Annotated in this window: 45 protein-coding genes, 1 pseudogene and 1 riboswitch (2 of these 47 only partly in view); of the genes and pseudogenes, 32 read left to right on the top strand and 14 right to left on the bottom strand. The window is 72.4% G+C overall.

All coding sequences use genetic code 11. The annotated features are described in order from the left end of the window. A protein-coding gene (gene hflX, locus ACFOSY_RS11505) for a GTPase HflX (protein WP_394306658.1) crosses the window boundary here: on the top strand, window positions 1-129 show its 3' end. 1365 nt of this gene lie to the left of the window's left edge; 129 of the gene's 1494 nt are visible here — the last part of the coding sequence; its start codon lies off the left edge, out of view; the stop codon is at window positions 127-129. Window positions 130-201: 72 nt separating this feature from the next. Here hflX and ACFOSY_RS11500 read toward each other — a convergent pair whose 3' ends face one another. Both ACFOSY_RS11500 and ACFOSY_RS11495 read right to left on the bottom strand, forming a co-directional pair. Beyond that, complete coding sequence (locus tag ACFOSY_RS11500; RefSeq protein ID WP_394306657.1) at window positions 202-1410, bottom strand: hypothetical protein; 1209 nt, start codon at window positions 1408-1410, stop codon at window positions 202-204. A 101-nt stretch (window positions 1411-1511) separates the two neighbouring features. Continuing rightward, window positions 1512-2735, bottom strand: a complete 1224-nt coding sequence (locus ACFOSY_RS11495; RefSeq protein WP_394306656.1) for a trypsin-like serine peptidase — start codon at window positions 2733-2735, stop codon at window positions 1512-1514. 372 nt (window positions 2736-3107) lie between these two features. Between ACFOSY_RS11495 and ACFOSY_RS11490 the strand changes: the two genes are divergently transcribed. After that, entirely contained in the window at window positions 3108-5105 is a 1998-nt protein-coding gene (locus tag ACFOSY_RS11490; protein WP_394306655.1) for an ATP-dependent DNA helicase, read from the top strand. Window positions 5106-5695: 590 nt separating this feature from the next. Here ACFOSY_RS11490 and lexA read toward each other — a convergent pair. Further along, on the bottom strand, window positions 5696-6475 hold the full coding sequence (gene lexA, locus ACFOSY_RS11485) for a transcriptional repressor LexA (protein WP_394306654.1): 780 nt from the start codon (window positions 6473-6475) through the stop codon (window positions 5696-5698). 596 nt (window positions 6476-7071) lie between these two features. Here lexA and nrdR point away from each other — a divergent pair. Both nrdR and ACFOSY_RS11475 read left to right on the top strand, forming a co-directional pair. After that, window positions 7072-7629 carry a transcriptional regulator NrdR gene (gene nrdR, locus ACFOSY_RS11480; protein ID WP_394306653.1) on the top strand — a complete coding sequence of 186 codons (558 nt, stop codon included), beginning with the start codon at window positions 7072-7074 and terminating at the stop codon, window positions 7627-7629. Window positions 7630-7797: 168 nt separating this feature from the next. Continuing rightward, entirely contained in the window at window positions 7798-10692 is a 2895-nt protein-coding gene (locus ACFOSY_RS11475; protein WP_394306652.1) for a vitamin B12-dependent ribonucleotide reductase, read from the top strand. Window positions 10693-10806: 114 nt separating this feature from the next. Here the strand turns inward: ACFOSY_RS11475 and ACFOSY_RS11470 are convergent, their stop codons facing one another. Then, a complete protein-coding gene (locus ACFOSY_RS11470; RefSeq protein WP_394306651.1) occupies window positions 10807-11337 on the bottom strand; it encodes a TerD family protein in 531 nt (176 codons plus the stop codon). Between the two features lie 156 nt (window positions 11338-11493). Here ACFOSY_RS11470 and ACFOSY_RS11465 point away from each other — a divergent pair, with 156 nt between their 5' ends. The 3 genes from ACFOSY_RS11465 to ACFOSY_RS11455 all read left to right on the top strand — a co-directional run bounded on the left by ACFOSY_RS11465 (window position 11494) and on the right by ACFOSY_RS11455 (window position 13861). Continuing rightward, window positions 11494-12099: a YdbC family protein gene (locus tag ACFOSY_RS11465; RefSeq protein WP_394306650.1), complete on the top strand. Its 606-nt coding sequence runs from the start codon at window positions 11494-11496 to the stop codon at window positions 12097-12099. A 134-nt stretch (window positions 12100-12233) separates the two neighbouring features. Next, window positions 12234-12893, top strand: coding sequence for a histidine phosphatase family protein (locus tag ACFOSY_RS11460; protein WP_394306649.1), 660 nt, complete (start codon window positions 12234-12236; stop codon window positions 12891-12893). Window positions 12894-12946: 53 nt separating this feature from the next. Further along, window positions 12947-13861, top strand: a complete 915-nt coding sequence (locus ACFOSY_RS11455; RefSeq protein ID WP_394306648.1) for an ADP-ribosylglycohydrolase family protein — start codon at window positions 12947-12949, stop codon at window positions 13859-13861. A 360-nt stretch (window positions 13862-14221) separates the two neighbouring features. Here ACFOSY_RS11455 and ACFOSY_RS11450 read toward each other — a convergent pair whose 3' ends face one another. Next, entirely contained in the window at window positions 14222-15769 is a 1548-nt protein-coding gene (locus ACFOSY_RS11450) for an MFS transporter (RefSeq protein ID WP_394306647.1), read from the bottom strand. A gap of 185 nt (window positions 15770-15954) precedes the next feature. Here ACFOSY_RS11450 and ACFOSY_RS11445 point away from each other — a divergent pair, with 185 nt between their 5' ends. The 3 genes from ACFOSY_RS11445 to ACFOSY_RS11435 all read left to right on the top strand — a co-directional run bounded on the left by ACFOSY_RS11445 (window position 15955) and on the right by ACFOSY_RS11435 (window position 18101). Beyond that, window positions 15955-16578: a TetR/AcrR family transcriptional regulator gene (locus ACFOSY_RS11445; RefSeq protein WP_394306646.1), complete on the top strand. Its 624-nt coding sequence runs from the start codon at window positions 15955-15957 to the stop codon at window positions 16576-16578. A gap of 127 nt (window positions 16579-16705) precedes the next feature. Then, complete coding sequence (locus ACFOSY_RS11440) at window positions 16706-17407, top strand: ribonuclease HII (protein WP_394306645.1); 702 nt, start codon at window positions 16706-16708, stop codon at window positions 17405-17407. 67 nt (window positions 17408-17474) lie between these two features. Continuing rightward, window positions 17475-18101: a hypothetical protein gene (locus ACFOSY_RS11435; protein ID WP_394306644.1), complete on the top strand. Its 627-nt coding sequence runs from the start codon at window positions 17475-17477 to the stop codon at window positions 18099-18101. Window positions 18102-18437: 336 nt separating this feature from the next. Here the strand turns inward: ACFOSY_RS11435 and ACFOSY_RS11430 are convergent, their stop codons facing one another. Together ACFOSY_RS11430 and ACFOSY_RS11425 are read right to left on the bottom strand one after the other, a co-directional pair. Further along, entirely contained in the window at window positions 18438-19052 is a 615-nt protein-coding gene (locus tag ACFOSY_RS11430; RefSeq protein WP_394306643.1) for a hypothetical protein, read from the bottom strand. Window positions 19053-19265: 213 nt separating this feature from the next. Beyond that, on the bottom strand, window positions 19266-21431 hold the full coding sequence (locus ACFOSY_RS11425) for a RecQ family ATP-dependent DNA helicase (RefSeq protein ID WP_394306642.1): 2166 nt from the start codon (window positions 21429-21431) through the stop codon (window positions 19266-19268). 140 nt (window positions 21432-21571) lie between these two features. Between ACFOSY_RS11425 and ACFOSY_RS11420 the strand changes: the two genes are divergently transcribed. The 6 genes from ACFOSY_RS11420 (at window position 21572) to ACFOSY_RS11395 (ending at window position 30213) form a co-directional block, all read left to right on the top strand. Beyond that, the gene (locus tag ACFOSY_RS11420) at window positions 21572-23191 is read left to right on the top strand and encodes a DUF4192 domain-containing protein (RefSeq protein ID WP_394306641.1); all 1620 of its coding nucleotides are present in this window, start codon (window positions 21572-21574) and stop codon (window positions 23189-23191) included. A gap of 87 nt (window positions 23192-23278) precedes the next feature. Then, entirely contained in the window at window positions 23279-24037 is a 759-nt protein-coding gene (locus ACFOSY_RS11415) for an NUDIX hydrolase (protein WP_394306640.1), read from the top strand. A 108-nt stretch (window positions 24038-24145) separates the two neighbouring features. Next, window positions 24146-26191 (top strand): ATP-binding cassette domain-containing protein, encoded by a 2046-nt coding sequence (locus ACFOSY_RS11410; RefSeq protein WP_394306639.1) that lies wholly within the window; start codon window positions 24146-24148, stop codon window positions 26189-26191. 163 nt (window positions 26192-26354) lie between these two features. Continuing rightward, on the top strand, window positions 26355-27236 hold the full coding sequence (locus ACFOSY_RS11405; protein ID WP_394306638.1) for a FadR/GntR family transcriptional regulator: 882 nt from the start codon (window positions 26355-26357) through the stop codon (window positions 27234-27236). Window positions 27237-27680: 444 nt separating this feature from the next. Beyond that, window positions 27681-29210 carry an RNA polymerase sigma factor gene (locus ACFOSY_RS11400; protein WP_225652166.1) on the top strand — a complete coding sequence of 510 codons (1530 nt, stop codon included), beginning with the start codon at window positions 27681-27683 and terminating at the stop codon, window positions 29208-29210. A gap of 160 nt (window positions 29211-29370) precedes the next feature. Next, entirely contained in the window at window positions 29371-30213 is an 843-nt protein-coding gene (locus tag ACFOSY_RS11395; protein WP_394306637.1) for a S1 family peptidase, read from the top strand. A gap of 136 nt (window positions 30214-30349) precedes the next feature. On the opposite strand, the gene ACFOSY_RS11390 is transcribed toward ACFOSY_RS11395, so the two are convergent. Beyond that, entirely contained in the window at window positions 30350-30577 is a 228-nt protein-coding gene (locus ACFOSY_RS11390; RefSeq protein ID WP_048456232.1) for a DUF7455 domain-containing protein, read from the bottom strand. 439 nt (window positions 30578-31016) lie between these two features. On the opposite strand from ACFOSY_RS11390, the gene ACFOSY_RS11385 reads away from it, so the two are divergent. From ACFOSY_RS11385 to ACFOSY_RS11375, 3 genes are all read left to right on the top strand, one after another. Continuing rightward, a complete protein-coding gene (locus ACFOSY_RS11385) occupies window positions 31017-33143 on the top strand; it encodes a DNA gyrase/topoisomerase IV subunit B (RefSeq protein ID WP_394306636.1) in 2127 nt (708 codons plus the stop codon). Window positions 33144-33305: 162 nt separating this feature from the next. Continuing rightward, window positions 33306-33764, top strand: coding sequence for a DUF485 domain-containing protein (locus ACFOSY_RS11380; RefSeq protein WP_394306635.1), 459 nt, complete (start codon window positions 33306-33308; stop codon window positions 33762-33764). Beyond that, window positions 33761-35353, top strand: a complete 1593-nt coding sequence (locus ACFOSY_RS11375) for a solute symporter family protein (RefSeq protein WP_394306634.1) — start codon at window positions 33761-33763, stop codon at window positions 35351-35353. The genes ACFOSY_RS11380 and ACFOSY_RS11375 overlap by 4 nt, the downstream gene beginning before the upstream one ends. A gap of 151 nt (window positions 35354-35504) precedes the next feature. Here the strand turns inward: ACFOSY_RS11375 and ACFOSY_RS11370 are convergent, their stop codons facing one another. The 3 genes from ACFOSY_RS11370 to ACFOSY_RS11360 form a co-directional block, all read right to left on the bottom strand. Continuing rightward, complete coding sequence (locus ACFOSY_RS11370) at window positions 35505-36185, bottom strand: DUF7342 family protein (protein WP_394306633.1); 681 nt, start codon at window positions 36183-36185, stop codon at window positions 35505-35507. Next, window positions 36182-37855, bottom strand: coding sequence for a sensor histidine kinase (locus ACFOSY_RS11365; protein ID WP_394306632.1), 1674 nt, complete (start codon window positions 37853-37855; stop codon window positions 36182-36184). Before ACFOSY_RS11365 ends, ACFOSY_RS11370 begins: the two co-directional genes overlap by 4 nt. An 80-nt stretch (window positions 37856-37935) precedes the next feature. Beyond that, entirely contained in the window at window positions 37936-38883 is a 948-nt protein-coding gene (locus tag ACFOSY_RS11360) for a sucrase ferredoxin (RefSeq protein ID WP_394306631.1), read from the bottom strand. 324 nt (window positions 38884-39207) lie between these two features. Between ACFOSY_RS11360 and ACFOSY_RS11355 the strand changes: the two genes are divergently transcribed. Then, complete coding sequence (locus tag ACFOSY_RS11355; RefSeq protein ID WP_394306630.1) at window positions 39208-39447, top strand: hypothetical protein; 240 nt, start codon at window positions 39208-39210, stop codon at window positions 39445-39447. Between the two features lies 1 nt (window position 39448). Here the strand turns inward: ACFOSY_RS11355 and ACFOSY_RS11350 are convergent, their stop codons facing one another. Next, entirely contained in the window at window positions 39449-40006 is a 558-nt protein-coding gene (locus ACFOSY_RS11350; protein ID WP_394306629.1) for a DUF6082 family protein, read from the bottom strand. 319 nt (window positions 40007-40325) lie between these two features. Between ACFOSY_RS11350 and ACFOSY_RS11345 the strand changes: the two genes are divergently transcribed. Further along, window positions 40326-41384, top strand: coding sequence for a CobW family GTP-binding protein (locus tag ACFOSY_RS11345; protein WP_394306628.1), 1059 nt, complete (start codon window positions 40326-40328; stop codon window positions 41382-41384). Here ACFOSY_RS11345 and ACFOSY_RS11340 read toward each other — a convergent pair. Next, on the bottom strand, window positions 41381-43834 hold the full coding sequence (locus ACFOSY_RS11340; RefSeq protein WP_394306627.1) for a DNA gyrase/topoisomerase IV subunit A: 2454 nt from the start codon (window positions 43832-43834) through the stop codon (window positions 41381-41383). The genes ACFOSY_RS11345 and ACFOSY_RS11340 overlap by 4 nt on opposite strands. 423 nt (window positions 43835-44257) lie before the next feature. On the opposite strand from ACFOSY_RS11340, the gene ACFOSY_RS11335 reads away from it, so the two are divergent. The 4 genes from ACFOSY_RS11335 to ACFOSY_RS11320 all read left to right on the top strand — a co-directional run bounded on the left by ACFOSY_RS11335 (window position 44258) and on the right by ACFOSY_RS11320 (window position 49062). Then, complete coding sequence (locus tag ACFOSY_RS11335; RefSeq protein WP_394306706.1) at window positions 44258-45616, top strand: M16 family metallopeptidase; 1359 nt, start codon at window positions 44258-44260, stop codon at window positions 45614-45616. Continuing rightward, window positions 45613-47001: a M16 family metallopeptidase gene (locus ACFOSY_RS11330; protein WP_394306626.1), complete on the top strand. Its 1389-nt coding sequence runs from the start codon at window positions 45613-45615 to the stop codon at window positions 46999-47001. Before ACFOSY_RS11335 ends, ACFOSY_RS11330 begins: the two co-directional genes overlap by 4 nt. Before the next feature lie 202 nt (window positions 47002-47203). Continuing rightward, window positions 47204-47369, top strand: a riboswitch (cyclic di-AMP (ydaO/yuaA leader). A gap of 12 nt (window positions 47370-47381) precedes the next feature. Next, window positions 47382-48155 carry a M23 family metallopeptidase gene (locus ACFOSY_RS11325; protein WP_394306625.1) on the top strand — a complete coding sequence of 258 codons (774 nt, stop codon included), beginning with the start codon at window positions 47382-47384 and terminating at the stop codon, window positions 48153-48155. A gap of 202 nt (window positions 48156-48357) precedes the next feature. Next, window positions 48358-49062: a GntR family transcriptional regulator gene (locus ACFOSY_RS11320; protein WP_394306624.1), complete on the top strand. Its 705-nt coding sequence runs from the start codon at window positions 48358-48360 to the stop codon at window positions 49060-49062. A 159-nt stretch (window positions 49063-49221) separates the two neighbouring features. Here ACFOSY_RS11320 and ACFOSY_RS11315 read toward each other — a convergent pair whose 3' ends face one another. Continuing rightward, window positions 49222-49503 (bottom strand): HPr family phosphocarrier protein, encoded by a 282-nt coding sequence (locus tag ACFOSY_RS11315; RefSeq protein ID WP_006136411.1) that lies wholly within the window; start codon window positions 49501-49503, stop codon window positions 49222-49224. Between the two features lie 176 nt (window positions 49504-49679). Here ACFOSY_RS11315 and ACFOSY_RS11310 point away from each other — a divergent pair, with 176 nt between their 5' ends. From ACFOSY_RS11310 to ACFOSY_RS11280, 7 genes and pseudogenes are all read left to right on the top strand, one after another. Next, complete coding sequence (locus ACFOSY_RS11310) at window positions 49680-52583, top strand: bifunctional acetate--CoA ligase family protein/GNAT family N-acetyltransferase (RefSeq protein WP_394306623.1); 2904 nt, start codon at window positions 49680-49682, stop codon at window positions 52581-52583. A 51-nt stretch (window positions 52584-52634) separates the two neighbouring features. Continuing rightward, window positions 52635-53219, top strand: coding sequence for a DUF5998 family protein (locus ACFOSY_RS11305; protein ID WP_006136409.1), 585 nt, complete (start codon window positions 52635-52637; stop codon window positions 53217-53219). Then, window positions 53219-54448, top strand: coding sequence for an alkaline phosphatase family protein (locus tag ACFOSY_RS11300; RefSeq protein WP_394306622.1), 1230 nt, complete (start codon window positions 53219-53221; stop codon window positions 54446-54448). The genes ACFOSY_RS11305 and ACFOSY_RS11300 overlap by 1 nt, the downstream gene beginning before the upstream one ends. 45 nt (window positions 54449-54493) lie before the next feature. Then, window positions 54494-55144, top strand: a complete 651-nt coding sequence (locus ACFOSY_RS11295) for a thymidine kinase (protein ID WP_006136407.1) — start codon at window positions 54494-54496, stop codon at window positions 55142-55144. 87 nt (window positions 55145-55231) lie between these two features. Continuing rightward, a pseudogene (locus tag ACFOSY_RS11290) lies at window positions 55232-55304 on the top strand. Window positions 55305-55412: 108 nt separating this feature from the next. Next, window positions 55413-56549: a gala protein gene (locus ACFOSY_RS11285; protein ID WP_394306621.1), complete on the top strand. Its 1137-nt coding sequence runs from the start codon at window positions 55413-55415 to the stop codon at window positions 56547-56549. Further along, window positions 56546-57671, top strand: partial view of an ankyrin repeat domain-containing protein gene (locus tag ACFOSY_RS11280; protein ID WP_394306620.1) — the 5' portion only. It continues 629 nt past the right edge of the window; 1126 of the gene's 1755 nt are visible here — the first part of the coding sequence; it begins with the start codon at window positions 56546-56548; its stop codon lies beyond the right edge, outside the window. The genes ACFOSY_RS11285 and ACFOSY_RS11280 overlap by 4 nt, the downstream gene beginning before the upstream one ends.

Here is a 57671-nt window from a genome sequence, read left to right as displayed (position 1 = left end):
GCGCGTGCGCACGACGAGGGCGAGGTGATCTCCGAGGAGCACACCCCGGAGGGCACGCTGCTCAAGGTGCGGGTGCACGCGGAGCTGGCGGCGGAGCTCGCGCCGTACGTTCCCACCCCGGCCGGCTGACCCGGACCGCGGACATGTGACGAGGGCCCGCCCCCTGCCGAGCGCAGGGGGCGGGCCCTCGTCATCCACGGCTCACCTGCCGCCGTAGGTCCTGCTCATGTTCTGGTACAGCGCCTCGGCGTCCGGGCCGAGCCGCGGGCCCGCGAGCCAGGTGTGGTCCAGCGGGCCGATCGAGGTGTTCGACACCAGCACCGTCTCGCCGCCGGCCACCCGGAACCAGCCGCCGCCCGACGAGCCGCCGGTCATCGTGCAGCCGATGCGGTACATGTCCGGCAGGTTCGGGGCGAGCGAGAAGCGGCCAGGGGTGTCCAGGCACTTGAACATCCGCAGCCCGTTGTACGGCGCCGCCGCCGGGTAGCCCCAGGCGCCCATGGTGCCCGCCTCGGCGGCGGTCGGGCCGGAGAAGTCCACGTCGAGCGCGGCGCCCACGGTCTCCTCCAGCGACTTGGCGCCCTGCTCCGGCTGTACGTGCAGCACGGCGTAGTCGTACGCCGCCCCGTCGCCGCCGCTCTCCGAGCCGCCCTGGATCCAGCCGTTCGAGGTGGACACCCAGTCCGCCCACCAGTTGCCGTACGGGGCGACCTCGGAGGCGCCCGCCTGGGCCAGCTCCGCCTCGGACCGGCCGTAGTCGTTGTAGGCCGGGACGAAGACGATGTTGCGGTACCAGCCGCCGTTCGCGCCGGCGTGCACACAGTGCCCGGCGGTCCACACCAGGTTGGACTTCCCCGGGTGGTTGACGTCCTTGATCACCGTGCCCGAGCAGACGGCCGAGCCCTCGGGGGAGTCGAAGAACACCTTCCCGACCGGGGCGGCGTTCTCGTGGTACGGCGTCTTCTCCGCCTGGGCGGTCACCGGCGCCGGCTCCGGATCGCTGAGCCCCTGGGCCGCGGAGGCGTCCTGGGTGGTAACCGTCTTCTCGGCCTCCTCCGCGGACCGCATCCGCTCGGGCTTCCAGAGGCCCTCGATGACCGGGTTGACGAAGTCCCGCGCCTCGCGCAGCCACTCGTCCTTGTCCCAGTCCTGCCAGCCGCCGTCCCGCCAGCGGTCCACGTCGATGCCGTGTTCCTTCAGACGGTCGGCGATGTCGGCCGGGAGGCGGACCTCGCCGCCCGCGTCGTCACCGGCCTTGCTCGCGGTCGCGTCGGGCCGGTCGGTCGCCTTGTTCTCCGACGACCCGCCGCAGGCGGTCGCGGTGAGCGCCAGCGCGGCGAGCAGCGCGCTCGCGGCGAGGGCGGTCCGACGTCCGTGCAGGCGCGGGACGGACGTGGAAAGGAAACGCATGCTGTGGTGACCCCCGTCACTACTCGAAGTTCCTGTGCCGCGGCTCGGGTGTTCCGTCGTCCGCCCCGGGTGCGCGGCGCCACCCGGGGCGGACGGTCCGGTCACTGGCCGGCGAACTTCTCGCTGACCGCGTCGTAGACGCCCTTGGCCTCCTTGCCGAGCCGCGGCCCGGCCAGCCAGCCGGTCGTCACCGGGCCGATGGAGGTGTTGGAGACCAGCGCCGGCTCGCCGTCCTGGCCGGCCGCGATCCAGCCGCCGCCGGAGGAACCGGCGGTCATGGTGCACCCGATGCGGTACATCGTCGGGTCGGACGCGCTCAGCGACAGCCGGCCCGGCTTGTCCTCGCAGGAGTACAGGGACTGCCCGTCGTACGGCGGCGCGGCCGGGTAGCCGATCGCCGTCATCTCTTCGATCTTCGGCACGGCGGGCGCGTCGAAGTCCACCGGCATGGCCGAACCGACCGTCTCCTCCAGCGACTTGCCGTCGCCGCCCTTCTCCGGCGTCACATGGATGACGGCGAAGTCGTACGGGGCGCCGTCACCGCCCGTCGCGCCGCCCTGCTCGATCCACTGGTCCGAGGTCTGCGCCCAGTCGCCCCACCAGATGCCGTACGGAGCGACCTCCTCCTTGGCGGCCCCGCCGACCTCCTGCGCCGGCATGCCCGAGTCGTTGTACGACGGCACGAAGGCGATGTTGCGGTACCAGCCGCCCTTCTTGCCCGCGTGCACGCAGTGGCCCGCCGTCCACACCATGTTGGACTTGCCGGGGTTGGCCGGGTCCTGCACCACCGTCGCGGAGCAGACCATCGTGCCCTCGGGGGAGTCGAAGAAGACCTTCCCCGCCGTGGGCGCGTTCTCGTGGTACGTCGTCGGCACGGCCTTCGCCTGCACCGGCTTCGGCGTCGGGTCGGTCACGCCCTGGTCGCCGGAGATGTCGTTCTCGTCGACCTCAGGCTGGTCGGGCTCGTCGGCGTCCCGCATGCGGTCCGGGTCCCACAGGCCCTCGATGATCGGGTTGACGAAGTCCTGCGCCTCACGCAGCCACTTGTCCTTGTCCCAGTTCTTCCAGGCGCCGTCCCGCCACTTGTCGAGGTCGATCCCGTGCTCCTTGAGCCGGTCCGCGATGTCGTCCGGGATCTTGAGTTTGCCGTCGTCGGCGGCGGCCGTCGCGGAGCTGTCCGCGCTCGCGTCGGTGTCGCCCGACTCGCACGCGGTGGCGGTCAGGGCGAGGGCGGAGGCCAGGGCAACTGCCGCCAGTACGGGGGAGGTTCTGCGTGACCGCCTCCTCTCGCGGCGGACGGTGGACGACGGCCGTATGGATCGCATGATCTGAACTCCCCCTGGAATGAACGATGGTGGTACGACGCCGGCGTCAGATCCGACCCGGACGGGTCGCAGTGCCGCTCCGACGGCTGGGACAACGGCACCACACACTAGGCGTTCGCCGTGGGGGACGTCCGACGGAACGGCAACGGTTCGGCTACAAGGGGCCTGACCTGGCCGGTCGTGTGCGGATCTCGTGGAGCGGGGGCGTGGGGGCGCGGGAGGTGGTAGCGGGGGCGGTCCTTACCGGGCGCCGGGCGCGGGGCGTGAGGGGGGTGTGGCCGGCGCGGGACACGGGCGCCGGGCGCCGGGCGCCCCGGTCGCTCCCGGTGTGCGCGCACGTTTGTCGGTGGGGGGCCGTAGGGTGGTCGGGCTATGACAAAGCCCTCACTCCCCGAACTCCTGCATGCTGCTGTCACTGCCGTCGGCGGCACGGAGCGCCCCGGTCAGGTGGCCATGGCCGAAGCCGTCGCCGAGGCGATCGACGACAGCGCCCATCTGCTGGTCCAGGCCGGCACCGGCACCGGCAAGTCGCTGGGCTACCTGGTGCCCGCGCTCGCGCACGGGGAGCGGGTCGTCGTGGCGACGGCCACCTTGGCGCTCCAGCGGCAGCTGGTGGAGCGGGACCTGCCGCGCACGGTGGAGGCCCTGCATCCGCTGCTGCGCCGCCGCCCGGAGTTCGCCATGCTCAAGGGCCGGTCGAACTACCTGTGCCTGCACCGGCTGCACGAGGGCGTGCCGCAGGACGAGGAGGAGGGCCTCTTCGACCAGTTCGAGGCGGCCGCGCCCACCAGCAAGCTGGGCCAGGACCTGCTGCGGCTGCGCGACTGGTCGGACGAGACGGAGACCGGCGACCGGGACGATCTCACCCCGGGCGTGTCCGACCGCGCCTGGTCGCAGGTGTCGGTGTCCTCGCGGGAGTGCCTGGGCGCCACCAAGTGCGCGTACGGCGCGGAGTGCTTCGCCGAGGCGGCCCGCGAGCGCGCCAAGCTGGCCGAGGTGATCGTCACCAACCACGCGCTGCTCGCCATCGACGCCATCGAGGGCGCGCCGGTGCTGCCGCAGCACGAGGTGCTGATCGTGGACGAGGCGCACGAGCTGGTCTCCCGGGTGACCGGGGTGGCCACCGGCGAGCTCACCCCGGGGCAGGTGAACCGCGCGGTGCGGCGAGCGGCGAAGCTGGTCAACGAGAAGGCGGCCGATCAGCTGCAGACGGCCGCCGAGGGCTTCGAGCGGCTGATGGAGCTGGCCCTGCCCGGCCGGCTCGAGGAGATCCCGGAGGACCTCGGCTACGCGCTCATGGCGCTGCGGGACGCGTGCCGGACGGTGATCTCCGCGATCGGCGCCACCCGCGACAAGTCGGTCCAGGACGAGGACGCGGTCCGCAAGCAGGCGCTGGCCTCGGTGGAGAGCGTCCACGACGTGGCGGAGCGGATCACTCAGGGCTCCGAGTGGGACGTCGTCTGGTACGAGCGGCACGAGCCCCGCGGCGGAGCCGCATATCGGCACAGTGGTGCTTCGCTTCGGGTCGCGCCTATGTCGGTCTCGGGGCTGCTGCGGGAGAAGCTGTTCACCGACCGCTCGGTCGTGCTGACCTCCGCGACGCTGAAGCTGGGCGGCGACTTCAACGGCGTGGGGGCGTCGCTGGGGCTCGGGCCCGAGGGCGCGGAGGGCGACGACCTCCCGCAGTGGAAGGGCGTGGACGTCGGCTCGCCGTTCGACTACCCCAGGCAGGGCATCCTGTACGTCGCCAAGCACCTGGCCCGCCCGGCCCGGGACGGGGACCGCACGGACATGCTGGACGAGCTGACGGAGCTGATCCAGGCGGCCGGGGGCCGCACGCTGGGGCTGTTCTCGTCGATGCGGGCGGCTCAGCTCGCGGCGGAGGAGCTGCGGTCGCGGATCCCGGAGTACCCGATCCTCCTCCAGGGCGAGGAGACGCTCGGCGAGCTGATCAAGAACTTCGCGGCGGACCCGCGGACGTGCCTCTTCGGCACGCTGTCGCTGTGGCAGGGCGTGGACGTCCCCGGGCCCAGCTGTCAGCTGGTGGTCATGGACAAGATCCCGTTCCCGCGTCCGGACGACCCCCTGATGAGCGCCCGCCAGAAGGCCGTGGAGGAGGCCGGCGGCAACGGCTTCATGGCGGTCGCCGCGACGCACGCGGCGCTGCTGATGGCCCAGGGAGCGGGCCGCCTGGTCCGCGCCTCGGGCGACCGCGGGGTGGTCGCGGTCCTGGACCCCCGCCTGGCGACGGCCCGCTACGGCAGCTACCTGAAGGCATCGATGCCGGACTTCTGGTACACGACGGACCGGAATCAGGTCCGCAAGTCCCTGGCGGCGATCGACGCGGCGGCGAAGGAGACGGAGAAGTAGGTGCGGGGCCTGGGGCCCCGCTGCCCTCTGGGGGAAAGGGGTGGACCTCACGCCCCTGGAGGGAGGACGCGGGGCCGCCTCCGGCCGCTACGGAGCGGGCCGGACGACTGCCTGCCGTACTCGGCGTGGGCGGGCTCCGCGGGGCAGATGTCTTCCGGAGGGTCACTACGGGGCCGAGCCGCAGGAATCTCGGCCTGACGACTGGCTGTGGCCGGACCTGCCCGCGGATCCCGCGCCTCCCGACGGCGCGCGACACACAGCCCTAGGGCCCGACGACCTGACGACTGGCTGCGGCCGGAGCCGCCCGCACGGGTCCCGCGTCCGGGACGGCGTCTCTGGCCACCGTCCCGGGTCCGGCGCGGCCGGAGTGGCTGGCATCCCGCTCGCCCGCAGGGCCGACGCACCGGAGGCGGCGTGTAGGCGGGTCGTGAGCCCTTTCCCGGGCCGGGTCGGCCGCACCGCCCCCTCCTATGCCCGGAGCGCCTCAAAGGTGCCCTCAGGCAGCGCAGGACCCCGGAACCGGCGCAGGGGTTCCGGGGTCCGGTCAGGGGGACGGGGGCTGCCGGGGGGTGTCCGGCGTCCCGTCGGGGTCAGACGCGGCGGAGGACGGCCACCACCTTGCCGAGGATCGTCGCGTCGTCGCCGGGGATCGGCTCGTAGGCCGCGTTGTGCGGGAGCAGCCACACATGGCCGTCCTCCCGCTTGAACCGCTTCACGGTCGCCTCGCCGTCGAGCATCGCCGCCACGATGTCGCCGTTCTCGGCGACCGGCTGGCGGCGGACCGTGACCCAGTCGCCGTCGCAGATCGCGGCCTCGATCATGGAGTCACCCACGACCTTCAGCACGAACAGCTCACCGTCGCCGACGAGCTGCCGGGGCAGCGGGAAGACGTCCTCGACCGACTCCTCCGCGAGGATCGGGCCACCGGCGGCGATCCGGCCGACCAGCGGCACGTAGGACGCGGCGGGCTTGCCGGCGGTGTCCGTGGGCTGCACGGACGCGGCCTGGTCGGACCCCCGCACCTCGTACGCGCGCGGGCGGTGAGGGTCACGGCGCAGGAAACCCTTGCGCTCCAGCGCCATGAGCTGGTGCGCGACGGAGGAGGTGCTGGAGAGCCCGACCGCCTGACCGATCTCCCGCATCGACGGCGGGTATCCGCGCCGCTGCACCGAGTCCCTGATGACCTCGATGACCCGGCGCTGGCGGTCGGTGAGTCCGGAGCTGTCCGCCCGGATGCCGGGAGGTCGGCCCGGCAGGGAACGCTTGTGCGCCTCGGGATTCACGGCTTCGTTCATCGCATGCACCGGCTCGATGCGGCCCTGGGAGCGGTCCTGGGCAGTGATGGCGGCACTGTCTGCGGTGGTGGTCACGTCGGCCCCTCTCGATGGTCTCCCTGCAGCACAACGGTAGATGCTTTCGAAAGGTTGCGCCAAACACACGTTCGAGTGAAAAATCGCGAATTGCGGCTCGCGTTCTTTCGTCGAGGTGTATTGGTCGCCGCGCTTCCTGTCGGGCAAACGGGCCATTCGTTGTATTCTTCACCGCCGACGTCTCCGCCGGGGCGGCGGCCTCGCGGCGCGCGGACTCAGTCTGCCATCGTGGGCCCCCGCGCGTGTGAAGCGGCCCCGCCCTCTTCCGGAGCGGCACGCCCTCTCCCCGTCTCCGGCACGCCTTCTCCCCAACGGGCAGGGCGTCCGGGTGCGTGACAAGCGGGCCCCCGGGCGTACCTCAGCCGCCCGCGGGCAGGTCGCCAGGTCCGTCTTCCCGCTCCGGAGCGGGCGACACGCGTAAGGGCCTCCGTGTATGAGCCAATCCCCACATCTAGTGGTTGGATTGCGGCAGCAGCCCAGAAGTTGTGGTCCCCCCGGTCTCCGGCGGCTCCACGATCGCCTATGCTGGTGCTGCTTCGTGAGGCCCCTGAGGCCTGGCGGGGCCATTGAGTCTGCTGTGAGGAGGGTTGGGATCCATGCACTGCCCCTTCTGCAGGCACCCCGACAGCCGTGTCGTCGACAGCCGTACGACCGACGACGGCACGTCGATCCGCCGGCGCCGCCAGTGCCCGGACTGCTCCCGTCGTTTCACGACCGTGGAGACGTGTTCGCTCATGGTGGTCAAGCGGTCGGGAGTCACCGAGCCGTTCAGCCGCACCAAGATCATCAACGGTGTGCGCAAGGCGTGCCAGGGACGGCCCGTCACCGAGGACGCCCTCGCCCAGCTCGGCCAGCGGGTCGAGGAAGCGGTGCGGGCCACCGGAAGCGCCGAGCTGACCACCCACGACGTGGGGCTGGCCATACTCGGCCCGTTGCAGGAGCTCGACCTCGTCGCCTACCTGCGGTTCGCGTCCGTGTACCGGGCGTTCGACTCGCTGGAGGACTTCGAGGCCGCGATCGCGGAACTCAGGCGCGCGCAGTGGCCCGCCGCGGACGACGGGGGCGGCGACGGGGCCGCCCCGGGGAGCCAGGAAGACGACAGCGGGCAGGAGGGGACCACGCAGGTCCCCGCGCCCGCTCCCGCCGCCGGCTGACGGCGGTCCGGCCCCGGACGCGAGGGTCCGGGGACGGGTTCGGCCGGCGGCGACGAAGAAGACCTGCTGCGGGCAGGCGAGTGGGTGCCCGCAGCATCAGACAGAACACCGTGCCCACGGGAACATCGGGGCACTTCAGGGCGTTTTCGCCCGTATCAGGGAGGCGGCATGACAGAGACGGCGAGCGGTCCGGCACGTAGTTCCCGAGCCAAGGCGAGCAAGGCCGGCAAGGGACTTCGCGTCGAGCGCATCCACACCACCCCGGGGGTCCACCCGTACGACGAGGTGGCCTGGGAGCGCCGTGACGTCGTCATGACCAACTGGCGCGACGGCTCGGTCAACTTCGAGCAGCGCGGCGTGGAGTTCCCCGACTTCTGGTCGGTGAACGCGGTCAACATCGTCACCAGCAAGTACTTCCGCGGTGCCGTCGGCACCCCGCAGCGCGAGACCAGCCTCAAGCAGCTGATCGACCGCATCGTGAAGACGTACCGGAAGGCCGGCGAGGACAACAAGTACTTCGCCTCGCCCGCCGACGCCGAGATCTTCGAGCACGAGCTGGCCTACGCCCTCCTGCACCAGATCTTCAGCTTCAACAGCCCCGTGTGGTTCAACGTGGGCACGCCCCAGCCGCAGCAGGTCAGCGCCTGCTTCATCCTGTCCGTCGACGACTCCATGGAGTCGATCCTCGACTGGTACAAGGAAGAGGGAATGATCTTCAAGGGCGGCTCCGGCGCCGGCCTGAACCTCTCCCGCATCCGCTCCTCCAAGGAGCTCCTCTCCTCCGGCGGCAACGCCTCCGGGCCGGTCTCCTTCATGCGCGGCGCCGACGCCTCCGCCGGCACCATCAAGTCCGGCGGCGCCACCCGCCGCGCGGCGAAGATGGTCGTCCTCGACGTCGACCACCCCGACATCGAGGACTTCATCGAGACCAAGGTGAAGGAGGAGGAGAAGATCCGCGTCCTGCGCGACGCGGGCTTCGACATGGACCTGGGCGGCGACGACATCACGTCCGTCCAGTACCAGAACGCCAACAACTCCGTGCGCGTCAACGACGAGTTCATGGAGGCCGTCGAGAAGGGCGGCAAGTTCGGCCTGCGTGCCCGCATGACCGGCGAGGTCATCGAGGAGGTCGACGCCAAGGCGCTCTTCCGCAAGATCGCCGAGGCCGCGTGGGCCTGCGCCGACCCGGGCATCCAGTACGACGGCGTCATCAACCACTGGCACACCTGCCCCGAGTCCGGCCGGATCACCGCGTCGAACCCGTGCAGCGAGTACATGCACCTGGACAACACGTCCTGCAACCTGGCCTCGCTGAACCTGATGAAGTTCCTCACGGACGACGGCAAGGGCAACCAGTCCTTCCAGGCCGAGCGGTTCCAGAAGGTCGTCGAGCTGGTCATCACCGCGATGGACATCTCGATCTGCTTCGCGGACTTCCCGACCCAGAAGATCGGCGAGAACACCCGCGCCTTCCGCCAGCTCGGCATCGGCTACGCCAACCTCGGCGCCCTGCTGATGGCCACCGGTCACGCCTACGACTCCGACGGCGGCCGCTCCCTCGCCGGGTCCATCACCTCCCTGATGACCGGCACCGCCTACCGCCGCTCCGCCGAGCTCGCCGCGATCGTCGGCCCGTACGACGGCTACGCCCGCAACGCCGACGCCCACAAGCGCGTCATGAAGCAGCACGCCGACGCCAACGGCACCGCCGTGCGCATGGACGACCTGGACACCCCGGTGTGGGCCGCCGCCACCGAGGCATGGCAGGACGTGCTGCGCCTCGGCGAGAAGAACGGCTTCCGCAACGCCCAGGCGTCCGTGCTCGCCCCGACCGGCACCATCGGTCTGGCGATGTCCTGCGACACCACCGGCGTCGAGCCCGACCTCGCCCTGGTCAAGTTCAAGAAGCTGGTCGGCGGCGGCTCGATGCAGATCGTCAACGGCACCGTCCCGCAGGCCCTGCGCCGCCTGGGCTACCAGGAGGAGCAGATCGAGGCGATCGTCGCCCACATCGCCGACAACGGCAACGTGATCGACGCCCCCGGCCTCAAGCACGAGCACTACGAGGTGTTCGACTGCGCCATGGGCGAGCGCGCCATCTCCCCGATGGGCCACGTCCGCATGATGGCCGCGATCCAGCCCTGGATCTCCGGCGCCATCTCCAAGACGGTCAACATGCCGGAGACGGCGACCGTCGAGGAGGTCGAGGAGATCTACTTCGAGGCCTGGAAGCTGGGCGTCAAGGCGCTCGCCATCTACCGCGACAACTGCAAGGTCGGCCAGCCCCTCTCCGCCAAGACCAAGGAGAAGGAGAAGGCCGAGGTCACGGAGAAGGCCGAGGAGACGATCCGCGCCGCGGTCGAGAAGGTCGTCGAGTACCGCCCGGTCCGCAAGCGCCTCCCGAAGGGCCGCCCCGGCATCACCACCTCCTTCACGGTCGGCGGCGCCGAGGGCTACATGACCGCCAACTCCTACCCGGACGACGGTCTCGGCGAGGTCTTCCTGAAGATGTCCAAGCAGGGCTCGACGCTCGCCGGCATGATGGACGCCTTCTCCATCGCCGTCTCGGTGGGCCTCCAGTACGGCGTGCCGCTGGAGACGTACGTCTCGAAGTTCACCAACATGCGCTTCGAGCCGGCCGGCATGACGGACGACCCGGACGTGCGGATGGCGCAGTCGATCGTCGACTACATCTTCCGCCGCCTGGCGCTGGACTTCCTGCCGTTCGAGACGCGCTCCGCGCTCGGCATCCACTCCGCCGAGGAGCGCCAGCGTCACCTGGAGACCGGCTCCTACGAGCCGACCGACGACGAGGTCGACGTCGAGGGCCTGGCCCAGTCGGCCCCGCGCGCCCAGGAGCTGAAGGCGGTCACCGCGCCCAAGGCCGAGACCGAGGCGGCCAAGCCCGCCCCGAAGCAGGCCCACACCAGCGCCGAGCTGGTGGAGATGCAGCTGGGCATCCAGGCCGACGCCCCGCTGTGCTTCTCCTGCGGCACGAAGATGCAGCGCGCCGGCTCCTGCTACATCTGCGAGGGCTGCGGCTCGACCAGCGGCTGCAGCTGACGCCGACCCGTCCGGGCGCTGCCCGGCGGTGAGACGGTGAGGGCGGTGGCGCCGGGAAACCGGTGCCACCGCCCTCGGGCGTTCGCGCCCCTGTCCGCGGGCCGCCTTACGGCGTCAGGACCGGCGGGCCGCGCCCATCTCGCGGGTGAAGTCCGCCGGGTCGCCGTCGAAGCCCCGCACGCCCGCCACGAACTCCCAGGGGCCCGAGCCCTCCCGGACGAACTCCGCTACCGTGGCCGCCGTCGCTCCCAGCACACCGCCGAAGTCGTCCTCCGCCAGCACGTCGTAGCCCTCGCGGATGCGCAGCCCCGGGTTGCGCACCCCGGAGAACGTGCGCGGGGCGTGCTGCTGTATGACGACCCCGACCACCACGCGCGCGTAGCGCGGGTCCAGGCGGTCCAGCTCCAGCGTCATGACCTCGTCGTACCCGAATCCCTTGCCGTCCTGGCTGTCCCGGTTCAGCGTGATGGTGCCGTCCGGGGAGCGGCTGTCGAAGTGCACCACGTAGGCGGGTTCCCCGTGCGGGGCGTCCGCCGGAAAGGGCGCGGCGACCAGATCGAGGTCGGTCGAGGGCTCTCCCGGCGGACTCGGATCCCACCGCAGCGCGATCTCGACCTTGCGGATCCCCTTGCTGAGGCCGTTCACCAGTTGTCCCCTTCCTCGTGACCGTCCTGCCGGCGCACCTCAACTGCCGCACAGCCACGGCAGATTGTCCATCCTGCCACGCACGCGCTCCCGGGCGCCGGTATGCGCTCGACGTGAGGGCGACCGGGGCCGGGCTCCTGGCCTTACGATGGCGCGGTGCTGGTCAAGTGGATTCGCTGCACCGTGGTGGACCGACGGGGGTTCGAGCGGGGGCAGCGGAAGTGGGCGGGGCTTCTGGGGGAGCCGGGGTTTCGCGCGCAGGGCGGAGGCTGGAGCCGGGGGCGGCAGGACGTGGCGCACATCTTCTCCTTCTGGGAGAGCCGCGCCTTCTACGACTCCTTCATGGCCCGGTCCCACGACCGGCTCGCCGCGTCGCAGGCCGGCACCTTCACGAACGCCCAGGTCAGGCTGTTCGACCACCGCTTCGACGTGAAGACCGGGTTCGAACCGCGCTTCACCGACGCCGACCTGATCCGGGTCGCGCTGTGCCGCGTCCACGAGGAGCGCGCCGAGCACTTCGTGCTGATGCAGGAGAAGGTGTGGAACCCGGCGATGGCCGGCTCGCCCGGCATGGTGCGCGGACTGTTCGGCGAGGCGCCGGGCAGCGAGTACCTCGTCCTGTCGATGTGGCGCTCCGCCGCCGAACACGGCAAGTACCGCACCGAACGCGTGGAGCGACTGGCCCTGCGGGCGCAGACCGAGGCGGACGTCGCGGCCCTCGCGGGCGACATCGTCGACATGGAGCCCGTCTGGACGGTGTGAGCCGCCGGCGCACGCCACACCGGCCGCGACGAGGCGCACATGTGTAACAAATGACGAGGCGAACATGTGTGACAAATGCCGTACCGAACCCGCACGAGTGCCCGTCGCGCCCTCACCCGATCTAGGGTTTTGGCATGGCACGACCACGGCGCATCGTCCTTGTCCGGCACGGTGAATCAACGGGCAATGTTGACGACACCGTTTATGAGCGCGAACCCGACCACGCCCTCGGTCTCACCGAGCGGGGCAGAAAGCAGGCCGAGGCGACGGGCGAGCGGCTCCGCGGCGTCTTCGGCCAGGAGCGGGTCAGCGTCTACGTCTCCCCGTACCGGCGGACGCTCGAGACCCTGAACGCCTTCCACCTCGACCCGGACCAGATACGCGTCCGCGAGGAGCCCCGGCTGCGCGAACAGGACTGGGGCAACTGGCAGGACCGCGAGGACGTCCGCCTCCAGAAGGCCTACCGGGACGCCTACGGCCACTTCTTCTACCGCTTCGCCCAGGGCGAGTCCGGCGCCGACGTCTACGACCGGGTCGGCGGTTTCCTGGAGAGCCTGTTCCGCAGCTTCGAGGACCCGGACCACCCGCCGAACGTCCTCATCGTCACCCACGGTCTGGCCATGCGGCTGTTCTGCATGCGGTGGTTCCACTGGACCGTGGCGGAGTTCGAGTCGCTGTCCAACCCGGGGAACGCCGAGGTGAGGATGCTCGTCCTGGGCGAGAACGGGAAATACACCCTCGACCGGCCCTTCGACCGCTGGCGGGACCCGGAGCCCTACCCGATCACGGGATAGGAGTCGAGAATGTGCTGGAGTCGGCGAGTGCCGGATGGGAGAGTTGCGAGGCGATGACCACTGATCATTCCCCCGAGGCGCGGCTGGAGCGCGCGCTGGCGAGCCTGCGCGGCCTGTCGGTGGGGGATGCGCTCGGCTCGCAGTTCTTCGTGCCGGTGAACTACCCGCTGCTCAAGCGCCGTGAGCTGCCCGAGGACCCCTGGCAGTGGACCGACGACACGGAGATGGCGTGCTCCGTCGTCACCGTCCTGGCCGGACACCACCGCATCGACCAGGACGCCCTGGCCCACTCCTTCGCCCACCGCCACGACTTCGACCGGGGGTACGGCCCCGCGGTCAACCGGCTGCTGCGCCTGGTCCGCGAGGGCGGCGACTGGCGCGAACTGTCCGCCGCGCTCTTCAACGGCCAGGGCTCGTGGGGGAACGGCGCCGCGATGCGCATCCCGCCCCTGGGCGCCTGGTACGCCGACGACCCCGAGCAGGCCACCCACCAGGCGGAGATCTCCGCCTACCCCACGCACCAGCACCGCGAGGCCGTGGTCGGCGCCATGGCCGTCGCCGCGGCGGCCGCCCTCGCCGCGGCGCCGGACGGCCCGCCGGGCGCCGAGGACCTCCTGGACGGGGTCATCGCCCTGGTGCCCGCGCGGAGCGCGGTCGGGGCGGGGCTGCGCCGGGCGCGCGACATGCTCGACTACGCGGACGCGGCCACCGTCGCGGCCGTCCTCGGCTGCGGACGGCGTACGAGCGCGCACGACACCGTGCCCTTCGCGCTCTGGTCCGCCGCCCGCTCCCTGGGCGACTACGAGACCGCCTTCTGGACGACCGCGCAGGTGGGCGGGGACGTCGACACCACCTGCTCCATCGTGGGCGGGGTGGTCGCGGCGGGGCCGGCGGGTGCGCCGCCGCAGGACTGGGCGGAGCGGGTGGAGCCGTTGCCGGAGTGGGTGACGGGGGCGGTCGGGGCCTGAGGCGTCCCTTCCTGTTCCGCACGTCGAAACTCTCCGTGTGTCTCGGGAACTCTGCGTGACCGGTCGGTCGTTGTCGGTGTGTCCGCTGCGGGCGGGGTGAGGTTCTGCGAGGGCTGGGCCTGCGGGGCCTGCGGGGCCTGCGGGGCCTGCGGGAACCTGTGGGGGCTGACACGTGTCGCCCTGCTGTGGGTACGAGGTGCGAGTACGCCGGGGGAGGGGTGCCGGATGGGCGTGTGGACGGGAGTTCTCCTGGTGCTGTGCGCCGTGCTGCTCCGGTACGCGCGCCGGCCCGGCGTCGCCCCGCCGACCCCCGTGAAGTCGGCCGGTGCGTCGCCGGGCCGGTGGCGTGCGGTGTTCCCCTCAGCCGATGCCGGGTCCCGCCGTACCGGACAGGGCCTCCAGGTCGCTCTTGCGGACCCGGATGACGAGCCAGGCGACGGCCAGGGCCAGCACCGCCATCGCGGCGGCCGGGACGAACGCCGCGGAGATGCCCTGTGCGAGCACCTCGTGCCCCCAGGGCGCCGGAAGCTGCTGCGTCTGGGCGAACTCCGCCTTCTGCTGCGCCGTCCCCTCGGCGAGGAAGGACGGCACCTGCTTCTCCGCCTCGTCCCGGCTGGCCGTGCCGAACACCGTGGTCAGCAGCGCCAGACCCACCGACCCGCCCACCTGCTGGGTCGCGTTGAGCAGGCCGGAGGCTGCGCCCGCCTCGTGCTGGGCCACGCCGGAGACCGCGGTGAGCGTCAGCGTCACGAAGTTCAGGCCCATGCCCAGGCCGAAGATCAGCATGGGCCCGAGGATGCCGCTGACGTAGGAGCTGTCGGAGTCGATCAGCGTCTGCCAGGCCAGTCCGAGCGCGGCCAGCGTCGAACCGATGATCATGAACGGCTTGGGTCCGAACACCGGGAGGAACCGCTGCGACACCCCCGCCCCGATGGCGATCACCACCGTCACCGGCAGGAAGGCGAGACCGGCCTCGATCGGGGTGTAGCCGAGGACGTTCTGCACGAAGAGAACGATGTAGAAGAACATGCCGAACATCGCCGCGGCGAGGCTGAGCATGATCAGATACGTGCCCGAGCGGTTGCGGTCGGCGAACATCCGCAGCGGGGTGATCGGTTCCTTGGCGCGCGACTCGATCATGGCGAAGCCCGCCAGCAGGACGGCCGAGGCGACGAACGAGCCGATGGTGAGGCTGTCGCTCCAGCCCTCCTCGGCCGCGCGGATGAAGCCGTAGACGAGCGAGGCCATACCGGCCGTGGAGGTCACCGCACCCGCGATGTCGAAGCGTCCGGTGTGCCGCTCGGACTCGTTGATGAACATCGGCGCGAGGACCGCGATCAGCAGGCCGATGGGCACGTTGACGAAGAGCACCCACCGCCAGTCGAGCCACTCGGTGAGCATGCCGCCCGCGAGCAGACCGATGGCGCCGCCGCCCGCCGAGACCGCGGCGAAGACGCCGAAGGCGCGGTTGCGTTCGGGGCCCTCCGGGAACGTGGTGGTGATGAGCGCCAGCGAGGTCGGCGAGGCGATCGCGCCGCCCATGCCCTGGAGGACGCGCGCGGCGAGGAGCTGCCAGGGCTCCTGGGCGAGCCCGCCGAGCAGGGAGGCCGCGGTGAACAGCAGGATGCCGCTCATGAAGACGCGGCGCCGGCCGAGGATGTCGCCGGCCCGGCCGCCGAGGAGCAGCAGTCCGCCGAAGGTCAGGGTGTAGGCGCTGACCACCCAGGTGAGATCGGTGGTGCTGAACTGCAAGGCATTCTGGATGTGCGGGAGCGCGATGTTCACAATCGTCGCGTCGAGTACGACCATGAGTTGACAGGCCGCGATGACGGCGAGCGCGATGCCGGGACGCCCCGGCCGCCGAGCCGCGCCCGGCTTTGGATCCTGGAGCAATGGAGAGGTGGTCACTATGGGTCCCCCACGAATGGATTAGTGAACGAACGCGTTCACTGTTGCGTCAACCGTAGAAGCCCCCGACAGTGAACGCAAGCGTTCACTGACTGGCCGTCGCTTCGGCGTGTCCCCCTTCGGCGCCGCACGGCGGATGCTTCATCCCCGAATGTCCGCTTCCTCTTCTCGATGGAGAGAGTCAGATGGTTACTTCGAGCTGGGCCGCCACCCACGCTCAGACGGCCGCCTCCCGCCGCCGCGGCGCCGTCCTGGAACGCGCGATCCTCGAGGCCGCGCTGGAGCAGCTCAGCACGGTCGGCTGGAACGGCCTGACCATGGAGGGCGTCGCCGCGGGCGCCCAGACGGGGAAGGCGGCCGTCTACCGGCGCTGGCCCTCCAAGGAGGACCTCGTCGCGGACGCCCTGCGCGCCGCGCTGCCCGAGTTCCACGAGGCGCCGGACCTGGGAAACGTGCGCGAAGACCTGCTGGAGCTGTGCCGCAGGGCCCGCGACGCCATGTTCTCCAAGCCGGGGTGCGCTCTGCGTGCGGTCATTCACGAGTGCGACAGCATGGAGGCCGAGCGCTTCCACACGGTGATCGTCAGCGGCGTCGTGGAACCGACCCTCACACTGCTCCGGCAGGTGGTCGAGCGCGGTATCGAGCGGGGAGAGGTGCGCCCCGACGCGGCGAACGGCTATGTCTTCGACGCCGTGCCGGCGATGATGATGTACCGCGAGAAGATGTGCGGCAGCGAATGGTCGGACGTCGATCTGGAGCAGATGATCGACCAGTTGATGGTCCCGCTGCTGCGCCCGCACGCCTCCTGATCACAGGCCCGCACGCTTCTGATCGCACGCCCGCACGCCTCCTGATCACAAGGTGGTGACGACGGTGACCACGGTCGGGGAACCGGGGTGTCGCACGCCGAACCGGGCGGCGTACGCTAAGGGCGCCATGCCGTACGAACCACCTACTCACACCGTCGAGCGCTCACTCCGCGCCACGACCGGAGCGAAGATCGTTGCAGGTGTCGACGAGGTGGGGCGTGGCGCGTGGGCCGGCCCGGTCACCGTCTGCGCGGCGATCACCGGACTGCGCCGGCCCCCCGAGGGACTCACCGACTCCAAGCTCCTCACCGTCAAGCGCCGCACGGAACTCGCCGAGACGCTGCGGAGCTGGGTCACGTCGTACGCCCTGGGTCACGCGTCGCCCGAGGAGATCGACGACCTGGGGATGACCGCCGCGCTCCGGCTGGCGGCCGTCCGCGCCCTGGAGAGCCTCCCGGTGCGGCCCGACGCGGTCATCCTCGACGGCAAGCACGACTACCTCGGCTCGCCCTGGCAGGTCCGGACGGTCATCAAGGGCGACCGGTCGTGCGTGGCCGTGGCGGCGGCGTCGGTCATCGCCAAGGTCCAGCGCGACAAAATGATGGCCGAACTGGGCGCCGACCATGCAGACTTCGGTTTCGCGGACAACGCCGGGTATCCGTCCCCCGTGCACCGGGCCGCGCTGGAGGTCCGGGGACCCACCCCGTACCACCGGCTGTCGTGGGCGTATCTTGATGCGCTGCCCCAGTGGCGGCACCTCAAGAAGGCCCGCACCTGGGCGGAGGCGACCGTCCCGCAGATCGAAGGCCAGCTCGGCTTCGACTTCTGACGAGACGTTCGCACTGATGTGCCACCCGGCGATGCCGGCCGCGCCACCGTTTGATAAAAATCAGCTCATGCCTCTCATTCCCGAGGAGCCTCAGATTCACGAGAGTGCCCAGGGTCCCCGCGCCACACCGGCCAGTGGCCGTACCGCGCCGACCCCCCGCCCCGTACCCGGTCCCCGCCCCGCGGCTCCGTCGCGTCCCGGTCGTCCCGGCCCGCCGCGGCCGGCGCCCCCGGCCCAGCGCACCTCGCGTGAGGCGGCCCCCGCGGCCACGCCCGGCCCATCGCATCCGTCCGCTGCCGCCGACGGCCCGCAGATCCAGCTGATCCCGGCCTCCGTCGAAGGGGCGCTCGACGCCGCCGAGGAGGCAGTCGACCTGCTTCTGGACTCCGGCCGAGCCCCCGGCGACGTGCTGGTGCTCACCACGGGTGAACACCACCCGTGGGCCACCCACGAACTGTCCTTCGGTGAGGCGTCCTACTGGGCACAGCACGACGCCGGCGACGACGTCTTCTACGCGGACGCCCAGGCGGCGGACCGTGCCCGGACGCGTCCCGTCGTGGTGGTCGCCGTCAACGGCGGTCCCGAGTCCGTGACCGCCTCCGCCCTGAAGACCGCCCACGCCCGGGCCGGCGCGCTGCTGATCGTCTGCGGGGATCCGCAGCGCATCAACTCCGTGCTGGGCGCCGGGGTCTGAGCCGACACCACGGCGCCGTCCGGCACCCGGACGGGGTCGTCGCCCCCGCGTGAACGCCGGCGGTCGCGGTGCCCGCACCGCCGGTCCGTCGGTGTGCCCGGGGACGGGTGAGGGCGCGGCGCGCACGGAAGTCGGGTGTGAGGCGCGCCGGTCCTCGGGGACGGCTCCACGGGTCCCGTGGCCGGGGTTTTTGAGGGGTTCCTGACGGACGGCGCGCGGGCGGTACGGGCGCCGGTCGTGGTCGCTCCATGGCGGCGCACCGGGGCATGTTGGTGCCGCGGGCACGTTCGACGCCGGACCTGCGGTTGGCCGAGCGCGGGTGTGGACGGCCCGGTGTCAGCGGGCCGCCGCGCGCCGCAGCACGTCCGACGCGGCTCCGCCGGTGCGCGGGATCCGCGGCGGCGCCTCGGACATGGCGACCGGCTCCGGTTCCGAACCGGCGCTGGGATGGCGGCCGCCCCGCCCCTCGCCCAGGACCTGCCAGCCGTCCCGGGTCAGCGTGATGTACGCGCCGCAGCGCAGCCCGTGCAGGGTGCAGGCGTCCCGCAGCCCCCACATCCAGGCCCCGTCCTCCTCCGTCCAGCGGGCGTCGCCTTCACGGCAGTAGAGCAGGACGGCGGTACGCACCGGGGTGCGGCGCCGCAGGTCGTGCGGGATGACCCGGCGCAGCTGGGCCAGCAGCGCGTTGCGGTACATCCAGCCGTCCGCGCCGGTGGAGCGCCGCGTGAACGACGCGCTCGCGCACAGGCGTTCGTCCGGATCGAGCACGGCGACAACCGCGGTCGCCGGGCCGGGACGGTGCCGGGCGTGCAGTCCGCTGACGACCTCGCGCGGACTGCGCAGCAGCGGGATGCCCGCGGCCGCCCACTCCGCAGGCTCGAGCACACGGTTGGCGGATACGGCGGACGTCGACAGCGATGCCGCCGAGGACGGAGCGAATCCGAAGGTCACGGTCCTCCCTTCGGCTACGCCCACTCTGCGGGCGGGTCGGATTCGGGGGAGCGCGCACGCAACAGAGCCCTACCTGGTCGGCGGGCGAGCCGTGCGGGTGCGTCCTTCAATTCTTCCTGTCGAACTTGGATGCGGCAACGAGCAATTGGGACAGGGGACCGTTATCGGCAGATCCGCGGCTAATATCCCCACCCGCCGAACGGCGGCTCCGGGTCAGCCCTGTACGGCCAGTACCAGCGGCAGCACTCCCTGCGCACCCGCACGCCGCAGCAGCCGTGCCGCGACGGCGAGTGTCCACCCTGTCTCCGTGTAATCGTCCACCAGAAGCACCGGACCTCCGGCCCGCGCGAGCGCCTCCGCGAGCTCGGGCGGGACGGTCAGCGCGCCGGCGAGGGCCTTGAGCCGCTGGGCGCTGTTGCTGCGGGGCAGTTGATGCTGCTCGCCCGAGCTCAGCACCGTCCCGAGCAGCGGCAGCCGCCCGGTCTCCGCGATGCGCGCCCCGAGCGACTGGACGAGCTGCGGCCGTGTGGCCGAGGCGACGGTGACCACCCCGACCGGCCGGGGCTGGGCGTCGTCCACCCCGGGCGCCCAGCCACCGGGCCCCCTGGCCCAGTCGGCGAGCACGCCCACCGCGGCCCGGGCGACGTCGTCGGGCACGGGCCCGTCCGGCGCCTGTGGTGCGAGCAGCGGACGCAGCCGGTTGCCCCAGCCGATGTCCGACAGCCGGCCCAGCGCCCGGCCCTGCGCCGCCTGCTCCCCGGCCGGGATACGGCCCTTCAGGTCCACGCCGATCGCGGGGAGTCCGGTCGGCCACATGCGCCGCGGCTCCACCTCCACGCCTGCCCTGCCGAGGTCGGCGCGAGCCGCGTCGAGCGCCACGGCGGACGCCTCGGCCGTGTAACGGGCGCCCGCGCAGTTGTCGCAGCGGCCGCAGGGCTTGGCGCCCTCGTCGTCCAACTGCCGTTGCAGGAACTCCATCCGGCAGTCCGTCGTCGACACGTAGTCGCGCATCGCCTGCTGCTCGGCCGCGCGCTGACGCGCCACCCACGCGTACCGCTCGGCGTCGTACGTCCAGGGCTGTCCGGTCGCGGTCCAGCCGCCCTTGACCCGCCGCACCGCCCCGTCCACGTCGAGCACCTTCAGCATCGTCTCCAGGCGGGAGCGGCGCAGCTCCACGAGCGGTTCGAGCGCGGGGAGCGACAGGGGCCGCTCGGCGCGCGCCAGCACGTCGAGCGTGCGCCGCACCGTCTCCTCCGGCGGGAAGGCGAGGGAGGCGAAGTACTCCCAGATCGCCTCGTCCTCCTTGCCGGGCAGGAGCAGCACCTCCGCGTGCCGGACGCCGCGGCCCGCCCGGCCGACCTGCTGGTAGTAGGAGATGGGGGAGGACGGCGACCCCAGGTGGACCACGAAACCCAGGTCGGGCTTGTCGAACCCCATGCCGAGGGCGGAGGTGGCGACGAGCGCCTTCACCTTGTTGGCCAGCAGGTCCTCCTCCGCCTGCTGCCGGTCGGCGTTCTCCGTCCGGCCGGTGTACGAGGCGACCGTGTGTCCGCGCCGGCGCAGGAACGCGGTGACCTCTTCGGCCACGGCCACGGTCAGCGTGTAGATGATCCCCGACCCGGGGAGCTGGTCCAGATGGTCGGCGAGCCAGGCCATGCGGTGCGCCGCGTCCGGCAGGCGCAGCACGCTCAGGCTGAGACTCTCCCGGTCCAGCGGGCCCCGCAGCACGAGCGCGTCCGAGGAACCGCCCGTGCCGAGCTGCTCGGCGACGTCGGCGGTCACCCGGGCGTTGGCCGTGGCGGTGGTGGCGAGGACGGGCACCCCCTGCGGCAGGTCGCTCAGCATCGTGCGCAGCCGCCGGTAGTCCGGGCGGAAGTCGTGGCCCCAGTCGGAGATGCAGTGCGCCTCGTCGACCACGAGCAGTCCGGTCGCGGCGGCCAGCCGGGGCAGCACCTGGTCGCGGAAGTCCGGGTTGTTCAGCCGCTCGGGGCTGACCAGCAGCACGTCCACGTCCCCCGCTTCGATCTCCGTCCGGATGGCGTCCCACTCCTCGCTGTTGGAGGAGTTGATGGTCCGGGCGTGGACCCCGGCCCGGGCCGCGGCCTCGACCTGGTTGCGCATCAGCGCCAGGAGCGGGGAGACGATCACGGTCGGGCCGCTGCCCCGGGCCCGCAGCAGCGCGGTCGCCACGAAGTACACCGCGGACTTGCCCCAGCCCGTGCGCTGGACGACCAGGGCCCGGCGCTTCTCGGCGACCAGCGCCTCGATCGCCCGCCACTGGTCGTCGCGCAGCCGTGCGGTGCCCGTGTCGTCGCCGACGAGACGGGCGAGCACCGCGTCGGCGGCCGTCCGGAGATCCGTGTTGCTCGTGTGCTCCATGGGTTCCATACAACAGGACGGCGCCGACATCGGCTCCGGGCTGTGGACAACGGCCGGCCGACGGCGCGGTGGTGGCATGGACCTGACCCGACTTGTCCACAGGTAAACCGGAATGTCGCAATCCGCGAGAAGGTCCCGGCATGACGAACCACAGCGGGACGACCGGTCCCTCCGAGAACAGTGACATCCCGAGCCAGGGCGGACGCGACGCCACGGAGCCGCGACGGGAAGCGGCCGCGGCCCGCACCGAAGCGCCCGTGCCGGTGACCGGCGAGGACCGCCCTCCCCTCCCGGCCGACCTCACCTGCACCGCGTACCAGAGCCACGGCGACCCGCAGCAGGTGACGCTGCGCACCCCGGCCGAGCTCGCCGACGCCGTGCCCTACCTGCTCGGGTACCGCCCGGAGGACAGCATCGTCCTCGTCTCCCTGCACGACACCGGCGGGCGGGGCAGGTTCGGCGGCCGGGCCAGGCTCGGCATCCCCGCCGACCCCGGCGACTGGCCCTCGGCCGCCCGCCAGCTCGCCCACGGCCTGGTGACCGGATGCGAGCGCCGAGGAGCCCGGCCCGAGCAGATGGTCGTCTTCCTGTGCCAGGAACCGGGACAGGGCGAGACCGGCCGGCAGGTCAAGGAGCGCCTCGGACCCCTGGCCCACACCCTGCGCCTGGAGTGCGGAGCCCTGGACGTCCCGGTGGTCGAAGCCCTCTGCGTCTCCGCCGGCCGCTTCTGGTCGTACTGCTGCGACGACCGGACCTGCTGCCCGGAGGAAGGTACGCCGATGGGCCTGCCCGGCACGTCCGTGCTGGCCGCCGCGGCCGCCTACGCGGGTCTCCAGGTCCGCGGCTCCCTGCGCGAACTGCACGTCCGGCTCCAGCCCTGGGAGACCTCCGCCGCCCACGACCAGCGCCGTGCCCTGGACGACGCCGGGCTGAAGCTGCTCCCCCGGATCGTCGACGAGCAGGCCCGCAAGGCCGTCGCCGACGAGACGCTGGAACTGGCCGAGCGCCTCATGCACCGCCTCGCCGACGCCCCGCCCGTCTCCGGCACGCTCCCGTCGGACCTGCGGGACGACGATCTGATCGGCCACGACGAGGCGGCCACGGTGCTCCTCGGCCTCCAGGACCGCACCACCCGCGACCGCGCCGCCGCGTGGATGGAGGGCGACGAGGCGGCCCCGGCCCTCCGCCTGTGGCGCACTCTGGCACGCCGCTGCGTCGGCCCGTACGCGGAGTACGCCGCCGCGCCCCTCACCCTCGCCGGGTGGGTCGCCTGGTCCTCCGGCGACGAACTGGAGGCGCGGGAGGCCCTCGCCATGGCTCTCGGAGCCGACCCGGACTACCTCTTCGCGCGTCTGCTGCACCAGGCGTGCAACGAGGGGCTCGACCCGGAGTCGATCCGCCGCTGCCTGCGGGGCGGGGGCGAGGGGGAGTCCGGCACGGCTGAGGTGAGCGGGTCTTCCGGTGGGCAGGGGAGCGAGGCTCCCGGCGGGAGCGAGGGTGAGGGCCCCGGCAGGGGTGAGGGTGAGGCTCCCCGCCTCGACGCGTCGCCCACGTCCCGGAGGCGTCGGCTGCGGGCGGCCGGCCGTGCGGGGCGGCTCCCTCGCCGCGAAAGCTCGCCGACGGGGCGGCTGCCGCGCCCCCGGATGGCACCGGGCGGGGCCCGGCCCGAAGGCGCCGCGCACTCCGGCGCCGCGTCCCGGCGCGGGCAGCACCAGGAAGGTGCGCACACCGTGCCGCGTGGGGAGGAGGCGGAGGAGTAGGGGAGATGCCGGTACGGAACGAGACCGGCCGACGATCCGGCCGGTGAAGGGAGTGTTTATCGTCAGGCAGACGACTATGATCGCCGCATGCCCTACGACCCGTCAGCTTTCCCGCCTTTCGCCGTCACCGTGGACCTGGTCGTGCTCACCGTGCGACGTCACGCTCTGTGCGCATTGGCGGTACGCAGGGGCGAGCCCCCGTTCCAGGGGCGGTGGGCACTTCCCGGAGGCTTCGTGCGTGCCGACGAGGATCTGGCGCAGGCGGCGGCGCGGGAGCTGGCCGAGGAGACGGGGCTGCGGGTTCATGATCCGGCCATCCCCGCCCAGGATCACGGTGCCCACCTCGAGCAGCTGGCCACGTACGGGGACCCCAAGCGTGACCCGCGCATGCGGGTCGTGAGCGTCGCCCACCTCGCTCTCGCGCCGGACCTGCCGGCGCCGCGGGCGGGCGGCGACGCCAGCAACGCGCGCTGGGCGCCCGTGGACGAGCTGTTGCAGCAGGGCGGCTACGGCAGGGACGGCGAGCCGGTGGCGCCGCTCGCCTTCGACCACGCCCAGATCCTCTCGGACGGCGTGGAGCGCGCCCGCTCCAAGATCGAGTACTCCTCGCTGGCGACGGCGTTCTGCCCGCCGGAGTTCACCGTCGGTGAGCTGCGCCGCGTCTACGAGGCGGTCTGGGGTGTGGCGCTCGACCCGCGCAACTTCCACCGCAAGGTGACGGGCACCCCGGGCTTCCTGGTCCCCACCGGCGGCACCACGACCCGGCAGGGCGGCCGTCCCGCCCAGCTCTTCCGGGCCGGCGGCGCCACTCTGCTCAACCCGCCGATGCTGCGTCCCGAGGTCTGACACGGGAGAGGCCGGCCCCCGGGGGTGCGTGTCCCGGACCGTTCTCCCTCCGTGCAACAGGCCCCGTGGTGCCCGAAAAACGCGATTTGGCGCGCTATCTTGCATCGGGTGATCCAGGCCATCGGACTGACCAGCATCCCTCGCAAAGAGCAGCGGCCCGCCCTCGACAACGTCTCCTTCGAGGCGCACGCGGGCCGCGTCACCGCGTTGCTCGGAGCGCCGGGCGCCGGCAAGACCACGGCGCTGAGACTCATGCTCGAGCTCCAACGCGGGCGTGGGATCACCTACTTCGCAGGCCGCCCCCTGCATCGCATCCCGCATCCCGCCCACGAGGTGGGGGTGGTTCTGGGTGACGTGCCGGGGCACCCCGCCCGCACGGTCCGCGGGCATCTCCGCATGCTCTGCGCGGCCTCGGGGGTCCCGGCCCGGCGCGCCGACGAAGTGCTGGAAGCGGTGGGCCTGGTGAGCCTGCGCGACGAACGCCTCGGCACCCTGTCGCGCGGCATGGACCGCCGCCTCGGTCTGGCCTGCGCCCTCCTGCCGGACCCGCACACCCTCGTGCTCGACGACCCTGCGAGAGGGCTCGCGGCGGGGGAGAGGCGCTGGCTGTACGACATGCTGCGGGAACACGCGGCGCAGGGCGGGACGGTGCTGTGCAGCACCGCCGATCCCAAGGAGGCCGCGCGGATCGCCGATCACGTGGTCACGTTGGACGACGGACGGCTCGTCGCCGACCAGCGGGCCGCCGACTTCGCCCGCACCCGGCTGCGCCCCCGCGTCGCCGTCCGCAGCCCGCACGCCGCCCGCCTCTCCGCGCTGCTCGCCCAGCAGGCCCGTTCCACACAACGGTCCGTGGAGGTCGTACAGGAGGGCGGCAACCGCCTCTGCGTCTACGGGAGTAGCTGCGCCGAGGTGGGCGAGACGGCCTTCCGGCACGGCATCGTCGTGCATCAACTGGCCGACGAAGTGGGCGACATGGGGCCGGGGGCGGGTGCGGACACGCAACCGGCCGTCGCTCCCGAGCCCCGGCCGGCGGCCGAGTCCGCCCCTAGGCCCGACTCCGACACCGCCCCTCGGCCCGATCCCGACACCTCTCCTCAGTCCGATGCGGGAACCGCCCCGCAGCCCGATGCCGAAATCGCTCCTCAGCCCGCCTCGGACCCCGACCTCGCTCCTGACCTCCGACCCGAACCCGCAGCCCCCGCCCCTGACCCCCAGCCGGAACCCGCAGCTCCTGCCCCCTCGACCAACCCCGACGAATCAACCCCTCCCGAGCCGCCCCGAACCACCCCCGAGAACGACGCCCCCAAGGCGACCCCGCCCCACCGGCCCACCGCCCGCCCCGCCCCCGTCACCCTCCCGCCCCCCGTCCGCGTTCGCCCCGCGCCCACCCCTCTGCGGCCCGTCCGCTACGAGATCCGGCGGGCCACCGGGGTGGCCACGGGCTTCGTCGTCGGGGCCTGCGTACTCGTCGTGTCCGCCCTCACCGCGCTGCTGCTGGCCCGCATCGGTCACACCCCGCAGCCGCGGCTGCTGGCCGCCTGGCCCGTGCAGGTGCCCTTGCCGCCCGCCGCGCTCGGAGCGGGTCTGCTCGGCGCGCTGGCGTTCGGCGACGAGTTCCGCCACCCCGCGCTCGCGGCGGACCGAGGGACCGTCCCCCGCAGGCTCGGCCTGCTGACGGCGAAGCTGTTCGTCGCAACGCTGACCGCCCTCGCGCTGGCCGTGCTGACCGTCGGCTGCACCGCCGAAGTGCTGTATCTCGTCTACGGGAGCGAGCTCGTCGCGGTTCCGGCGGAGTGGCCCGCTCTCACCGCCGGGTGGCTCGCCCTCGTCACGGGGTGCGCCTGGGCGGGGGTGCTGGCCGCGGGCGTGTTCCGGTCCACCACCGCCGGGCTCGCCGCGGTCGTCGCCGTGCCGCTTCTCGTCGTACCCGCCGTGCGCGAGATCACGGAGGGGCCGGCGGTGCGGAATCCGGAGCCGTTCGCCGGGCGCCTGTGGGGCGGACTGCCGCTGCGCCGGATCTTCGGGGGCGAGCAGCATCTGGAGGGGCTGCTGCGACTGCTGGCCCAACCCGTGGGCGGGGCCATGGCGTTGTCGGTGCTGGCCCTGCTGTGCGCGTACGCGTTCACGGGTTTGCGGGGCCGCGTCCGATGACGACCGAGTTTGCGCTTCTCGGACCTTCTCTGAGCGCAACTCCCTAGGAAACGCTCATTTCTTTCCGATAAGGCGTCAATTGCGACGAGGTGAGCGATCACCCTTTCGTGTGCTTTTCACCAAAGACCTCAAGGGAGTTGGAACCGACGCCGACAAAGGATGCGTGAGTACCCTTGCGCACACCATGATGACCGCCGCCCGCTCCGCCGACTCCGGCCTCGCGACCCCGGGCGAACTCGACCGCTACCCCTACGCGGACACGCCCGGCACCGACCGGGGCCCGGTGTGGGACGGCGGGGATCCGGAGCTTGGCCGTGTGGGCCGGCGGACCGCGGGCAGCCGCGGACGCGGGCTGCACGGACAACTCGTCCAGCAGCTGGGACAGATGATCGTCTCGGGCGACCTGGGCGCCGACCGCCCGCTGGTGCCCGAGGAGATCGGTCAGCGTTTCGAGGTGTCCCGTACCGTCGTCCGCGAGTCCCTCCGCGTCCTGGAGGCCAAGGGCCTGGTCAGTGCCCGGCCGAACGTGGGCACGCGGGTGCGCCCGGTCAGTGACTGGAATCTCCTCGACCCGGACATCATCGAGTGGCGGGCCTACGGGCCGCAGCGCGACGACCAGCGCCGGGAGCTGAGCGAGCTGCGCTGGACGATCGAGCCGCTCGCCGCGCGTCTGGCGGCCGGACACGGCCGGGACGACGTCCAGCAGCGGCTGACCGACATGGTGGAGATCATGGGGCACGCCCTCGGACAGGGCGACGCACTGACCTTCGCCCGGGCGGACAACGAGTTCCACTCCCTGCTCATCCAGGTCGCCGGCAACCGCATGCTGGAGCACCTGTCCGGGATCGTGTCCGCCGCGCTCCAGGTGTCGGGCGGCCCGGTCACCGGCTGTGAGCGGCCGAACGAGACCTCGCTGGCCCACCACGCCCGGATCGTCGACGCCCTCGCCGCCGGAGACGGCGTCGCGGCCGAGGAGGCCATGCGGCAGCTCCTCACGGTCCACCCCGAGGTCGAGCGTGTGGTGCCCGCGCCCCGCCCTCACTGACCGCGTTTCCCCGACGGCGCGGTCCGGCCTGCCATCCCCCTCCTGTGGCAGCGCCGCGTCCGTGAGCCGTCCCCCGTCGGACCCTGCGGCCCCCTCGACGGTGCCGCGGGGTCCGACGGTACGAAGCGACATATGAAGCGACGCCCGCAGTAACCTGCACAGCGGGGGACCCCTCGCCCCCCGTGCGCACTTCTGTCCGTGTCTGCCAGGCTTTGACTGGTTACGGGGTGTGATTCGGGCCACGCGGAATGGGCGTAACGCTTCCGGGAAGAACGCGATGACCTAAGAGGTGACAGCCGCGGAGGGAATACGGACGCCGTGATCGGCGCTGTGCATCTTCCCGGCCCCCGCCCGCGCCGTCGGCCCATCCCCAAGCCGGCGGTCGGCCCCTGTCCACTGTGGACGGGGCCGGAAGCCGTTTTCCAACGTTCCGAGAGGTTGTTCGTGTCGGCCAGCACATCCCGTACGCTCCCGCCGGAGATCGCCGAGTCCGTCTCTGTCATGGCGCTCATCGAGCGGGGAAAGGCTGAGGGGCAGATCGCCGGCGATGACGTGCGTCGGGCCTTCGAAGCTGACCAGATTCCGGCCACTCAGTGGAAGAACGTACTGCGCAGCCTCAACCAGATCCTCGAGGAAGAGGGTGTGACGCTGATGGTCAGTGCCGCAGAGCCCAAGCGCACCCGCAAGAGCGTCGCAGCGAAGACTCCCGCCAAGCGCACCGCCACCAAGACCGTAGCGGCCAAGACGGCGACCCCCCGGAAGGCCACCGCCGCCGCCTCCGCGGCCCCGGCCGCCGACGCGGCCGTCGAGGAGGAGGCGGCGCCCGCCAAGAAGGCGGCCGCCAAGAAGACCACCGCCAAGAAGGCGGCGGTGAAGAAGACCACGGCCAAGAAGACCGCCACCAAGAAGGCCACGGCGAAGAAGGACGACGCCGAGCCGGCGGACGAGGAAGTCCTCGAGGACACCAAGGTCGCGGACGAGCCCGAGGGCGCCGAGAGCGCCGGCTTCGTCCTGTCCGACGAGGACGAGGACGACGCGCCGGCCCAGCAGGTCGCCGCCGCGGGCGCCACCGCCGACCCGGTCAAGGACTACCTCAAGCAGATCGGCAAGGTCCCCCTGCTCAACGCCGAGCAGGAGGTCGAGCTGGCCAAGCGCATCGAGGCGGGCCTGTTCGCCGAGGACAAGCTGGCGAACTCCGACAAGCTGGCGCCGAAGCTCAAGCGCGAGCTGGAGATCATCGCGGAGGACGGCCGCCGGGCCAAGAACCACCTGCTGGAGGCCAACCTCCGTCTGGTGGTCTCCCTGGCCAAGCGCTACACCGGCCGCGGCATGCTGTTCCTGGACCTCATCCAGGAGGGCAACCTCGGTCTGATCCGCGCGGTCGAGAAGTTCGACTACACCAAGGGCTACAAGTTCTCCACGTACGCCACCTGGTGGATCCGTCAGGCGATCACCCGCGCCATGGCCGACCAGGCCCGCACCATCCGTATCCCGGTGCACATGGTCGAGGTCATCAACAAGCTCGCGCGTGTGCAGCGCCAGATGCTCCAGGACCTGGGCCGCGAGCCCACCCCGGAGGAGCTGGCCAAGGAGCTCGACATGACCCCGGAGAAGGTCATCGAGGTCCAGAAGTACGGCCGCGAGCCCATCTCCCTGCACACCCCGCTGGGCGAGGACGGCGACAGCGAGTTCGGTGACCTCATCGAGGACTCCGAGGCCGTCGTGCCCGCCGACGCCGTCAGCTTCACGCTGCTGCAGGAGCAGCTGCACTCCGTGCTCGACACCCTGTCGGAGCGCGAGGCGGGCGTCGTCTCGATGCGGTTCGGTCTCACCGACGGTCAGCCGAAGACCCTCGACGAGATCGGCAAGGTGTACGGCGTCACGCGTGAGCGCATCCGCCAGATCGAGTCGAAGACGATGTCGAAGCTGCGCCACCCGTCGCGTTCGCAGGTGCTGCGCGACTACCTCGACTAGGACGTCGTCCGCGGCGGGGCGACCCGTCGTGCACCGCCGTCCGTGAAGGCCCGGTCCCCGCTCCGGCGGGACCGGGCCTTCACGCTGCCGTGCGGGTGCGGGTGCGGACCGCTTACCTCACTGTGGGTGTCCAAGGTTCACCCCAGTGTGAGGAGCGTGCATGCGACGTCGACTTGCCAGGGCTCTGGCCCTGCCGCTGACCTTGGTGGCCGCGGGCACCGTCATACCACTGGCCTCGGCCGCTCCGGTGGCCGCCGACAGCATCGTCGTCGGCGGCTTCCCCGTCGATGTGTCACAGAGCCCGTACACCGTGGCGCTCTCCAGCCGTGACCGGTTCGGGGGTACACGGGCGGGGCAGTTCTGCGGGGGCGTGGCGGTCGGCCGCACCACCGTGCTCACCGCCGCCCACTGCATGGACCCGGAGGTGCTCGGCGCCTCCCCGGAGCGGGTGCGCGACCTCAGGGTGATAGCGGGGCGTACCGAGCTGCTCTCGGAGGGCGGCCAGGAGGTCGCCGTACGGAAGGTCTGGGTGAACCCCCACTACGACGGCGCGACCAACTCCGGCGACTTCGCCGTGCTCAGCCTGGCCGAGCCGCTACCCGCGGCCTCGGTCATAGGCATGGCGGGGGCGGGCGACCCGGCATACCGGGCGGGGACCGCCGCCACGGTCTACGGCTGGGGGGACACCACGGGCTCCGGCAGCTACGCCGGCAGCCTGCACGGGGCGCGCGTACGGGTGCAGCCCGACGCGCTGTGCGAGAAGGCGTACCCCGGGGGCTCCGACGGCACCTACCGCGCCGAGACGATGCTGTGCGCGGGTGAGGTGGCCGGCGGCCGGGACGCCTGCCAGGGGGACAGCGGGGGGCCGCTGGTCGCCCAGGGGCGGCTCATAGGCCTGGTCTCCTGGGGGGCCGGCTGCGGCTGGGCGGGCAGCCCGGGGGTCTACACCCGCATCTCCGACGTCCTGGCCACACTGGGGTGGCCTGCGGCATCACAGGGCTGAAACTGCGGCACACCGGCATACACCGGTACGACCGGCACACCGGCTCGCAACAGACGGGCGGCGCCCTCCGCGGGGGAAGACGCCGCCCGTTCGCCGGCCTGTGCCGGTCTGGCTGCTCGTCGTCGGACGTGAAGTGTCAGCGCTCCTCGTCAGGAGTTGCCTTCGGGGCGGTCAGCCGCTCCGTCTCGTCCTGTATCTCAGCGGCGATCTTCTTGAGTTCCGGCTCGAACTTGCGCCCGTGGTGGGCGCAGAAGAGCAGTTCTCCACCGCTCAGCAGGACGACGCGCAGGTAGGCCTGGGCGCCGCAGCGGTCGCAGCGATCGGCGGCCGTCAGCGGGCTCGCGGGGGTCAGAACAGTAGTCACGTCGCCTCTTCTCTAGCTCGACGAGCTGTCGTACCAGGGTCAACATCCAACCAGCCCCAAAACGTTCCCGCTCGGGGCTTTTCCTCGAAAAAAATCTTCGAGGCGGCCGGCTGCTGCCGGTTGGCGGCGAATGTGCCGTAGTGCGTGTCTCTGTGTCGTACGGATTCGCGTGGTATCGGTGGTCGGCCCTCCCGGCTGGGTTGCCGGTTGTTCATGAGGACGTGCCCGGAGCCTAAATGGTTCATGCCTCGATGGGAACGTGATGTGTGCTTCACTCCATCGAGGGATCGAACACCCATGCGACTCTCGACTAGGGTGAGACCGAGACGAGGGTGGCGTTACAACGGCTCTACCAGGCCTCGGTACCCTCTCACCGGTGAACCAAGCCGCGCCCTTACCCACCAGGGCCCCATCTGAAATTCAGCGAGGAGCGAACCGCGTGACCGCCGAGACGTCCGTGCCGTCGTCCACAGCGCTGCTGGCAGGAGCAGACCGGGACGGTTCCAACTACACCGCGCGGCACCTGCTCGTCCTCGAGGGGCTCGAGGCCGTACGCAAGCGCCCCGGTATGTACATCGGCTCCACGGACAGCCGTGGCCTGATGCACTGCCTCTGGGAGATCATCGACAACGCCGTGGACGAGGCCCTCGGCGGCTACTGCGACCACATCGAGGTCGTGCTCCACGACGACGGCTCGGTGGAGGTCAAGGACAACGGCCGGGGCATCCCGGTCGACGTCGAGCCCAAGACCGGCCTCTCCGGCGTCGAGGTCGTCATGACCAAGCTGCACGCCGGCGGGAAGTTCGGCGGCGGCTCCTACGCCGCCTCCGGCGGTCTGCACGGCGTCGGCGCCTCCGTGGTGAACGCGCTCTCCGCGCGGCTCGACGTGGAGGTGGACCGCGGGGGGCACACCCACGCGATCAGCTTCCGCCGCGGCGTCCCCGGCGCCTTCTCCGCCCTGGGCCCGGACGCGAAGTTCGAGCCCGGCAGCGGCCTGCGCAAGACCAAGAAGATCCCGAAGACCCGCAGCGGCACGCGCGTGCGCTACTGGGCCGACCGCCAGATCTTCCTCAAGGACGCCAAGCTCGCCCTGGACACCCTGCACCAGCGCGCCCGGCAGACCGCGTTCCTGGTGCCCGGCCTGACCATCGTCGTCCGCGACGAGTACGGGCTCGGCGACGGCGGCAGCAAGGGTGAGGAGTCCTTCCGCTTCGACGGCGGGATCAGCGAGTTCTGCGAGTTCCTGGCCTCCGACCGGCCGATCTGCGACACGCTCCGCTTCACCGGGCAGGGCTCCTTCAAGGAGACGGTCCCGGTGCTCGACGAGCACGGCCAGATGACGCCCACCGAGGTCACCCGCGAGCTCGGCGTCGACGTGGCGCTGCGCTGGGGCACCGGCTACGAGACGACCGTCAAGTCGTTCGTCAACATCATCGCCACCCCCAAGGGCGGCACCCACGTCGCGGGCTTCGAGCAGGCCGTCGCCAAGACGATGAACGAGGTCCTGCGGGCCAAGAAGATGCTGCGCGTGGCCGAGGACGACGTCGTGAAGGACGACGCCCTCGAGGGCCTCACCGCGGTGGTCACGGTCCGTCTCGCCGAACCTCAGTTCGAGGGGCAGACCAAGGAGGTGCTGGGCACCTCGGCGGCCCGCCGCATCGTGAACACCGTGATCTCCAAGGAGCTCAAGGCGTTCCTGACCTCCACCAAGCGCGACGCCGCCCAGCAGGCCCGCGTGGTCATGGAGAAGGTCGTCGCCGCGGCCCGTACGCGCATCGCGGCCCGCCAGCACAAGGACGCCCAGCGCCGCAAGACGGCCCTGGAGTCCTCCTCGCTGCCCGCCAAGCTCGCCGACTGCCGCAGCGACGACGTCGACCGCAGCGAGCTGTTCATCGTCGAGGGCGACTCCGCGCTGGGCACGGCCAAGCTCGCCCGGAACTCCGAGTTCCAGGCGCTGCTGCCGATCCGCGGCAAGATCCTCAACGTGCAGAAGTCGTCCGTCACGGACATGCTCAAGAACGCCGAGTGCGGCGCGATCATCCAGGTCATAGGAGCCGGGTCCGGCCGGACCTTCGACATCGACGCGGCGCGCTACGGCAAGATCATCATGATGACCGACGCCGATGTGGACGGCTCCCACATCCGCACGCTGCTGCTGACCCTGTTCCACCGCTACATGCGGCCCATGGTCGAGGCCGGCCGGGTCTTCGCCGCCGTGCCGCCGCTGCACCGGATCGAGATCGTCCAGCCCAAGAAGGGCCAGGACAAGTACGTGTACACGTACTCGGACCGGGAGCTGCGGGACAAGCTCATGGAACTCCAGAGCAAGGGCGTCCGGTACAAGGACTCGATCCAGCGCTACAAGGGCCTCGGCGAGATGGACGCCGACCAGCTGGCCGAGACCACCATGGACCCGCGCCACCGCACCCTGCGCCGGATCAACCTCAGCGACCTCGAGGCCGCCGAGCAGGTCTTCGACCTCCTCATGGGCAACGACGTCGCCCCGCGCAAGGAGTTCATCTCCAGCTCCGCGGCCACACTGGACCGCTCCCGCATCGACGCCTAGGCATTGTCAGGTCCGGAGGGGCGCCGTTCCGCAGCGGGACGGCGCCCCTTCGGACGTCTCCGTAGTCGCTTCACAAGGTGCCCGCACGCTCCGGTCACCTGATGGAGTGAAGAGGAACGGGAAGAAGAGTCAGGGAAGTTCCCGTTCTGTCCATCCTTGGGCATGCAGCGAAGCAATGCGGGGGACGTGACCTACGACGATCCCTGGTACGACGCCCTGGCCTCGGGCTGGGGCGAATCGGCCGCGGCGGCAGTGCAGTCGGCCCGGCCCGAGCCGGAGGCCGCGCCCGCGGCGGCCGACATCTACCTCGAGGTGCAGCGCAGCGCGGCCTTCCAGGAAGTGCGGCGCCGCTACCGGCGCTTCGTGGTCCCCGGGGCCGTCGCCTTCCTCGTCTGGTACGTCGCGTACGTCGTCACCGCCACCACCGTCCCCGGACTGATGGCGCGCCCCGTCGCGGGCGCGGTGAACGTCGGGATGCTCGCGTGCCTCGGCCAGTTCCTCACCACCTTCCTGCTCACCTGGGCCTACGTCCGCCATGCCCGGCTGCGGCGCGACCGCGCGGCGCTCGAACTGCGCTGGGACACCCAGGAGCTGGCCCGAGGCAGAGGCGGCGCGGCATGACGACCGACCACCGCACCACCGCCCTGCTGCTGTTCAGCGCGTTCGTCGCCGTCACCCTCGTGATCACCACCTGGGTGAGCCGCCACCGCCAGGGCTCCGCCGAGGAGTTCTACACCGGCAACCGTCTCTTCTCGCCGATGGAAAATGGTTTTGCCATCGCCGGCGACTACATGTCGGCCGCCTCCTTCCTCGGCATCTCCGGACTCATCGCCCTCGTCGGCTACGACGGGATGCTCTACTCGGTGGGCTTCCTCGTGGCCTGGCTGGTGGTGCTGTTCCTGGTCGCCGAACTGGTGCGCAACTGCGGGCGGTTCACGCTCGCCGACGTGGTCGCCGCCCGGATGCGGGAGCGGCCGGTGCGCATCGCCGCCGGCACCTCCTCCGTCACCGTCTCCGTGCTGTACCTGGTGGCGCAGATGGTCGGCGCGGGCAGCCTTGTCGCGCTGCTCCTCGGCGGCACCGGCGAGGCCGTGCAGGCCTGGACCGTGGTCGGCGTCGGCGCGCTCATGGTGATCTACGTGTCGCTCGGCGGCATGCGCGCCACCACCTGGATCCAGATCGTCAAGGCGGTCCTGCTGCTCGGCGGCACCGTCACCCTGACCGTCCTCGTCCTGCTGCGCTTCCACGGGGACGTCAACCGCCTGCTGCGCACCGCCGCCGAACGCAGCGGCCACGGCGACGCGTTCCTCGCCCCCGGCCTCGCCTACGGCGGCGACTGGACCGCCCGCTTCGACTTCATCAGCCTCGGACTCGCCCTGGTGCTGGGCACGGCGGGCCTGCCGCACATCCTGTCCCGCTTCTACACCGTCCCCACCGCGCGCGCCGCCCGGCGGTCCGTGGTCTGGGCGATCGGCCTCATCGGCGGCTTCTACCTGATGACCATCGTGCTCGGCTTCGGCGCCGCCGCGCTCATCGGCCCGGACGCCGTGCGCGCCTCGCACGCCTCGGGCAACACGGCGGTCCCGCTGCTCGCGCTCGACCTGGGCGGCGGCGCCGGCACCACCGGCGGCACGGTCCTCTTCGCGGTCGTCGCCGCGGTCGCCTTCGCCACCATCCTCGCCGTCGTCGCCGGGATCACGCTCGCCTCCTCGGCGTCCGTCGCCCACGACCTGTACGCCTCCCTGCGCCGTCCCGGCGGCAAGCCCCGCAGCGAGGTCGCCGTCGCGCGCGTCGCCGCCGTCGGCATCGGCGTCGTCGCGATCGCCCTCGGCCTGCTGGCCCGCGACCTCAACGTCGCGTTCCTGGTCGGCGTCGCCTTCGCCGTCGCCGCGTCCGCCAACCTGCCCGTGCTGCTCTACTCGCTGTTCTGGCGCGGCTTCACCACGCGCGGCGCCGTGTGGTCCGTCTACGGCGGCCTGGTCCCGGCGGTGGTGCTGGTGCTGCTGTCCCCGGTGGTGTCCGGCAGCCCCGACTCCCTCTTCCCCGGCGTGGACATCCAGCTCTTCCCGCTCCAGAACCCGGGACTGGTCTCCATCCCGCTGGGCTTCCTCGCCGGATGGCTCGGCACGGTCACCTCCACCGAGGTCCCCGACGAGGCCCGCCACGCCGAGACCGAGGTGCGGTCACTGACGGGCGCGGGGGCGGCCTAGCGGAGGGCGAAGCGGCCCTGGCGGGCGGCCACCGGGCGGTGGGGGCCGCGGCGCCGGCGCGGTCTGGCGAGGGGCCGCGCGGAGACGTACGGCGCCGGCATCCGTATGGAAGGGGGGCACGGTTCCTTCCCCCGCCCCCACGAGCCGTGCCTCAGGCGCGGGTCGCCCACACGTAACGGTGTTCCGGGCGGCCCGCGTCCCCGTAGCGCAGGGTCAGCGTGGCCCGTCCTGTGCGCTCCAGGAGCTTCAGATAGCGCTGAGCGGTCTGCCGGCTCACTCCCGTGCGTTCGGCGATCTCCTGCGCCGACAGCGGCCCTTCCGCGGCCGTCAGCGCCCGCCGCACCAGGTCCGCCGTGGTGGGGGAGTGCCCCTTGGGCAGCTGCGGCTCGGTCGACTCGGACAGCGCGCCGAAGATGCGGTCCACCTCCGCCTGCTCCGCCTCACCGCCGCCGTCGAGGGTGCGGCGCAGCCGTGCGTACGCCTCCAGCTTGCCGCGCAGCCCGGCGAAGGCGAACGGCTTGACCAGGTACTGGAGCGCTCCGTGCCGCATCGCCGCCTGCACCGTCGCCACGTCCCGTGCCGCCGTCACCATGATCACGTCGGCCTGGTGGCCGCGCCGCCGCATCTCCCGGACGACGTCGAGACCCGTCTCGTCGGGCAGATAGTGGTCCATGAGGACGAGATCCACCCGGGCAAGCGTCTCCACCCGCTCCAGCGCCTCGGCCGCGCTGTGCGCCGGGGCCACGGCGTGGAACCCGGGCACCTTGTCGACATAGGCCGCGTTGACCCGCGCCACCCGGACGTCGTCGTCCACGACCAGCACCTCGATCATCGCGCCTCCTCGGGTTCCGCGGGCCGGGACGAAGCGCCCGCGAGGGCGGCCGGCGGCCCCGGCTCGGTCAGCGCCTCCGGCAGGACCACGGTGAACTCGGCGCCCCCGCCCGGCGCCTCACCCACGCGCGCGTCGCCCCCGTGCCGGTGCGCGAGCCGGCGCACCAGCGGCAGCCCGATGCCCCGCCCTCGGTGGCCGGGCGGCTCCTTGGTGGACCAGCCCTCCGTGAAGATCAGCTCCCGCTGCTCGGGCGGCACTCCGGGGCCCGTGTCCCGCACCACGAGCACCGCCGTGCGGCCCTCCGCCCGCAACTCGACCTCCACGCGCGCGTCGGGCGTGCCGGCGACGGCGTCCAGCGCGTTGTCCACCAGGTTTCCCACGACCGTCACCAGCCCGCGCGGGTCGACCAGCCGGTCCGGCAGACGCGACCGGTCCGACAGCCGCAGCACCGCCCCGCGCTCCGCCGCCACCGTCGCCTTGCCCACCAGCAGCGCCGCCAGCAGCGGATCCCGGATCCGCTCCGTGACCTGCTCCGACGTGGCCCGGTGGTCGCCCACCACCTCACCGACGAACTCCACCGCGTCCTCGTACATCTCCAGCTCCAGCAGCCCCAGCAGGGTGTGCATGCGGTTCGCGTGCTCGTGGTCCTGGGCGCGCAGCGCGTCGATCAGCCCGCGCGTCGAGTCGAGCTCCCGGCCCAGCTGGTCCAGCTCGGTCCGGTCGCGCAGGGTGGCCACGGCGCCGCCGTCGTCGGTCGGCATACGGTTCGCGACCAGCACCCGATGCCCGCGGACGGTGAGCAGATCGGTGCCGGTCACCCGCCCCGCCAGCACGTCGGCCGTACGGCCCGCGCCCAGCGCCTCGTCCGGCGAGCGGCCGACGGCCTCCTCACCGATGCCCAGCAGCCGCTGCGCCTCGTCGTTCAGCAGCCGGACACGCCCGTCCCGGTCCAGGGCCACGACGCCCTCCCGGATGCCGTGCAGCATCGCCTCGCGCTCCGCGAGCAGCGCGGCGATGTCGGAGAAGGCCAGGTCACGGGTCTGCCGCTGGACCCGCCGGGAGATCAGCCAGGCCGCCAGCGCGCCCACCGCGAGCGCGCCGCCCGCGTACGCGAGCAGCCCCGGGATGGCGTGGATCAGCCGCGCGCGGACGCTGTCGTAGGCGATGCCGACCGAGACGGCGCCGATGACCTCGCCGTCGGCGTCCCGCAGCGGGACCTTGCCGCGCGCGGAGCGGCCCAGGGTGCCCTCGTCGATCTCCATGACCTCGCGGCCGGCCAGCGCCTCACCGGGGTCGGTGGACACCAGCCCGCCGATCCGCTCCGGGGCGGTGTGCGACCAGCGCACGCCCCGCCGGTCGAGGATCACGATGTACTCCGCGCCCGTGGCCCGCCGGATCCGCTCCGCCTCCCGCTGCACCGGCCCACCGGGCGTGGGCTCCGTGGCGCGCAGGTCCTCGGCGATCTGCGGCTGCTGGGCGGTGGTCTGCGCGATCGCCAGGGCGCGGCGCATCGCCTGGTCGTCCAGCTGCTCACCGAGCGGCGCGAGGAACAGGCCGGTCGCCAGGACCGCGACGCCCGCGGCGATCGCCACCTGCATCAGCAGGATCTGGGAGAACACCCGCCGCGGCAGGCCGAGGCGCAGACGGCGAGCGGGGGCTGTGGGGCTCATGCCCCGACGGTACGTGGGGGAGGCGGGGGTGCCGTAGGGGGTGTGACGTGCTTCTCCCGGCGGGGTGAGGCCGAGAGAGGTCAGCCGGCCATGACCGTGACCGCCGGGGTCAGCTCACGGACGTCGACGACGTCCATCCGCGCGGGCGAGCCGAGCACCGAGCCGCAGCTCTCCGGGCGGGGCGGCAGGGCCGCGCCCTGGGCGACCGCCACGCGCCAGCGGCGCCCGTCCACATGGGCGACGGTCACCTCCCAGTGGGGCGTCTCGCCCTCCGTACGGACGACGCTCAGCACCTGGGCGGCGTCCTCGCGCACGGCGCGCCGCACGGCCAGCTCGGCCGCCTGACCGGGCCGCTCCCAGGCGGAGCCGCCCCGGCATCCCTCGGTGACGATCCGGCCCTCCCGCGCGCCGTGCAGCACCTCCTTGACGGCGTGCGCCTCCGCCCGTCCGTACGCGTAGCCGTACGGCAGCACGAGCACGGTGGGGGAGAAGCGGTGACCGCCGAGGTGGGTGACCTCCCAGACGCTTTCGACGCCGGAGGAGGCCAGCTCGGCGGCGAGGGGCCTGCCGAGCAGGGCGCAGCAGCGGTCGCGCTTGCCGTTGGTGCAGACGAGGGCGAGGGGATCGCCGTCGTGCGGCTCACCGCCCAGCACCGCGCCGAAGCTCGCGGCCTCGCCGCGGCCGAGGGCCGGGTAGTCGAGGTCGAGCAGGCGGGCGGGGTCGGTGGTGGTCGCGGAGTGCAGCCAGACGTTGCCCGGGACGGTGTGGGCGACGTACACGCGGCGCGTGGCGGGCATACGGCTGTCCGCGTGACGTCCGGGACGCCGGATGAGGGCGACGCGCACGCCGGTGCCCTTCGCGGCGGCCTCCAGGGCACGGCCCAGTGCGGGGTCGAGATGGCTGGACGTGAGCGCCTTGGCACCCCACGGGCCGGGCTGCTCCAGCAGCAGCCACGTCCGCGCGGTCGCCGCGGTCCCTTCGACGGGCTCGTCGAGCGCGCGGGAGACGGTTGAGCACGTGCTACTCACACAGGTGAGCCTAACCTGAGTTGCACCTCGGTGCCGTGCCGGCCCACCGGGGTGCCGGCGCGGCCCGTCCCGTGTACTCGTATTGGCGGCGTATGCCAAGAATGCGAGTGAGTATCGATTCTTCGAGTACTTGTCACTCTCAGGGGCTATTCAGTGAAAGTGAAGTGCTCACACCTTCGGGTTGCGGCGTTGTTACAGTCTCGCCGCGACCCTGTTCCACCTCTGTGCGCCTGTTTTCCATAACGGGGCGGACCTGCAAAGATACGCTCGCGCGTCGCGCGGCATCGAGCGCTGGTGCTCGTGCCCAGAGAACAGAGGAAATCAGTGAGTCAGATCGTTCGCCGCCTCGGTGTCGCTCCGCGTCTTCGAGGCAGTGCCACCGGGGCAACGTGCCCCGACCTCTTCGAGTTGGCCGATGGGAACTTCGCCGTCATCGGAACGGACGTCACTGATTCGCTGGACTCGCAACTACCCGCAGACGCGGCGCGTGCGGACTACGAGCGCATCGTTGTGATTACCAGGGAAACCCTGATCAAGGCCAAGCCGGACATCCCGGACGCTTAGGTCACAGATCGGTGGGTGGCTCGCCCACCACCCACCACTCCTCGGTGTCTGCCTCATCCAGCTGCAGCAGCAAGTCGTCGATCATCTGACCCAGCTTCGCCTCCTCTGTCCCTTTGAGGCTGGCGCGGTCGTGGCGTGTTGCCTCCCAGTAGTCCCTGGCTATCGGGTTCTGGAACATGGCTCTGGCGTGCTTGAAGAATTCATCCAGAGTGAGGTTGCCCATGCGGTGGTAGCACAGCAGATTCGTGTACAGGGCGTTCGCGAACAGGTACTGGCGACGCTTCTCGGCGGTGACCGGCACCTCGTAAAGGTCCAGTACCTCGGCCAGTTCCGGGTCGTCGATCGCTTTGCTCAGCAACTCCCAGTGCTGGCGCTGCTGCATGGCCAGGTTGGCCCGCTGCTGATGGCCGGCCTGTTCTTCCAGGCGCTCAAGGCGCTTGCTGATCGCATCCAATGCGTTCCGCTGTGCTGCCACCGCAGCGATGACCCCTGCGACCATCCCCAGACCGGCCGCGGTCGCCGAGTGCAGCCTCCGCAGCCCTACGCTCTTTGTGCCCATGTCAATTACCCCCGATCAGGCCGCCGTCCGCCGGTCGTCGGGTGGTGGGTCGACTTCAGGGAACCGGCGAGCGGTGGGCGGCGCTTGCCGCCTTCCAGGGTGCCGAGCGGCTCTGATCGGCGGGAAGGCGGAGAGGAGGCGCACGGAGGGAAGCGAGGGTCGCACAATCCGGCGCCTTGCCAGACGTCTGCCCCGCGAATGCTGCTAACAATCGTTCACTTCGGAGGCGTTACGGGTACTCGTATCCTGGACCGTCAGTCGTTCGTCCGTGCGCACGCCGTCAGCGAGCCGGTGTGCGCACAGGTGTGAGAGGGGTCGTGTGTCGGAGCGGAGCAGCGGGCGGCAGATTCCGGTGGTCGTGCTGGCCGGATTCCTCGGCTCGGGAAAGACCACCCTGCTCAACCACCTCCTCCACCGCAGCGGCGGCAGCCGCATCGGAGCCGTGGTCAATGATTTCGGGGCCGTCGAGATCGACGCGATGGCCGTCGCGGGCGCCCTCGGCGACTCCACCGTGTCCCTCGGCAACGGATGCCTGTGCTGTGCCGTCGACGCCAGTGAGCTGGACGAGTACCTCGAGCGGCTCGCCCGCCCCTCCGCCGGCATCGACGTCGTCGTCATCGAGGCGAGCGGCCTGGCCGAACCGCAGGAAATCGTCCGCATGGTGCTCGCCAGCGAGCTGCCGGACATCGTCTACGGCGGGCTCGTCGAGGTCGTGGACGCCGCCGAGTTCGACGAGACCAGGGCCGCGCACCCGGGTGTCGACCGGCACCTGGCGCTCGCCGACCTCGTCGTCGTGAACAAGATCGACCGGGTGGACGACCCGGAACCCGTGCTGAAGACGGTCAGGTCCCTCGTCGACCGGGCGGCCGTGGTGTCCGCCACGCACGGACGGGTCGACCCCGAGTTCCTCTTCGACTGCCGCCCGAGCGAGGAGCGCATCGGGCAGCTGTCCTTCGACGACCTCCATCGGGAGGAGGGCGAGGACGACCAGCACGTGCAGCATCTGCACGCCGGGTACGACACCCTCTCCTTCGTGTCCGAGCAGCCGCTCGACCCCCGGCGGCTCATCGCCTTCCTCGACAGCAGGCCCGCCGGGCTGTACCGCATCAAGGGGTACGTCGACTTCGGCCCGTACGACCTGCGCAACCGGTACGCCGTGCACGCCGTCGGCCGCTTCCTGCGCTTCTACCCGGAGCCGTGGCCGGCCGGCGCCGGGCGTGCGACGCGGCTCGTGCTGATCGGGACCGGCCTCGACACCGGCGCCCTGCGCGCCGAGCTGGAGGGGTGCGTGAGCGACGGCGCCCCACACACCGACGACGAGGCCGGCATGTGGGGCGTCCTGCGCTACGTCCAGGAGGCCGAGGACCCCGTGGGCTAGACGGGACCGGCCACCACGGCCACCGTCCTGGCCAGGGACACGCCCGAGCCGTCCCGGCGCGGGTCGATCACCGGGAGGTCGACCGCCGTGCCGTTCTTCTGCGCCGCGCGCGCCGGGACGGGGCCCGCCCAGGCCAGGGACAGGCAGTCCTCGCCCTTCAGGAACCGCTGGCAGCGGACGCCGCCGGTGGCCCGTCCCTTGCGCGGATACTGGTCGAACGGGGTGAGCTTGGCCGTCGTCTGGACCGAGTCGTCCAGCGTGCCGCGCGAGCCCGCCACCGTGAACACGGCCGCGTCCGCCGCCGGGTCGACCGCCGTGAAGCTGATGACCTTCGCGCCCTCGGCGAGCTTGATGCCCGTCATGCCGCCCGCCGGGCGTCCCTGCGGGCGCACCACGGAGGCCGGGTAGCGCAGCAGCTGCGCGTCGTCGGTGATGAAGACGAGGTCCTCCTCGCCCGTGCGCAGTTCGGTCGCGCCGACGATCCGGTCGCCCTCCTTGAGGGTGATGACCTCGAGCTCCTCCTTGTTGGAGGGGTAGTCGGGCACCACCCGCTTGACCACGCCCTGCTGCGTGCCGATCGCCAGGCCCGGCGAGGACTCGTCGAGCGTCGTCAGGCACACCACCTGCTCGTCGTCCTCCAGGGACACGAACTCCGCCAGCGGCGCACCGCCCGAGAGGTTCGGGACCGGCATCGTCTCCGGGAGCTGGGGCAGGTCGATCACGTTCACCCGGAGCAGCCGGCCCGCCGAGGTGACCACGCCGATCTCGCCGCGCGCGGTCGCCGGGACCGCCGAGACGATCACGTCGTGCTTGACCCGCTTGCCGCCGGACGTGTCTCCGAGCGGCCGGTCGTCGGCGGTGCGCGCCAGCAGCCCCGTCGACGACAGCAGGACCCGGCACGGGGCGTCCTCCACCTGGAGCGGCACCGCGGCCGGGACACCGGCCGACTCGAGCAGCAGCGTGCGCCGGTCGTTGCCGAACTTCTTCGCCACGGCGGCCAGTTCGGCCGAGACCAGCTTGCGCAGCTCCGCGTCCGACTCCAGGATCCGGGTCAGCTCCTCGATCTCCGCGTTCAGCCGGTCCTTCTCGGCCTCCAGCTCGATCCGGTCGTACTTGGTGAGGCGGCGCAGCGGGGTGTCCAGGATGTACTGCGTCTGGACGTCGCTCAGCGAGAAGTGCTCGATCAGGCGCTGCTTGGCCTGCGCCGAGTTCTCGCTGGAGCGGATGAGGCGGATGACCTCGTCGATGTCGAGCAGGGCCGTGAGCAGGCCCTCGACCAGGTGTAGCCGGTCGCGCCTCTTGCCGCGGCGGAACTCCGAGCGGCGGCGCACCACGGTGAAGCGGTGGTCGAGGTAGACCTCGAGCAGTTCCTTCAGGCCCAGGGTGAGGGGCTGGCCGTCCACCAGCGCCACGTTGTTGATGCCGAAGGACTCCTCCATCGGCGTCAGCTTGTACAGCTGCTCCAGCACGGCCTCCGGCACGAAGCCGTTCTTGATCTCGATGACCAGGCGCAGGCCGTGCTCGCGGTCGGTGAGGTCCTTGACGTCGGCGATGCCCTGGAGCTTCTTCGAGCCCACCAGGTCCTTGATCTTGGCGATCACCTTCTCCGGGCCGACCGTGAACGGCAGCTCGGTGACGACCAGGCCCTTGCGGCGCGCGGTCACGTCGTCCACGGTCACCGTGGCGCGGATCTTGAACGTGCCGCGCCCGGTCTCGTAGGCGTCCCGGATGCCGGAGAGGCCGACGATCCGGCCCCCGGTCGGCAGATCGGGGCCCGGGACGTGCTTCATCAGGGCGTCGAGGTCGGCGTTCGGGTGCCGGATCAGGTGCCGGGCGGCGGCGACGACCTCACGGAGGTTGTGCGGCGGCATGTTGGTGGCCATGCCGACGGCGATGCCCGAGGCGCCGTTCACCAGGAGGTTGGGGAACGCGGCGGGCAGGGCGACCGGTTCCTGCTCCTGGCCGTCGTAGTTCGGCGCGAAGTCGACCGTGTCCTCGTCGATGGACTCGGTCATCAGACCGGTGGCCTCCGCCATCCGGCACTCGGTGTACCGCATCGCGGCCGGCGGGTCGTCGTTGCCCAGCGAGCCGAAGTTGCCGTGGCCGTCGACCAGGGGCAGGCGCATGGAGAACGGCTGCGCCATGCGGACCAGGGCGTCGTAGATCGACGCGTCGCCGTGCGGGTGCAGCTTGCCCATCACCTCGCCGACCACGCGCGCGCACTTGACGTAACCGCGCTCGGGGCGCAGGCCCATCTCGTTCATCTGGTAGACGATGCGGCGGTGCACCGGCTTGAGTCCGTCACGCGCGTCGGGCAGGGCGCGGGAGTAGATGACCGAGTACGCGTACTCGAGGAAGGAGCCCTGCATCTCGTCGACGACGTCGATGTCGAGGATCTTCTCCTCGAACGGGTCGTCGGGCGGCGGGGTCTTGGTGCTGCGGCGGGCCATCGCTGCCGGCTCCTTGCTGAAGCGTGGGACGGGATCTGACGCGGACCATTGTGGACCTTCGCACTGACAGGGTGGGACCAGGACCTGGGTCCTGGGGTCCGGTTCGGCGCCGTGCGGTGGGGTACGGGGGCGCGTGCAGGGTACGTGGCTTCGGTGCCGCGGCTCTCCTCGGGGCGCGTTTGTCAGGCACCGGGCGTTGGTGCGGGGCGGGGGGTGTCGCGCAGCCCGGCGCTTGCGGGGTGCCGCCGCGCCCACCCGTGCCGCCCCAGCGGCACGACTGCCCGCGGCGGCGTAGGTGCTCGCTCTCGGCGTAGCCGGGCGGGGTGGGAACTCCGTCGGCCGGTCGCGCGCTTGCATACAGTGGCAGGACCGGCAGAAACGGCGGTGTCGACGACGACCGCCTCCGCGATCGAAGGGACGTACATGCCCATGGGTCACACGGCCACAGCCCAGGCAGGCTCCGGGGGCCTGACAGCGACCGAACACCGCCTGTCCAACGGCCTGCGCGTGGTGCTCTCCGAGGACCACCTGACCCCGGTCGCGGCGGTGTGCCTCTGGTACGACGTGGGCTCCCGGCACGAAGTCAAGGGCCGTACCGGCCTGGCTCACCTTTTCGAGCACCTGATGTTCCAGGGGTCCGCCCAGGTGAAGGGGAACGGCCACTTCGAGCTGGTGCAGGGCGCCGGCGGCTCGCTCAACGGCACCACCAGCTTCGAGCGGACCAACTACTTCGAGACCATGCCCGCCCACCAGCTGGAGCTCGCCCTCTGGCTGGAGGCCGACCGCATGGGCTCCCTGCTGACCGCCCTGGACGAGGAGTCCATGGAGAACCAGCGGGACGTCGTGAAGAACGAGCGCCGCCAGCGCTACGACAACGTGCCGTACGGCACCGCCTTCGAGAAGCTGACCGCCCTCGCCTACCCGGAGGGCCATCCGTACCACCACACGCCGATCGGGTCGATGGCGGACCTGGACGCGGCGACCCTGGAGGACGCCCGCCACTTCTTCCGCACCTACTACGCGCCGAACAACGCGGTGCTGTCCGTGGTCGGCGACATCGACCCGGAGCAGACGCTCGCCTGGATCGAGAAGTACTTCGGCTCCATCCCGGGGCACGACGGCAAGCCCGCCCCGCGTGACGGCTCGCTGCCCGACGTCATCGGTCAGGAGCTGCGCGAGGTCGTCGAGGAGGAGGTCCCCGCGCGGGCGCTGATGGCCGCCTACCGGCTCCCGGAGGACGGCACGCGCGCGAGCGACGCGGCCGACCTCGCGCTCACCGTCCTCGGCGGCGGCGAGTCCTCGCGGCTCTACAACCGGCTGGTGCGCCGCGACCGCACGGCCGTCGCGGCCGGGTTCGGCCTGCTGCGGCTGGCGGGGGCGCCGTCGCTGGGCTGGCTGGACGTGAAGACGTCCGGCGACGTCGAGGTGCCGGTCATCGAGGCCGCCATCGACGAGGAGCTCGCCCGGTTCGCCGAGGAGGGCCCCACCGCCGAGGAGATGGAGCGCGCCCAGGCCCAGCTGGAGCGCGAGTGGCTGGACCGGCTCGGCACGGTCGCCGGCCGCGCCGACGAACTGTGCCGCTACGCCGTGCTGTTCGGTGACCCGCAGCTCGCCCTCACCGCCGTCCAGCGGGTGCTCGGGGTGACCGCGGAGGAGGTCCAGGAGGTCGCCAAGGCCCGCCTGCGCCCGGACAACCGCGCGGTGCTCGTCTACGAGCCCGTCGCCCCCGCCGCCGACACCGACGCCGACGCCACCGACGAGAACGAGGAGACGGCGAAGTGACCGAGCTCGCCACGATGGAGTTCCACCCCCGGCCGCAGGCGGGCGAGGCCAAGCCCTGGGCCTTCCCGGCCCCCGAGCGCGGCGCCCTCGACAACGGCCTGACCGTGCTGCGCTGCCACCGCCCCGGCCAGCAGGTCGTCGCCGTCGAGGTGTGCCTCGACGCGCCCCTGGACGCGGAGCCGGAAGGCCTCGACGGCGTCGCCACGATCATGGCGCGCGCCTTCTCCGAGGGCACCGACAAGCACTCCGCCGAGGAGTTCGCCGCCGAGCTGGAGCGCTGCGGCGCCACCCTGGACGCGCACGCCGACCACCCCGGCGTCCGTCTCAGCCTCGAGGTGCCGGCCTCGCGGCTCGCCAAGGGGCTCGGGCTGGTCGCCGACGCCCTGCGCGCGCCCGCCTTCGCCGACAGCGAGATCGAGCGGCTGGTCCGCAACCGCCTCGACGAGATCCCGCACGAGCTGGCGAACCCGTCCCGCCGCGCCGCGAAGGAGCTCTCCAAGGAGCTGTTCCCGGCGAGCGCGCGCATGTCGCGCCCGCGCCAGGGCACCGAGGAGACCGTCGAGCGCATCGACTCCGCGGCCGTGCGCGGCTTCTACGAGAAGCACGTCCGCCCGGCCACGGCGACCGCCGTGGTGGTCGGCGACCTCACCGGCGTCGACCTGGACGCGCTGCTCGCCGACACCCTGGGCGCCTGGACCGGCTCGCAGGGCCGGCCGCGGCCCGTCGCGCCGGTGGTCGCGGACGACACCGGCCGCGTGGTGATCGTGGACCGGCCCGGCGCCGTGCAGACGCAGCTGCTGATCGGCCGGATCGGCCCGGACCGGCACGACCGGGTGTGGCCGGCGCAGGTGCTCGGCACGTACTGCCTCGGCGGCACCCTCACCTCGCGCCTGGACCGCGTCCTGCGCGAGGAGAAGGGATACACCTACGGCGTACGGGCGTTCGGCCAGGTGCTCCGGTCGGCGCCCGACGGCACGGGCGCGGCGATGCTGGCCATCAGCGGCTCGGTCGACACCCCCAACACCGGCCCCGCGCTGGACGACCTGTGGACCGTGCTGCGCACGCTGGCCGGCGAGGGCCTCACCGACGAGGAGCGCGACGTCGCCGTGCAGAACCTGGTGGGTGTGGCGCCGCTGAAGTTCGAGACGGCGGCGGCCGTCGCGAGCACCCTGGCGGACCAGGTCGAGCAGCACCTGCCGGACCACTACCAGGCCGACCTGTACCGGCAGTTGGCCGCCACGGGCACCGTGGAGGCCACGGCCGCGGTGGTGAACGCCTTCCCGGTGGACCGTCTCGTGACGGTCCTCGTGGGCGACGCGGCGCAGATCAAGGCACCCGTGGAGGCGCTCGGGATCGGCGAAGTCACCGTCGTGGCGGCCGAGTAGGGACGGAGCGGGACACCCCGCGCGCGAGGGCCCCGGTGGCGGGTACGTCACCGGGGCTCCCTTATGCCCGGATTGAGGCGGAGGTTGCCTGTCTGCCCTGTGGGATGCGCTACAAAACCCGGGAATCGTTTGGGGATTGCGAGATGTCCCGCTTAGTTTCGTGCGGGCTGTTCGTCGGGCAGTGCGCCGCATCCGCGGCACCGGACAGTCATCGCCGAGTCCCCGTACGGCGCGAGCCAGGGGAGCCGGGGACCCACATGAAGTCCCTGGGGTGAATCGGGCGCCCGCGCGTGTCGCGAGGGGGCCCGTAGGAGACCTTCCTGCTCCGAACCCGTCAGCTAACCCGGTAGGCGAGAGGGAAGGAAAGGACCAGCTTGTACATGGCGTTCACGCGCGCCACCGGGAAGCACCGTCGTCCCACCAGCAGCCGTCGCGGCACCGCCCGTGCCGCCGGCGTCGCGGCCCTCGCGGGCAGCGGCGTCGTCGGCTCCCTCGCGGCCCCCGCGCTCGCCGCCGAACCGGCCGCGGCCCGCACCGGCCTCACCCCCGTCGTCACCCTCGGCGACGTGGCCGCCGACCGCATCGACGCCCAGGCCGCCGCCCAGCACGAGGCCGCCCGTGTGGCCGCCGAGGCGGCCGCGCGCAAGGCGGCCGAGCAAGCCGCCCGTGAGCGGGCGGCCGAGGAGGCCGAGAAGGCCCGCGCCGAGCAGGAGCGCGCCGCCCGTGAGGCCGAGCGCAAGCGCCTCAACACCTTCGTCTCCCCGATCCCCGGCTCGTACGTGTCGACCGCCTACCAGAGCGGCGGCGCCATCTGGTCGTCCGGCAGCCACACCGGGATCGACTTCCACGCCGCCTCCGGCACGCCCGTCCACTCCGTCGGCGTGGGCACCGTCGTCGAGGCCGGCTGGGGCGGCGCGTACGGCAACCAGGTCGTCATCAAGATGCACGACGGCACGTACACCCAGTACGCGCACCTGTCGTCGATCGCGGTGTCGGTGGGCCAGGAGGTCGCCGCCGGCGAGCAGATCGGCCTGTCCGGCGCCACCGGCAACGTCACCGGCGCGCACCTCCACTTCGAGGCGCGCATGTCCGCCGAGTACGGCTCCGACCTCGACCCGGTCGCCTACCTCCGGTCGCACGGCGTCACCATCTGAGGCGCGCCCTCCCGCCCTCCGGGCCCCGGCTCTCACGAGAGCCGGGGCTTTCGCCGTTTTCGGACCCGTCCGTCCGGGCGCGGGCTGTCCAAAATTCATGTATGGATTCCGGGCCCCCGTCGGAAATTGTCGCCGATTGCAATAGAGTCACGAACGGACGTCAATCGTCGACGTTTCACGGGGATTAAGCCGGAGGTCGGTCATGCGTATTCCCGCGCACTCGGTGTGCACGGCGATCCGGGACGACATCGTCGCCGGTGTCCACGAGCGCGGGGGCCGGCTCACCGAGGAACTGCTCGCCCGCCGCTACGGGGTCTCCCGCGTCCCCGTCCGCGAGGCGCTGCGCACGCTGGAGGCGGAGGGGTTCGTGGTGACCCGGCGGCACGCGGGCGCGTGCGTGGCGGAACCCACCGAGCAGGAGGCCGCCGACCTGCTGGAGATGCGCCGGCTCCTGGAGCCCCTCGGCGCCTCCCGGGCGGCCCAGCGGCGCACCGACGCCCATCTGAAGGTGCTGCGCGGCCTGGTCAGGCTGGGACAGGAACGCGCACGTCAGGGCAACAGCGACGACCTGCGCTCGCTGGGCGGCTGGTTCCACGAGACGCTCGCGCAGGCGTCCGGCAGCCCGGCGCTGACGTCGATGCTGACCCAGCTCAGGCACAAGATCGCCTGGATGTACGCGGTCGAAGGCCCGCCCGACCCGGTCGCGTACTGGGCGGAGCACGGCGCCATCGTGGACGCCGTGGCGCGCGGCGACGGCGAGCGGGCGCGGGCCCTCACGGCGCTGCACACCGAGCAGGCGAACGCCGGGCACCGGCTGCGGTTCGGCTCGGGCGCGGAGCGCGCCGTCCGCGCGGACCGTGTGAGGAACTCGCAACATCCCGTAAACATGACGGGCCTGCGCCATTAACACGCGTCCCGTATACAAAGAGGGCGGAATTCGCGGGGGACTTTTTCCGCTGCCCGGAAATGGGGGAACGGTAAAGGCCCGTCCGGTGATCCGGACGGGCCTTTCCGTGTCTTTCGGTCTCTTTCCGTGCCGCACGGCCGTGACGTGCGGAATGCGGATTCAGACGGTCTCGGGGAGTTCCTCGAGACCCTCGGCGACCAGCTTCGCCAGACGGTCCAGGGCGGCGTCCGCGCCCTCGGCGTCGGAGGCGAGGACGATCTCCTCACCGCCCTGGGCGCCCAGGCCCAGGACGGCCAGCATCGAGGCCGCGTTGACGGGGGTGCCCCCGGCCTTGGCGATCGTCACCGGGACGCCTGCGGCCGTGGCGGCTCGGACGAAGATGGAGGCGGGGCGGGCGTGGAGACCCTCGGCCCAGCCGACGTTGACGCGGCGCTCAGCCATGTGTTGCTGCCCTTCGCTGTTCAGGGTTGTCTAGACCAGTCTTCCATATCGTGGCGCATGCCCGGAGCGGCGTCCGGGACGGCCCCCTGGGCCGCCTGGCCGCGGCCTCGGCCCGGCGGTCGTCCACCACAGACTGCCCCGCGCCGCCGCCGGACGCGAGCCGTACTCTGGGGCCCATGCACACCTCGTCGGACCGCCACGAGTACCCCGCCCACTGGGAGGCCGACGTGGTGCTGCGCGACGGCGGCACCGCACGCATCCGCCCCATCACCGCCGACGACGCCGAGCGCCTGGTCAGCTTCTACGAGCAGGTGTCCGACGAGTCGAAGTACTACCGCTTCTTCGCGCCCTACCCCCGGCTGTCCGCCAAGGACGTCCACCGCTTCACCCACCACGACTTCGTGGACCGGGTCGGGCTCGCGGCGACGATCGGCGACGACTTCATCGGCACCGTGCGCTACGACCGCATCGGTGCCGGCGGGCGGCCCGCGACCGGCGCGGAGGCCGACGAGGCGGAGGTCGCCTTCCTGGTGCAGGACGCCCACCAGGGCCGGGGCGTCGCCTCCGCCCTGCTGGAGCACATTGCCGCGGTCGCCCGCGAGCGCGGCATCCGCCGGTTCGCCGCCGAGGTGCTGCCCGCCAACACCAAGATGATCAAGGTGTTCACCGACGCCGGTTACACCCAGAAGCGCAGCTTCGAGGACGGCGTCGTGCGCCTGGAGTTCGGCCTCGAACCCACCGACCGCTCCCTGGCCGTGCAGTACGCGCGCGAGCAGCGTGCCGAGGCCCGCTCGGTGCAGCGGCTGCTCGCCCCCGGCGCGGTCGCCGTCATCGGCACCGGCCGCACCCCCGGCGGCGTCGGGCGCAGCATCCTCGACAACATCCGCGACGGCGGCTTCACCGGCCGCCTCTACGCCGTCAACGGGGCGCTGCCGGAAGGGCGGAAGGAGCTCGACGGCGTGCCCGCCTTCCGGTCGGTGCGCGACATCGAAGGACCTGTGGACCTCGCGGTCGTCGCGGTGCCCGCCGAACGGGTCCCCGAGGTGGTCGCCGAGTGCGGCGAGCACGACGTCCAGGGTCTCGTCGTGGTCTCCGCCGGCTACGCCGAGTCCGGCCCCGAGGGCAGGGAGCGCCAGCGGGCCCTGGTCCGGCAGGCCCGCAGCCACGGCATGCGGATCATCGGACCGAACGCCTTCGGCGTCATCAACACCTCGCCCGAGGTGCGGCTGAACGCCTCGCTCGCCCCCGACATGCCGCGAGCCGGCCGCATCGGCCTGTTCGCCCAGTCCGGCGCCATCGGCGTCGCGCTCCTGTCCCGCCTGCACCGGCGCGGCGGCGGCGTCACGGGCGTCACCGGCCTGTCCACGTTCGTCTCCTCCGGCAACCGCGCCGACGTCTCCGGCAACGACGTCCTCCAGTACTGGTACGAGGACGCCGACACCGACGTCGCCCTGATGTACCTGGAGTCCATCGGCAACCCCCGCAAGTTCACCCGCCTCGCCCGCCGCACCGCCGCCGCCAAACCGCTGGTCGTGGTGCAGGGCGCGCGCCACGGGGCGGGACCGCGCGGGCACGCCGTCCGCGCCACCCAGCTGCCGCACGCCACGGTCTCCGCCCTGCTGCGCCAGGCCGGGGTGATCCGCGTGGACACCATCACCGAACTGGTCGACGCCGGCCTGCTGCTCGCCCGCCAGCCCCTCCCGGCCGGACCCCGGGTGGCGATCCTCGGCAACTCCGAGTCCCTGGGCCTGCTCACCTACGACGCCTGCCTCGCCGAAGGGCTGCGCCCGCACCCGCCGCGGGACCTCACCACGGCCGCCTCGGCGGCGGACTTCCACGCCGCGCTCTCCCACGCGCTGGCCGACGACACCTCCGACGCCGTCGTCGTCACCGCCATCCCGTCGGTGGGCGAGGGCTCGGTCGGCGACGCGGCCCTGGCCGAGGCGCTGCGCTCGGCCGCCGCCGAGCAGCCGACCAAGCCGGTCCTCGTGGTCCATGTCGAGCTGGGCGGCCTCGCCGAGGCCCTGTCCGCCGCGACGAGCACCGCGCCCCAGCCGGGCGCCGCCTCCGGCCCGGTCCCGCCGGCCGGCGGCACACGGCCGGGGGAGCGCGCGGAAGCACGCACGGGGGAGCGCGCGGAACCACGCGCGGGCGCGGACGAGGGCGCCGAGGCGGACGACAAGGGCGCACGCACCCCCGTACCACCCCCCGAGGGCGCCCACCCCATCCCCGCCTACCCCGCCGCCGAGCGGGCCGTACGGGCGCTCGCGCAGGCCGTGGCGTACGGGCAGTGGCGGCGGGACGCCGTGGACCCCGGCAAGGTGCCCGAGTACGAGGACATCGACGAGCGGGGCGCCGCCGCCCTCGTCCACGGGCTGCTCGCCCGCGGCCAGGGCCTCACCCTCACCACCGAGGCCACCTGCGAACTGCTCGGCGCCTACGGCATCCACGTCCACCGCGCCCTGCCCGCGCCCACCCCGGACGCCGCCGCCGGGGCCGCCCGCACGCTCGGCTACCCGGTCGCCCTCAAGGCGACCGCCCCGCACCTCAGGCACCGCGCCGACCTGGGCGGCGTCCGCCTCGACCTGGCCGACGAGGACCAGCTGCGCCGGGCGTACGCAGAGCTCACCGAGCTGTTCGGCAGCCCGGAGGAGCTGCGCCCGGTGGTGCAGCGCATGGCCCCGCGCGGGGTGGACACGGTGGTCCGCGCGGTCATCGACCCCGCGGCCGGCGCCGTGCTGTCCTTCGGGCTCGCCGGGGCCGCCTCCCAGCTGCTGGGCGACATGGCGCACCGCCTGATCCCGGTGACCGACCGGGACGCCACCTCGCTGGTCCGGTCGATCCGCACCGCCCCGCTGCTGTTCGGCTGGCGCGGCTCGGCGCCCGTCGACACCCCCGCGCTGGAGGAGCTGCTGCTGCGGGTGTCCCGGCTCGTCCACGACCACCCGGAGGTCGTCGCGGTCACCCTGGAGCCGGTCGTCGTCGCCCCGCACGGCGTCAGCGTCCTGGGCGCCTCCGTGCGCCTCGCGCCGCCGCCGGCCCGCGACGACCACGGGCCCCGGACCCTCCCCGCGTACTGACCATGGGCGAGCGGTGCCTCGCAGTCAGCGGCCCCCCGTAGGATGGGCGTCATGGCCAAGACCAGTACGACGACCCAGGGGCTGCGGGCGGCGATCGAGCGCAGCGGCTACTACCCGGCCCTCGTGGCCGAGGCGGTGGAGGCCGCCGTGGGCGGCGAGCCCGTGCGGTCGTACCTGGTCCATCAGGAGACGACGTTCGACCAGAACGAGGTGCGGCGGCACGTGACCGTGCTCGTCCTCACCGCCAACCGCTTCATCGTCAGCCACACCGACGAGCAGGCCGCGGACAGCACGTCCCCGGCCCCGTACGCCACCACGTCCACCGAGTCGGTCAAGCTCGGCCGGATTTCCTCGATCGTGGTCAGCCGCGTGGTCGCCAACCCGGAGTCGTACACCCCGGGCACCCTGCCGCGCGAGATCGTGCTCACCATCGGCTGGGGCGCGGTCTCCCGCATCGACCTGGAGCCGGCCGCCTGCGGCGACCCCGACTGCGAGGCCGACCACGGCTACACGGGCAGCTCGACCGCCGACGACCTGAGCCTGCGCGTCAGCGAGGCCGGCGACGGCCCGGAGACCGTGCGCCAGGCGCTGGCCTTCGCCCAGGCCCTGTCCGAGGCGACCGCGGACCCGCGCTGATGGCCCACCCCCCGCCCGCCGCCCCCGACCGAGGACCCTTGGCACCCGACGCCTGGGACACCCACCCGGAGCCCCTCCCCGTCGGCTCCGCGCCCGTCCCGGCCTACGGCACCGGCTCCCTGGCCGACCTGCTGCCCACCCTCGCCGCCGGCCTCGGCGTCCCCGGCATGACCGCGGGCATCGGCGAACTGACCCCCGCCGACCGCAACTGCGTCTTCCTCATCGACGGCCTCGGCTGGGAGCAGCTCAAGGCCCACCCGGAGGAGGCGCCGTTCATGACGTCCCTGCTGTCCTCCTCGCGCGGCGGCACCGGACGCCCGATCACCGCCGGATACCCGGCGACCACCGCGACCTCCCTCGCCTCCGTCGGCACCGGCCTGCCCCCGGGCGCCCACGGCCTGCCCGGCTACACCGTGCGCGACCCGGACACCGGCGAGCTGATGAACCAGCTGCGCTGGCAGCCCTGGACCCCGCCGGGCGCCTGGCAGCCGTACCCGACCGTGTTCGAACTGGCGCACCGCGCGGGCGTGCACGCCGCCCAGGTGTCCTCCCCGACCTTCGCCAACACCCCGCTGACGAAGGTCGCGCTGAGCGGCGGCGTCTTCCAGGGGAAGCTGTCCGGCGAGGACCGCATGGACGCCGCCGCCGCGCAACTGGCCGCCGCCGACCGCGCGCTGGTCTACACGTACTACGCCGAGGTCGACGGCGCCGGCCACCGCTTCGGCGTCGACTCCGACACCTGGCGCGGCCAACTCATGTACGCCGACCGCCTGGTGCAGCGGCTCGCCGAGCAACTCCCGCCGCGCAGCGCCCTCTACGTCACCGCCGACCACGGCATGGTCGACATCCCCTTCGACGAGACGCACCGCATCGACTTCGACGAGGACTGGGAGCTCAAGGCGGGCGTCGCCCTGCTCGGCGGCGAGGGCCGCGCGCGGCACGTGTACGCGGTGCCCGGCGCCGCCGGTGACGTGCTGGCGTGCTGGCGCGAGGTGCTCGGCGAGCAGTTCTGGGTCGCCTCCCGCGACGAGGCGATCGCCGCGGGCTGGTTCGGGCCCGAGGTCGACGAGCGCGTCCACCACCGGCTCGGGGACGTGATCGCCGCCGCGCGGGACGACGTCCTCCTCGTCGCCTCCGAGCGGGAGCCCAGGGAGTCGGCGATGGTCGGCAACCACGGCTCCATGACCCCGGCCGAGCAGCTGGTCCCCCTCCTCGAAGTACGCTCCTGACGCGCTCCGCCTTACTGACCCCTGCCGAAAGGTTCCCGACCCCCCATGTCCGAGCTGGTGTTCTTCTGCGGAACGATGGACTGCGGGAAGTCGACCCTCGCTCTGCAGATCGAACACAACCGGTCGGCACGCGGCCTGGTCGGCATGATCTTCACCCGCAACGACCGGGCCGGCGAGGGCAAGCTGTCCTCCCGCCTGGGCCTGGTCACCGACGCCGTGGAGGTGGAGGACGGCGCCGACCTGTACGCCCACCTCGTCGACCACCTCTCGCAGGGCCGCCGCGCGGACTACGTGATCGCCGACGAGGCGCAGTTCCTGGCGCCCGAGCAGATCGACCAGCTCGCCCGCGTGGTGGACGACCTGGACCTCGACGTCTACGCCTTCGGCATCACCACCGACTTCCGCTCCAAGCTGTTCCCCGGCTCCCAGCGCCTGGTCGAACTCGCCGACCGGGTCGAGGTGCTCCAGGTCGAGGCCCTGTGCTGGTGCGGCGCCCGCGCCACGCACAACGCCCGCACGGTCGGCGGTGTCATGGTCGTCGAGGGCGCCCAGGTCGTCGTCGGCGACGTCACCGGGTCCGCGGACGAGATCGGCTACGAGGTGCTGTGCCGGCGCCATCACCGGCGCCGGATGACGGCCGCGACGGCGAGGGCGGCGGCGCTGTCGCCGGACGTGCTGCCGGTGTCGCCGGGCTGAGGACACGGCCCGCTCGCCGCCGCGCCCCACGTTTTCCAAACAAGTGATCGAAAAGCGCGCCCGGTCCCGCTATGATCTTCGCCAGGCAAGGCCGTAGCGCAGAGGTCGTCGCGCCCACGCATCAAGCTGGAGGACGTCGGTTCGAATCCGACCGGTCTTGCCGCCCTAGTCGTGGAGAAACGTCGACAGACGTCGGTCCGTCCCGGGCGGGCGGGGGCCGTGCCGCCCCCGGCGGACCGGACACCGGCGACGGACCGGTGGAGTGGTGATGACGCAGCCGACCCCCGTGCGCTGCCCCGCGATCGAGCACCCGGACGTCCCGGCCGCCGATCCCGCAGGCCTCGACCCGCTGCTGGCCAGGCTCGGATCGGACCGGGCGGTCGAGGACGACGAGGCGTTCCCGCTCGGCACCCTGCGCACGGACGGCCGCGTCGACCTGTGCAAGCAGGGACTCGGAGCCGCGGGCGCAGCCCGGCTCATGCCCGCCGCCGCACACTCCCCGCACGCCCGGCACGTCCTGCTCGGCACCAACGCCATCGGCGACGAAGGGGCGTTGACGGTCGCCCGCGCCCTCGCCGACGACCACGGCCTGCACACGCTCTACCTCGGCTGCAACCGCATCGGCCCCGACGGCGTCACCGCGCTCGCCGACGCGCTCAGCGCCGACGACACCGTCCGCGCCCTCTGGCTCAAGCGCAACCCCGTCGGCGACGACGGCGTCACGGCCCTCGCCGCGATGCTCCGCCGCAACACCGCCCTGCGCACCCTCGACCTGGTCAACACCGGCCTCACCGCGGCGAGTCTGCGTGTCCTGCTCGACGCCCTCACCGGCCGCCCGCACCCGGTGGAACGCCTCTTCCTCGGCGGCAACGGCCTCACCGCCGACACCGCCCCCCTGCTCGCGGCGCTCATCCGGGAAGCGGGCGTGCGCGAGCTGTACCTGCCCGCCAACCACCTCGGCGACCAAGGCGCCGCCGTGCTCGCGGCAGCCGCCGCCGGCTCCGGACACCCGGTGCGCCTCGGCCTGGGCGGCAACGGCATCGGTCCCGCCGGAGCACGCGCCCTCGCCGACGCCCTGGGCGGCATCGAGGCCCTCGACCTCGGACGGCCCATGTCGGAACGCAGCCTCGGCGCACCGCCCAACGCCACCGGCGACGACGGCGCCCACGCCCTGGCCTCCGCGCTCCCCGGCAGCCCCCTGCGCCGGCTGGAGCTGCGCCACACCGGCCTCACCGGACGCGGCGCGAAGTCCCTGCTGGCGGCCGTCCCGGACGACTCGCCCCTGGAGTACGTCGGCCTCGGTCCCGGGCTGCCCCGCAAGGTGAAGCGCTCCTTCACCCGGCGGCTGCGGCCCACGACCGCCGCCCACCCCGACCTGCGCGCGATAGGGAGCGTCTACCGGTGAGCCGCCGCACCGCACCCGCGTGCTTCTCGCTCGAGGAAGCGGCGAGCTGGCGCCGTGTCCGCCGGTACGCCGTGCCCCGCCACATGATCGAGCAGGCGGCCGAACGCCGCGCGGCGGGCGACTGGCGGGGCGCCTGCGCCGCGGCCCTGGTCGACGTCGACCTCGATCTGGCGGAGATCGCCGAGCACTGCGGCCACGACGTCGCCGCCGCGCTGGAGGACGACCTGCGGCACCTGGTCCCCGACCTGCTGCGCTGGCACCTGCCCCGGATGCTCCACGGCTGGACCACCCTCGACACCGACCGCGCCGTGGTCCTCGCCCGGTACCGGCCGGTGCGGCCGGACGAAGGCCCGCGCTCCACGCCGTACCTGTATGTCGACACGCCCCCGATGCGGCAGGGGCCGCAGCGGGTCACCCTGCGGTTCGGCACGCTCATGGACGAGGCGCCGGCCGGGGTCTTCGGCTCCATGACGGACGACTGGCGGTACGCCCGGCACCTGTGGGACGCGCGGCACACCGCCGGCCTCCGCGAGCACGCGGGCGGACCCGGACGGCTCCCCTTCTTCGACGCCGAGGGCCGACCGCTCGCCCCGGACGCGCTGCCCTCCTCGGACCCGGGCCCCGGTGACGCGGCGGCCCGCGCCGAGTGGGTGACGCTGCTGCACGAGAAGGGCGAGGTCGCCGGGGCCTTCGCGGCGGCCGGGATCGACGCCGACCTGACGGCCCCGGCCACCGGCCCCCGTTGGTACCGCAGCGATCCGGCGGCGGCCGTCAGCAGGCTCGCGCTCGACCACACCCGCCTGGAAGGCGAGATCCGCCGGCTCCGCGGCGAGGGCGTCGGCGACCGCTTCCTGATCACCGCCGACTGGCGCACCCATCTCCTGCTGGAGCCGACGGCCACCGGCCTGGCGCTGAAGGCCGTGGACCGTGACGAGGTGGAGGGCCTGCCCCTGCTGCCCGAGGCGCTCTGGCGCAGGCTTCCCGACCTCGACCTGCTCCGGGTGGGCGGGATCGAGCCGGAGCATCTGCATCCGCTGGTCGCCGCGGCCCTGTTCCCCGGCGTCCGCCCCGGCGGCGGCATCGGCGGCCCGCCGGGCCCCGAGGCCCCGTCGCCCGTCCGGG

Origin of the sequence: Streptomyces lusitanus (assembly GCF_042647945.1) — a bacterium.
Taxonomy (GTDB): domain Bacteria; phylum Actinomycetota; class Actinomycetes; order Streptomycetales; family Streptomycetaceae; genus Streptomyces; species Streptomyces pseudogriseolus.
Note: the sequence above shows the minus strand (reverse complement) of the source record. Positions and strands in the feature narration are given on the sequence as shown.

Excerpts from the sequence above, each read along its gene's own strand:
- ACFOSY_RS11350 (WP_394306629.1), bottom strand. The coding sequence starts at position 40,006 with ATGGGCACAAAGAGCGTAGGGCTGCGGAGGCTGCACTCGGCGACCGCG.
- ACFOSY_RS11365 (WP_394306632.1), bottom strand. The coding sequence starts at position 37,855 with ATGAGCCCCACAGCCCCCGCTCGCCGTCTGCGCCTCGGCCTGCCGCGG.
- ACFOSY_RS11300 (WP_394306622.1), top strand. The coding sequence starts at position 53,219 with ATGGCCCACCCCCCGCCCGCCGCCCCCGACCGAGGACCCTTGGCACCC.
- ACFOSY_RS11495 (WP_394306656.1), bottom strand. The coding sequence starts at position 2,735 with ATGCGATCCATACGGCCGTCGTCCACCGTCCGCCGCGAGAGGAGGCGG.
- ACFOSY_RS11285 (WP_394306621.1), top strand. The coding sequence starts at position 55,413 with ATGACGCAGCCGACCCCCGTGCGCTGCCCCGCGATCGAGCACCCGGAC.
- ACFOSY_RS11440 (WP_394306645.1), top strand. The coding sequence starts at position 16,706 with ATGCCGTACGAACCACCTACTCACACCGTCGAGCGCTCACTCCGCGCC.
- ACFOSY_RS11325 (WP_394306625.1), top strand. The coding sequence starts at position 47,382 with ATGGCGTTCACGCGCGCCACCGGGAAGCACCGTCGTCCCACCAGCAGC.
- ACFOSY_RS11475 (WP_394306652.1), top strand. The coding sequence starts at position 7,798 with ATGACAGAGACGGCGAGCGGTCCGGCACGTAGTTCCCGAGCCAAGGCG.
- ACFOSY_RS11500 (WP_394306657.1), bottom strand. The coding sequence starts at position 1,410 with ATGCGTTTCCTTTCCACGTCCGTCCCGCGCCTGCACGGACGTCGGACC.
- ACFOSY_RS11315 (WP_006136411.1), bottom strand. The coding sequence starts at position 49,503 with ATGGCTGAGCGCCGCGTCAACGTCGGCTGGGCCGAGGGTCTCCACGCC.
- ACFOSY_RS11455 (WP_394306648.1), top strand. The coding sequence starts at position 12,947 with ATGACCACTGATCATTCCCCCGAGGCGCGGCTGGAGCGCGCGCTGGCG.
- ACFOSY_RS11415 (WP_394306640.1), top strand. The coding sequence starts at position 23,279 with ATGCCCTACGACCCGTCAGCTTTCCCGCCTTTCGCCGTCACCGTGGAC.
- ACFOSY_RS11305 (WP_006136409.1), top strand. The coding sequence starts at position 52,635 with ATGGCCAAGACCAGTACGACGACCCAGGGGCTGCGGGCGGCGATCGAG.
- ACFOSY_RS11395 (WP_394306637.1), top strand. The coding sequence starts at position 29,371 with ATGCGACGTCGACTTGCCAGGGCTCTGGCCCTGCCGCTGACCTTGGTG.
- ACFOSY_RS11460 (WP_394306649.1), top strand. The coding sequence starts at position 12,234 with ATGGCACGACCACGGCGCATCGTCCTTGTCCGGCACGGTGAATCAACG.
- ACFOSY_RS11420 (WP_394306641.1), top strand. The coding sequence starts at position 21,572 with ATGACGAACCACAGCGGGACGACCGGTCCCTCCGAGAACAGTGACATC.
- ACFOSY_RS11295 (WP_006136407.1), top strand. The coding sequence starts at position 54,494 with ATGTCCGAGCTGGTGTTCTTCTGCGGAACGATGGACTGCGGGAAGTCG.
- ACFOSY_RS11335 (WP_394306706.1), top strand. The coding sequence starts at position 44,258 with ATGCCCATGGGTCACACGGCCACAGCCCAGGCAGGCTCCGGGGGCCTG.
- ACFOSY_RS11445 (WP_394306646.1), top strand. The coding sequence starts at position 15,955 with ATGGTTACTTCGAGCTGGGCCGCCACCCACGCTCAGACGGCCGCCTCC.
- ACFOSY_RS11425 (WP_394306642.1), bottom strand. The coding sequence starts at position 21,431 with ATGGAGCACACGAGCAACACGGATCTCCGGACGGCCGCCGACGCGGTG.
- ACFOSY_RS11375 (WP_394306634.1), top strand. The coding sequence starts at position 33,761 with ATGACGACCGACCACCGCACCACCGCCCTGCTGCTGTTCAGCGCGTTC.
- ACFOSY_RS11490 (WP_394306655.1), top strand. The coding sequence starts at position 3,108 with ATGACAAAGCCCTCACTCCCCGAACTCCTGCATGCTGCTGTCACTGCC.
- ACFOSY_RS11435 (WP_394306644.1), top strand. The coding sequence starts at position 17,475 with ATGCCTCTCATTCCCGAGGAGCCTCAGATTCACGAGAGTGCCCAGGGT.
- nrdR (WP_394306653.1), top strand. The coding sequence starts at position 7,072 with ATGCACTGCCCCTTCTGCAGGCACCCCGACAGCCGTGTCGTCGACAGC.
- ACFOSY_RS11370 (WP_394306633.1), bottom strand. The coding sequence starts at position 36,185 with ATGATCGAGGTGCTGGTCGTGGACGACGACGTCCGGGTGGCGCGGGTC.
- ACFOSY_RS11340 (WP_394306627.1), bottom strand. The coding sequence starts at position 43,834 with ATGGCCCGCCGCAGCACCAAGACCCCGCCGCCCGACGACCCGTTCGAG.
- ACFOSY_RS11320 (WP_394306624.1), top strand. The coding sequence starts at position 48,358 with ATGCGTATTCCCGCGCACTCGGTGTGCACGGCGATCCGGGACGACATC.
- ACFOSY_RS11380 (WP_394306635.1), top strand. The coding sequence starts at position 33,306 with ATGCAGCGAAGCAATGCGGGGGACGTGACCTACGACGATCCCTGGTAC.
- ACFOSY_RS11310 (WP_394306623.1), top strand. The coding sequence starts at position 49,680 with ATGCACACCTCGTCGGACCGCCACGAGTACCCCGCCCACTGGGAGGCC.